General features: G+C 72.1%; 48 protein-coding genes and 1 pseudogene (2 of these 49 running past the window's edge). 20 read left to right on the forward strand and 29 right to left on the reverse strand.

Going from position 1 to position 57,671, the window contains the following annotated elements; genetic code table 11:
* Positions 1-233: the 3' portion of an o-succinylbenzoate synthase gene (gene menC / locus QI633_RS17240; RefSeq protein ID WP_282426455.1), read on the forward strand. The gene continues 871 nt to the left of window position 1, outside the view; 233 of the gene's 1,104 nt are visible here — the last part of the coding sequence; its start codon lies off the left edge, out of view; it ends in the stop codon at positions 231-233.
* 238 nt (positions 234-471) lie between these two features.
* Positions 472-2,142, forward strand: a complete 1,671-nt coding sequence (locus QI633_RS17245) for a helix-turn-helix domain-containing protein (protein WP_282426456.1) — start codon at positions 472-474, stop codon at positions 2,140-2,142.
* On the opposite strand, the gene QI633_RS17250 is transcribed toward QI633_RS17245, so the two are convergent.
* From QI633_RS17250 to QI633_RS17285, 8 genes are all read right to left on the reverse strand, one after another.
* Positions 2,126-5,092, reverse strand: a complete 2,967-nt coding sequence (locus QI633_RS17250; protein WP_282426457.1) for a prolyl oligopeptidase family serine peptidase — start codon at positions 5,090-5,092, stop codon at positions 2,126-2,128. The two genes, QI633_RS17245 and QI633_RS17250, sit on opposite strands and share 17 nt — an antisense overlap.
* Positions 5,092-6,954 (reverse strand): ABC transporter substrate-binding protein, encoded by a 1,863-nt coding sequence (locus tag QI633_RS17255; RefSeq protein WP_141798065.1) that lies wholly within the window; start codon positions 6,952-6,954, stop codon positions 5,092-5,094. Before QI633_RS17255 ends, QI633_RS17250 begins: the two co-directional genes overlap by 1 nt.
* Positions 6,955-7,085: 131 nt before the next feature.
* Positions 7,086-7,982: an ABC transporter permease gene (locus QI633_RS17260; protein WP_222117786.1), complete on the reverse strand. Its 897-nt coding sequence runs from the start codon at positions 7,980-7,982 to the stop codon at positions 7,086-7,088.
* Positions 7,979-8,929: an ABC transporter permease gene (locus tag QI633_RS17265; protein WP_282426458.1), complete on the reverse strand. Its 951-nt coding sequence runs from the start codon at positions 8,927-8,929 to the stop codon at positions 7,979-7,981. Before QI633_RS17265 ends, QI633_RS17260 begins: the two co-directional genes overlap by 4 nt.
* 1 nt (position 8,930) lies before the next feature.
* Entirely contained in the window at positions 8,931-11,012 is a 2,082-nt protein-coding gene (locus QI633_RS17270) for an ABC transporter ATP-binding protein (protein ID WP_282426459.1), read from the reverse strand.
* A gap of 88 nt (positions 11,013-11,100) precedes the next feature.
* Positions 11,101-12,138 carry a membrane dipeptidase gene (locus tag QI633_RS17275; RefSeq protein ID WP_141798063.1) on the reverse strand — a complete coding sequence of 346 codons (1,038 nt, stop codon included), beginning with the start codon at positions 12,136-12,138 and terminating at the stop codon, positions 11,101-11,103.
* Positions 12,135-13,454 (reverse strand): serine hydrolase domain-containing protein, encoded by a 1,320-nt coding sequence (locus tag QI633_RS17280; protein WP_282426460.1) that lies wholly within the window; start codon positions 13,452-13,454, stop codon positions 12,135-12,137. The genes QI633_RS17275 and QI633_RS17280 overlap by 4 nt, the downstream gene beginning before the upstream one ends.
* 52 nt (positions 13,455-13,506) lie before the next feature.
* A complete protein-coding gene (locus QI633_RS17285; RefSeq protein WP_141798061.1) occupies positions 13,507-14,142 on the reverse strand; it encodes a TetR family transcriptional regulator in 636 nt (211 codons plus the stop codon).
* 83 nt (positions 14,143-14,225) lie between these two features.
* Here QI633_RS17285 and QI633_RS17290 point away from each other — a divergent pair, with 83 nt between their 5' ends.
* Positions 14,226-15,647 (forward strand): DHA2 family efflux MFS transporter permease subunit, encoded by a 1,422-nt coding sequence (locus QI633_RS17290; RefSeq protein ID WP_282426461.1) that lies wholly within the window; start codon positions 14,226-14,228, stop codon positions 15,645-15,647.
* Between the two features lie 2 nt (positions 15,648-15,649).
* A complete protein-coding gene (locus tag QI633_RS17295) occupies positions 15,650-16,027 on the forward strand; it encodes a VOC family protein (RefSeq protein ID WP_282426462.1) in 378 nt (125 codons plus the stop codon).
* A gap of 170 nt (positions 16,028-16,197) precedes the next feature.
* On the opposite strand, the gene pruA is transcribed toward QI633_RS17295, so the two are convergent.
* Both pruA and QI633_RS17305 read right to left on the reverse strand, forming a co-directional pair.
* Positions 16,198-17,835, reverse strand: coding sequence for an L-glutamate gamma-semialdehyde dehydrogenase (gene pruA / locus QI633_RS17300; protein WP_282426463.1), 1,638 nt, complete (start codon positions 17,833-17,835; stop codon positions 16,198-16,200).
* 28 nt (positions 17,836-17,863) lie between these two features.
* Entirely contained in the window at positions 17,864-18,799 is a 936-nt protein-coding gene (locus QI633_RS17305) for a proline dehydrogenase family protein (protein WP_141798057.1), read from the reverse strand.
* A gap of 82 nt (positions 18,800-18,881) precedes the next feature.
* On the opposite strand from QI633_RS17305, the gene QI633_RS17310 reads away from it, so the two are divergent.
* Positions 18,882-20,027, forward strand: coding sequence for a PucR family transcriptional regulator (locus QI633_RS17310; RefSeq protein ID WP_282426464.1), 1,146 nt, complete (start codon positions 18,882-18,884; stop codon positions 20,025-20,027).
* 12 nt (positions 20,028-20,039) lie between these two features.
* Here QI633_RS17310 and QI633_RS17315 read toward each other — a convergent pair whose 3' ends face one another.
* Genes QI633_RS17315 through QI633_RS17325 form a run of 3 tightly spaced genes read right to left on the reverse strand, consistent with a single transcriptional unit; the run spans position 20,040 to position 22,604 of the window.
* Positions 20,040-20,507, reverse strand: coding sequence for a hypothetical protein (locus QI633_RS17315; protein WP_282426465.1), 468 nt, complete (start codon positions 20,505-20,507; stop codon positions 20,040-20,042).
* 19 nt (positions 20,508-20,526) lie between these two features.
* Positions 20,527-21,609, reverse strand: a complete 1,083-nt coding sequence (locus tag QI633_RS17320) for a Dabb family protein (protein ID WP_282426466.1) — start codon at positions 21,607-21,609, stop codon at positions 20,527-20,529.
* Positions 21,610-21,620: 11 nt separating this feature from the next.
* The gene (locus tag QI633_RS17325) at positions 21,621-22,604 is read right to left on the reverse strand and encodes an NADP-dependent oxidoreductase (protein ID WP_282426467.1); all 984 of its coding nucleotides are present in this window, start codon (positions 22,602-22,604) and stop codon (positions 21,621-21,623) included.
* 219 nt (positions 22,605-22,823) lie between these two features.
* On the opposite strand from QI633_RS17325, the gene QI633_RS17330 reads away from it, so the two are divergent.
* From QI633_RS17330 to QI633_RS17355, 6 genes are all read left to right on the forward strand, one after another.
* A complete protein-coding gene (locus tag QI633_RS17330) occupies positions 22,824-23,264 on the forward strand; it encodes an HNH endonuclease (RefSeq protein ID WP_141798053.1) in 441 nt (146 codons plus the stop codon).
* 25 nt (positions 23,265-23,289) lie between these two features.
* The gene (locus QI633_RS17335; RefSeq protein WP_282426468.1) at positions 23,290-23,979 is read left to right on the forward strand and encodes a lysoplasmalogenase; all 690 of its coding nucleotides are present in this window, start codon (positions 23,290-23,292) and stop codon (positions 23,977-23,979) included.
* Between the two features lie 125 nt (positions 23,980-24,104).
* Complete coding sequence (locus tag QI633_RS17340; protein ID WP_282426469.1) at positions 24,105-24,440, forward strand: hypothetical protein; 336 nt, start codon at positions 24,105-24,107, stop codon at positions 24,438-24,440.
* A gap of 103 nt (positions 24,441-24,543) precedes the next feature.
* Positions 24,544-25,095: a HutD family protein gene (locus QI633_RS17345; protein ID WP_282426470.1), complete on the forward strand. Its 552-nt coding sequence runs from the start codon at positions 24,544-24,546 to the stop codon at positions 25,093-25,095.
* Positions 25,096-25,163: 68 nt separating this feature from the next.
* Positions 25,164-26,789 (forward strand): GMC oxidoreductase, encoded by a 1,626-nt coding sequence (locus QI633_RS17350; protein ID WP_282426471.1) that lies wholly within the window; start codon positions 25,164-25,166, stop codon positions 26,787-26,789.
* Positions 26,790-26,834: 45 nt separating this feature from the next.
* On the forward strand, positions 26,835-28,397 hold the full coding sequence (locus QI633_RS17355) for a DNA polymerase ligase N-terminal domain-containing protein (protein ID WP_282426472.1): 1,563 nt from the start codon (positions 26,835-26,837) through the stop codon (positions 28,395-28,397).
* Between the two features lie 6 nt (positions 28,398-28,403).
* On the opposite strand, the gene QI633_RS17360 is transcribed toward QI633_RS17355, so the two are convergent.
* From QI633_RS17360 to QI633_RS17370, 3 genes are read right to left on the reverse strand one after another with little or no spacing between them, the layout of a single operon-like run.
* A complete protein-coding gene (locus QI633_RS17360) occupies positions 28,404-28,703 on the reverse strand; it encodes a DUF202 domain-containing protein (RefSeq protein ID WP_282426473.1) in 300 nt (99 codons plus the stop codon).
* Positions 28,700-29,062 (reverse strand): DUF202 domain-containing protein, encoded by a 363-nt coding sequence (locus QI633_RS17365; RefSeq protein ID WP_141798046.1) that lies wholly within the window; start codon positions 29,060-29,062, stop codon positions 28,700-28,702. Before QI633_RS17365 ends, QI633_RS17360 begins: the two co-directional genes overlap by 4 nt.
* Positions 29,059-29,964, reverse strand: a complete 906-nt coding sequence (locus QI633_RS17370) for a LysR family transcriptional regulator (protein WP_141798045.1) — start codon at positions 29,962-29,964, stop codon at positions 29,059-29,061. The genes QI633_RS17365 and QI633_RS17370 overlap by 4 nt, the downstream gene beginning before the upstream one ends.
* Positions 29,965-30,197: 233 nt before the next feature.
* On the opposite strand from QI633_RS17370, the gene QI633_RS17375 reads away from it, so the two are divergent.
* Genes QI633_RS17375 through QI633_RS17400 form a run of 6 tightly spaced genes read left to right on the forward strand, consistent with a single transcriptional unit; the run spans position 30,198 to position 36,863 of the window.
* On the forward strand, positions 30,198-31,205 hold the full coding sequence (locus tag QI633_RS17375; RefSeq protein ID WP_282426474.1) for an ABC transporter substrate-binding protein: 1,008 nt from the start codon (positions 30,198-30,200) through the stop codon (positions 31,203-31,205).
* A gap of 12 nt (positions 31,206-31,217) precedes the next feature.
* On the forward strand, positions 31,218-32,006 hold the full coding sequence (locus QI633_RS17380) for an ABC transporter permease subunit (RefSeq protein ID WP_141798043.1): 789 nt from the start codon (positions 31,218-31,220) through the stop codon (positions 32,004-32,006).
* Positions 32,003-32,776, forward strand: coding sequence for an ABC transporter permease (locus QI633_RS17385; RefSeq protein ID WP_282426475.1), 774 nt, complete (start codon positions 32,003-32,005; stop codon positions 32,774-32,776). The genes QI633_RS17380 and QI633_RS17385 overlap by 4 nt, the downstream gene beginning before the upstream one ends.
* Complete coding sequence (locus QI633_RS17390; RefSeq protein WP_282426476.1) at positions 32,730-33,614, forward strand: ABC transporter ATP-binding protein; 885 nt, start codon at positions 32,730-32,732, stop codon at positions 33,612-33,614. Before QI633_RS17385 ends, QI633_RS17390 begins: the two co-directional genes overlap by 47 nt.
* Positions 33,611-35,194 carry a sulfatase-like hydrolase/transferase gene (locus tag QI633_RS17395; RefSeq protein WP_282426477.1) on the forward strand — a complete coding sequence of 528 codons (1,584 nt, stop codon included), beginning with the start codon at positions 33,611-33,613 and terminating at the stop codon, positions 35,192-35,194. The genes QI633_RS17390 and QI633_RS17395 overlap by 4 nt, the downstream gene beginning before the upstream one ends.
* 25 nt (positions 35,195-35,219) lie before the next feature.
* Positions 35,220-36,863 carry an amidohydrolase gene (locus tag QI633_RS17400; protein WP_282426478.1) on the forward strand — a complete coding sequence of 548 codons (1,644 nt, stop codon included), beginning with the start codon at positions 35,220-35,222 and terminating at the stop codon, positions 36,861-36,863.
* 427 nt (positions 36,864-37,290) lie between these two features.
* Here QI633_RS17400 and QI633_RS17405 read toward each other — a convergent pair whose 3' ends face one another.
* Complete coding sequence (locus tag QI633_RS17405; protein ID WP_282426139.1) at positions 37,291-38,343, reverse strand: IS30 family transposase; 1,053 nt, start codon at positions 38,341-38,343, stop codon at positions 37,291-37,293.
* Positions 38,344-38,629: 286 nt separating this feature from the next.
* Here QI633_RS17405 and QI633_RS17410 point away from each other — a divergent pair, with 286 nt between their 5' ends.
* Complete coding sequence (locus QI633_RS17410; RefSeq protein WP_282426479.1) at positions 38,630-39,859, forward strand: hypothetical protein; 1,230 nt, start codon at positions 38,630-38,632, stop codon at positions 39,857-39,859.
* A gap of 17 nt (positions 39,860-39,876) precedes the next feature.
* Here QI633_RS17410 and QI633_RS17415 read toward each other — a convergent pair whose 3' ends face one another.
* From QI633_RS17415 to QI633_RS17425, 3 genes are read right to left on the reverse strand one after another with little or no spacing between them, the layout of a single operon-like run.
* Complete coding sequence (locus QI633_RS17415) at positions 39,877-40,359, reverse strand: SRPBCC family protein (protein WP_282426480.1); 483 nt, start codon at positions 40,357-40,359, stop codon at positions 39,877-39,879.
* Complete coding sequence (locus QI633_RS17420; RefSeq protein ID WP_282426481.1) at positions 40,356-40,682, reverse strand: metalloregulator ArsR/SmtB family transcription factor; 327 nt, start codon at positions 40,680-40,682, stop codon at positions 40,356-40,358. Before QI633_RS17420 ends, QI633_RS17415 begins: the two co-directional genes overlap by 4 nt.
* 48 nt (positions 40,683-40,730) lie before the next feature.
* Positions 40,731-46,262 carry a carboxyl transferase domain-containing protein gene (locus QI633_RS17425; protein ID WP_282426482.1) on the reverse strand — a complete coding sequence of 1,844 codons (5,532 nt, stop codon included), beginning with the start codon at positions 46,260-46,262 and terminating at the stop codon, positions 40,731-40,733.
* Positions 46,263-46,390: 128 nt separating this feature from the next.
* Between QI633_RS17425 and QI633_RS17430 the strand changes: the two genes are divergently transcribed.
* On the forward strand, positions 46,391-47,005 hold the full coding sequence (locus QI633_RS17430) for a class I SAM-dependent methyltransferase (protein ID WP_282426483.1): 615 nt from the start codon (positions 46,391-46,393) through the stop codon (positions 47,003-47,005).
* A 27-nt stretch (positions 47,006-47,032) separates the two neighbouring features.
* On the opposite strand, the gene QI633_RS17435 is transcribed toward QI633_RS17430, so the two are convergent.
* Together QI633_RS17435 and QI633_RS17440 are read right to left on the reverse strand one after the other, a co-directional pair.
* Positions 47,033-47,734 (reverse strand): response regulator transcription factor, encoded by a 702-nt coding sequence (locus tag QI633_RS17435; protein WP_282426484.1) that lies wholly within the window; start codon positions 47,732-47,734, stop codon positions 47,033-47,035.
* Positions 47,735-47,880: 146 nt separating this feature from the next.
* Complete coding sequence (locus QI633_RS17440) at positions 47,881-48,177, reverse strand: hypothetical protein (RefSeq protein ID WP_282426485.1); 297 nt, start codon at positions 48,175-48,177, stop codon at positions 47,881-47,883.
* 134 nt (positions 48,178-48,311) lie between these two features.
* Here QI633_RS17440 and QI633_RS17445 point away from each other — a divergent pair, with 134 nt between their 5' ends.
* Positions 48,312-49,616 (forward strand): ISL3 family transposase, encoded by a 1,305-nt coding sequence (locus tag QI633_RS17445; protein WP_282426486.1) that lies wholly within the window; start codon positions 48,312-48,314, stop codon positions 49,614-49,616.
* 224 nt (positions 49,617-49,840) lie between these two features.
* On the opposite strand, the pseudogene QI633_RS17450 reads toward QI633_RS17445, so the two are convergent.
* From QI633_RS17450 to QI633_RS17480, 7 genes and pseudogenes are all read right to left on the reverse strand, one after another.
* Positions 49,841-50,200 (reverse strand): annotated as a pseudogene (locus QI633_RS17450) (ERCC4 domain-containing protein); the annotation flags it as partial.
* 7 nt (positions 50,201-50,207) lie between these two features.
* The gene (locus QI633_RS17455) at positions 50,208-50,723 is read right to left on the reverse strand and encodes a CinA family protein (protein WP_160158210.1); all 516 of its coding nucleotides are present in this window, start codon (positions 50,721-50,723) and stop codon (positions 50,208-50,210) included.
* Between the two features lie 735 nt (positions 50,724-51,458).
* The gene (locus tag QI633_RS17460; protein ID WP_282426487.1) at positions 51,459-52,637 is read right to left on the reverse strand and encodes a substrate-binding domain-containing protein; all 1,179 of its coding nucleotides are present in this window, start codon (positions 52,635-52,637) and stop codon (positions 51,459-51,461) included.
* Between the two features lie 31 nt (positions 52,638-52,668).
* Positions 52,669-53,757, reverse strand: a complete 1,089-nt coding sequence (locus QI633_RS17465) for an ABC transporter permease (protein ID WP_282426488.1) — start codon at positions 53,755-53,757, stop codon at positions 52,669-52,671.
* 23 nt (positions 53,758-53,780) lie between these two features.
* Positions 53,781-55,334: a sugar ABC transporter ATP-binding protein gene (locus QI633_RS17470; RefSeq protein WP_282426489.1), complete on the reverse strand. Its 1,554-nt coding sequence runs from the start codon at positions 55,332-55,334 to the stop codon at positions 53,781-53,783.
* Positions 55,331-56,293: a cyclase family protein gene (locus QI633_RS17475; protein ID WP_282426490.1), complete on the reverse strand. Its 963-nt coding sequence runs from the start codon at positions 56,291-56,293 to the stop codon at positions 55,331-55,333. Before QI633_RS17475 ends, QI633_RS17470 begins: the two co-directional genes overlap by 4 nt.
* A 97-nt stretch (positions 56,294-56,390) precedes the next feature.
* On the reverse strand, positions 56,391-57,671 hold the 3' portion of the coding sequence (locus QI633_RS17480; RefSeq protein WP_282426491.1) for a GAF domain-containing protein. Its footprint extends 498 nt past the window's final position; only the last 1,281 of its 1,779 coding nucleotides appear in the window; the start codon falls outside the window, past its right edge; the stop codon is at positions 56,391-56,393.

The raw sequence follows: 57,671 nt of genomic DNA on the forward strand, positions 1-57,671 counted from the left end.
TGCTGGAGACGGGCCTGGGCCGGGCTGCCAACCTCGCGCTGGCCGCGCTGCCCGGCTTCACCCTGCCCGGCGACACGTCGGCCTCCGAGCGCTACTACGCGACCGACCTGACCGAGCCGTTCGTGCTCGAGGACGGTCACCTGTCCGTGCCGACGGGTCCGGGCCTCGGCGTCAGCCCGCTGCCGGACGTCCTCGACGAGGTCACCGTCGACCGGACCTGGATCCCCCTCTGACCCCGTTGAGTTGCCCCATCCTCACCGTTGAGTTGCCCCATCCTCACCGTTGAGTTGCCGCTTCCCAACCGTTGAGTTGCCACCCCGCACGGCAAGTGGCAAGTCAACGGTGAGTTCGTGGCAACTCGACGGCGAGTTCGTGGCAACTCAACCGCCTGTTCGATCCCACCAGCATCTGTCACGATTTCGTCGTGCCGGACGAACGACGACCCCATGCCCCGCGGCTAGCGTCGGGCGGGTGGTGACCGTGGCCGACCTCCCCCGCGCCGGACTCGCTCGCGTCGTCGAGGAGCTCGGCAGCACCCTGCTCGAGGTGGTCTGCGGCGAGGTGCAGCGGCCCGAGGAGATCGGCGGGGTGGTCATCGACGACCCGCTCGACGAGCCGGAGCTGCCCGAGCACGCGCTGGTCCTCGGGGTCGGGCTGCAGGAGCCGGCGGCGATCACCGAAGCGGTCGAGCGGCTCGGTGCGCAGGGCGTGCTCGGGCTGGTCGTCCGCGCGCCCGTGGCGGGGAGTGACGAGCTCGCGGCGACGGCGCGTCGTACGGGCGTCACGGTGCTCGCGCTGGCGCGCGGGGCCGCCTGGACCCACCTGGCCGGGATGATCAGGACCCTGACCAGCGACGGCCCCGAGCTCGACCCGGAGCCGCTGGGCCGCACCGGCGCGGGGCTGCGCCAGGTGGTCGGCTACCAGTCCGGCCTCGACGACCTGTTCGCCGTCGCCAACGCGATCGCCGCGCTCGTCGACGCCCCCGTGACGATCGAGGACCGCAGCTCACGCCTGCTCGCGTTCTCCAGCCGCCAGGAGGAGGCCGACACCTGGCGGGTGCAGACGATCCTGCGCCGGCAGGTGCCCGAGGACTACACCCGTCAGCTCGAGGAGCAAGGCGTCTTCCAGGAGATCTACCGCTCCACGCGGCCGGTCTGGGTGCCGCCGCTGTCCGACGACGAGCCGTCCGGCAGCGGGCGCGCGGCGATCGCCGTACGCGCGGGCGACGAGATACTCGGCACCATCTGGGCGGTCGTCAACGAGCCGATGGACGAGGCCCGCGGGCAGGCGCTGTACGACGCCTCGAAGCTGGTCGCCATGCACCTGGTGTGGGCGCGGGCCGATGCCGACGTGGAGCGGCGGCTGCGGGCCGACCTGCTCAGCACCGCGCTCGAGAGCGGCCCGCGCACCGCGGAGACCCTGCGCCGGCTGGGGCTGAAGGACGAGCCGGCGGTCGTCCTCGCGCTGACCGTGGTCGGCGCCGGGACCGAGAGCCCGCTGCCCGCGCAGCTCGCCGTCGAGCGCAAGCGGGTCGCCGACGCCTTCGCGCTGCACCTGACCGCCGTGCACCCGCGCAGCGCCGCGGGCCTGGTCGGCGACGTCGCCTACGGCATCCTGCCGGTCGCGCGCGGCCGCAAGGACGGCGAGGAACGCGCCGCCGAGATCGCCGCCGACTTCCTGTCCCGCGTCGACTCCCGGCTGCGTCCACTCGTCGGCGTCGGCCCACTCGCCCCCGGCAGCGCCTCCCTCAAGCGCTCGCGCACCGGCGCCGACCGCGCCCTGCGCGTGCTCCGCTCACGTCCCGGCCAGCAGGTCGCCCGGCTCGACGACGTCCACCTCGAGGCCCTGCTGCTCGAGCTCGCCGACCGGGTCCCGCGCGGCGACATCCCCAGCGGCGCCGTCGCGCGGATCGTCGCCTACGACCAGGAGCACCAGAGCAGCCTGGTCGACACCCTGCGCGCCTGGCTGGACGCCTTCGGCGACGTCGCCATCGCCTCGGCCGCGATGTACGTGCACGCCAACACCTTCCGCTACCGCCTGCGCCGGGCCGCCGAGGTCGGCCGGCTCGACCTCACCGACCCGAACGCCCGGCTGGCCGCGATGCTCCAGCTGCGGCTGATGGACCTCACTGCTCCGGACTGAGCCCGAGCTGCTGGACGAGGAAGCCCAGCCACTCGACGTCCTGCGCGACCACGACCTCGGGACTGGTGGCGGCGCCGTGCCCGGCGTCCTCGAAGACGTGCAGCAGGATCGGGGCATCGCCCTCCTGCGCAGCCTGGAGACGGGCCACGAACTTGCGCGCGTGCCACGGGCGGCAGCGGGGGTCGGTGGCGCCGGCCTGGACGTAGACGGCCGGGAAGGTGCCCGGGCCGATCAGCTCGTACGGCGAGCGGCCGATCATCCGGCGTACGTCGGCCGGGTCGTCGGGATCGCCCCACGCCTTGCGGATCACGAAGTCGAGGTAGGGGTCGCGCATGCCGGCGACCAGGTCGAGCAGGGGCGCGCGCGGGAGCACCGCCCGCCACAGGTCGGGGCGGGTGGTGACCGCGACGCCGCACATCAGGCCGCCGTCGGAGCCGCCGGTCAGCGCGAGCCGGTCGGGCGTCGTACGACCGCTTGCGACGAGGTGCTCGGCGACCGCGACGAGGTCGTCGTCGCGGACGTGCTTGGTCTCGCGGTGCGCGGCGAGGTACCAGTCCCGCCCGAGCTCGCCACCTCCGCGCAGGTAGGCCTGGACGACGGTGCCACCGGCGGCGACGAAGGCTGCCAGGTCGGGCTGGTACGACGGCAAGGTGGGCACATTGGCCGCTCCGTACGCCGTGACCAGGGTCGGCGCGGGCGCCGCGTCGCCGTCGGTCGGGCGGATGACGTGGAAGGGCACGAGCGTCCCGTCGGCGGCGGGCGCGGCGTCCTCCTCGAGGACCGCGTCGAGCGTCACGACCGGCGCGAGCAGTGTCTCGACGTCCGCGGCACCGGCGCGGTGCCGGTGCACGCTCCACGAGGTGGTGGGCGTCGAGAAGGCGAACAGGAAGTCCGGGGTCGGCCCACCGGCCGCGAGGCCGGTCAGCGCGAAGAAGGGCGCCGCGAGGGCACCTCGACCAGGAAGCGGCACGTCGCCGACCGCGCCACCGCAGCGCTCGAGGACGCGCACCCGCGCGAACGTCCGGTCGAGCTCGGACAGGTAGAGGTGCTCCCCCACCGGCGTGACCGAGCGCAGCACGGTCGGCCCCTCGGCGACCAGCTCCTCCCAGCAGGAGACGTCGTCGGGCGACGCCGCGTCGAGCGGGATCGCGACCAGCCGGCCGCGGGCGGCGCCGACATCGGTGACCGCGACGTACCTGTCGCCGACGACGTGTCCCGCGACGGTGCCGGTGCAGGACGTGACGAACGGCCGCCACGAGGCCTGCGGGGAGGCCAGGTCCCGCACCGCGACGGGGATCGGGCTGCCGACCCGGTGCGAGGCCACCAGCCAGCGCCCGTCCGGCGAGGGCTGGACCAGCGTGTACTCCCGCGAACCCGCGGGCACCGGCACCGGCTCGACCACCGTGGCACCGGTGGCGAGCGCGTGGTGGAAGGTCGCCTGCACGAACTCCTCCGGAGTGCCGGTCAGCGCGAAGAACCAGAAGCCCGCGCTGTCGGCCGCCCAGGAGACGCCGCCGGCCCAGGCACTGTGCAGCACCTGTGGCGGCGCGGGCAGCCGCTCACCGGACGCGACGTCGACGAGCCGGATCGTGTTGTGCTCGCTGCCGTCGGTGCACACGCCGATCGCCAGCACCCGGCCGTCGGGCGAGGGTGCCAGCCACGAGAGCAACGCCCCCGCCTCGAGTACGACGACCGGGACCCCCGCACCGTAGGGCTCATCGGCCACCACCACCGACGAACCCACCGGCCGGAACCACCGCCCCGCCGCATGCCGGGGCAGCACCGGTCGTGCGCCGGCGTCGTACTCCTCGACGAGGGCCCGCAGCGCCGCGCGGTCCTGCCCACCGAGGATCGAGCCGGTCGCTACCTCGGCCTGCCTGCGCTGCCAGGCATGGACCTCGTCATCCTCGGCCTCCAGCCAGCGGTACGGGTCCGGCACGGAGACGCCCGCCCGGGTGGCGACGACCTCGACGGTCCGGGTCGGCGGGTACGGCGCCGCGAGCTCGCGCCGCAGCCGCTCGAAGGCGCCGGGCACGCGGTGCACCTCGCCGAGGTCGAGCACCAGGTCGAACGCGTCGTCGTCCAGGACCGGACCGGGAACGCCCTCCTCCAGCGCCACGGCCCAGTCGAAGGGCCGGTCCGAGCGGTCGGTGATCCGGACCGCGGGGCCGGAGGCGAAGGTGGTGCCGACCAGGAGCAGGTCGGAGCCCAGCGCGTCGGCGAGAAGACCGCCCAGCGTCGGCAGTCCGTCGTACGGCGTGCGCTGGACGTGCCCGTCGTGCGCGCTGACCAGCACCCGCTCCTCGCGCTCCAGCACCCAGCGCACGGTGTCGGCCATGAACCGGTCCCGGTCCTGGCCGTCGGCGAACGCCAGGACCGAGGCGGCCAGCCGCTCCGCCACCGGGTCGCCCATGGCCAGTCCACGCGCGGCCAGGGCTCGCAGGTCGGCCAGCAGCCGCTCGCGCGCGGAGCCGGACAGCCCGGCGTACCGGACCGCCGCCTCCACCCGGCCACCGAGGTCGCTGCGCCGCAGCAGGTCCGGATCCCCCGCAGCTGCGGGGATCCGGGCCAGCAGGGCCCGCACCGCGGGCCCGGGAGAGGTCGAGCCACCCGGCACGTCCATGCCGTACACCCGCACCCCGCCGTGGGAGCGCAGCCACGAGAGCTGCCGGTGCACGACGGCGGAGTGCCCGAAGCCGTAGGAGATCGCGTCCCGAGCGACGTCCTCGACCCTGCCCGGCCCGCCGCGCACCCAGGCGTCGACGGCGAGCCCCTCCGCGAACCCGGCCTCCAGCACCAGTGCGGTGAATCCGTGCTCCGCGACGAGCATCCGCAGCGCCTCGTCGCGCAGCTCGTTGAGCTCGGTGACGTTGTGCGACGCCTCGCCCAGGGCGACCACGCGAGCGCCGGTCGCGGCGCCGCGCAGTCGCTCCAGGATCGGTGTCGCCATCACTTCGTGAGATACCACTCTTCCGGGCTGTACAGGAAGCTCAGCAGCGCCTGGAACGACTCCGGCGGGCCGGACAGCGTGTCCTTCCAGACCACCAGCGTGTGCGGCGTCGGGAAGAAGAGCACCGGCAGGTCCTCGGAGATCGTGGTGATCTCCTTCGACAGCACCGCCGGGTCCGCGCCGAAGGTGGACTCGTCGATCAGCTTGTCGACGTCCTTGTTGGAGTAGCTGCCGAGGTTGAAGCTGCCCGTGGTGTTGAAGACGGTGTTGCTGCTCGGGTAGCCGGCGGCGAGGTAGAGCGGCCCGTAGTCCTGCATCGCCCACTCGTTCTTCGTCGCGGGCGCGAAGCTGTTGCCGTAGTTGGAGTACATGTAGTTCAGCGACTTGGTCACGACCTTGACCTCGATGCCGAGCTTCTTGGCCTCCGAGACGAAGGCGACGTCTCGTGCGCCGACGTACGCCGGGGTGTTGGCCGAGGCCAGCGTGAAGCTGATCTTCGCGCCCTGCGGGATGCCCGCGCCGCACTGGTCCTCGGCGGTGCCGGGGCTCTCGCAGGTGGTGGTGCCGTTCGGCGCCACCTTCCAGCCGTGGTCGGTCAGGAGCTTCTGGGCCGCCTCCGGGTCGTAGGGGTAGGGCGCCTCGTCGCCGAACTCCGGCGGGTACGGCGAGTCCGCACCCGCGGTGCTGTAGTTCTCCGAGGCCGCGCCGTTGTAGATGCCGCGGCTCTCGACGTACCCCTGCTGGTCGATCAGGTGCTGCAGCGCCCGGCGCACGTAGGGCTGGGCGATGATCTTGTCGAAGTCGTCGACGGTGTTCTCGAAGTTGATGGTCAGCGAGTCGAAGCGGGCCGGCGCCGGGGCGCCGTACACGTGGTAGCCGTCCTTCTTGAGGGCGTCGATCTCGGTGACGTAGCTGGAGTCGAGAGTGCCGACGGTGAGCGTGCCTGCCTTGTACTGGTTGAGCACGGCCGAGGCGGAGGTGAACGCCTTGAAGTCGACCTGGTCGAGGCGGGAGTCGCCGGGACCGGCGTACTCCTCGTTGGGCACCAGTGAGAACGAGCCGGTCGTGGAGTCGAAGGACTTCAGCTTGTAGGGGCCGTTGACGACCTGCCACAGCGGGTTGGTGGCGAAGCCGGCCTGGTCCTCGGACTGCTTGGTCAGGTAGGTGTAGATCGCCTTCGCGTTCTTCTCGTCGGTGAAGTCGAGCTGCGGGCCGCCGGTCTCGGCGATCGCCCACTCCTGCGACGGCATCACGTAGAGCAGCGCCAGCATCGAGAGCAGGTAGGACTCGTTGTACGCCGTCTCCAGGTGGAAGGTCACGGTGTCGTCGGCCGTCGCCTCGGCGGTGACCCCGTCGGGGAACTGGCCCGGCGTGTAGAAGCTCCAGTTGCCGGGGCTCTTGTCGAGCGCCGCCTTGAGCAGGTCGAGGGAGAAGACGACGTCGTCGGCGCTCACCGCACGGCCGTTGGACCAGGTGCGGTCCTTGAGCCGGACGGTGACGGTCCTGCGGTCCTCGCTGACCTCGGGCAGCTCGGCCAGGCTCTGCTCGGGGTTGACGACCTGGTCGCCGGTGCCGCTGGTGCGGTAGAGCCCACGCCACATCAGCCCGCGGGCGATCACGGTGCCGTTCGCCGAGGCGGGCGGGTAGGGGTAGATGTAGTTGGGGCTCAGGCCCGGCGTCAGCGCGACCGTGATCGTGCCGCCGTCCTGGGGCTTGCCGGTCTCGGCCGGGATGTCCTTGTACTTCTTCGCGACGTCCTTCGTCGATGCTCCTTCGCTGGAGCATCCCGAGACGAGGAGGGCGACCACCGCGACCAGGGCCACGCCGAGGCGGCCGGTTCGCTGTCCACGCAGGTGGGTCATGTCTTCTTCTCCGCAGTGTGGGTGGGGGTCTTGCTGTTCGGATGAGGCTGCACCAGCGGTACGGCGGCCGGTTCGTCCGAGTCGACGATTCCTCAGCGGCGGTTTCGGGGAGTACGACGGCCGGTGCGGACCTAGTCGGCCTTGCGCCCGACGGCGTCCCGGAGCGCGTCGGCGAGCAGGTTCAGGGCGAGCACGGTGAGGACGATGAACCCGCCGACGGGGTAGATCAGCCACCAGTAGTCGGCCGAGATGTAGGTGACGCCGCTGGCCAGCTGGCTGCCCCAGTCGGTCGTCGGATAGCTCAGCCCGAAGCCGAGGAAGCCGAGCGCGGCGACCACGAGCACCGCGTCGGCCACCTGGAAGGTGACGTTGACGATGATGACGCCCATCGCGTTGGGGATCAGGTGGGCGAAGATGATCCGCCGTCGCGAGGCGCCCATCACCCGGGCCGCGAGCACGTACTCCCGCACCCGCAGGGTCAGCACCTCCCCGCGCACCAGGCGCGCGGAGATCAGCCACGAGAAGGCGCCGATGACCAGCGCCAGGGTCCAGGCGTTCGCGTGGAAGCGGGCCGACAGGATGAGCACGAAGAACAAGAAGGGCACCGACAGGAGCACGTCGACCATCCGCATCAGGAAGCCGTCGACCACGCCACCGGCGAGGCCGGCCACGGCGCCGTACACGGTGCCGAAGGTGGTGGCGAAGACCGCCGCCAGCAGGCCGATCTGCAGCGACACCTGACCGCCTGCCATCAGCCGGCCGAGCACGTCGAAGCCGTTGGTGTCGGTGCCGAGCGGGTGCCCGGGGCCGGGCGGAAGGGCGGCGTCGAGCAGGTTCACGTCGGTCTGGTTGGTCCTCCACACCAGCGGGCCGAGGTAGCAGAAGGCGACGACCAGCAGGAGCAGCGCACCGCCGGCCAGGCCGAGCGGGTGGTGCCGCATCCGTCGTACGGCGGCCCGGAGGCCGGCGGGCGCGGGCGGCGGCAGGACGGTCTCGGGCGTCGCGGGGGTGGCGGGCACAGCGGTCATGAGGCCAGCTCGATCCTGCGGTCGGCCATGGCCACCGCGATGTCGGCGATGAAGTTGCCCACGACGGTCAGCACGCCGCCGATGAGGGTGTAGGCGAGCAGCACGGGATAGTCCTCGCGCTGCAGGCTGTTGAGGAACAGCAGCCCGAGCCCGGAGTAGTTGAACAGCGACTCGACGATCAGGTTGCCGGCCAGCAGCAGCGGGATCATCGTGCCGACCAGGGTGATCAGCGGCAGGCACGCGTTGCGCAGCAGGTGCCGGGTGAGCACCAGCCGCTCGGGCAGGCCCTTGGCGCGGGCGACCCGGATGTAGTCCTGGCCGAGCTGGTCGAGCGCCGAGGAACGCTGGTACTGGCTGAAGATCGCGATGCTGGTGACCGCGATGGTGACGACCGGCAGCGCCATCGAGCGCGGGTCGGTGAACACCACCCACGGCGAGTGCGACTGCGATGCCTCCGCCGGGAACAGGTCCAGCTGCTGGCTGAACACCGCGATCAGGACCAGGCCGAGCAGGAACGCCGGTGTCGCGTAGAGGACGTACGCCAGGCCGGTGGCGACCCGGTCCACCACGCTGTTGCGCCTGACCGCCTGCAGGATGCCCAGCGGTACGGCGACGAGCAGCGCCAGCACCAGCCCGGCCAGCGACAGCATCGCGCTGCGGCCGGCATTCTGCTGGAGCAGGGTGCCGACGTCCTGGTTGAGCTTGTAGGAACGGCCGAGGTCGCCGTGCAGCAGCTGGCCGAGGTAGCTGAGGTACTGCACCACGACCGGGCGGTCGAAGCCGTGCTCGTGGTTGAAGTCGGCGACGGCCTGTGGGCTCGCACGCTGGCCCAGCACCACGCGGCCCGGGCTGTCGGAGACCAGGTGCAGGAGGAAGAAGACGACGGCCGAGATGCCGAGGAGCACCACGGCGGAGACGGCGAGCCGCTTGGCGACGTACCACGCCATGTCAGGCACCTCCGGACTTGCTCTGCAGCGGGAAGTGGCAGGCCACCTGGTGGGTGGCGGTGACGTCCTCGAGGACCGGCTCGACCTCCGCGCAGAGCTCCGTGGCGAGTGGGCAGCGGGTGCGGAACCGGCAGCCGCTGGGTGGGTCGAGCGGGCTGGGCAGCTCACCGCGCACGCGCTCGGCACGCGGCTGCTGGGCGGTCGGCGACACCTCGGGTACGGCGGCCAGCAGCCCTGCGGTGTAGGGGTGCGCGGGTGCGGCGTACACCTCCTCGGCGGTGCCACTCTCGACGAGCTTGCCGAGGTACATCACCCCGACCCGGTCGGCGAGGTAGCGCACCACGGCCAGGTCGTGGGAGATCACGACGCTGCTCAGCCCGCGCTCGCGCTGGAGCCGGCGCATCAGGTTGAGCACCTGGGAGCGGATCGAGACGTCGAGTGCGCTGACCGGCTCGTCGGCGACGAGCACGGTCGGGTCGAGGGCGAGCGCCCGCGCCAGCGCGACCCGCTGGCGCTGGCCGCCGGACAGCTCGTGCGGGTACCGCTCGAGGACGGTTGCGGGCAGGCCGACGTCGGCGAGCAGGTCGCGGGCGGTGGCGGTGCGCTCGGCGCGGGTGCCGATGCCCTGGATGGCGAGCGGCTCGCGCAGCACGGCACCGATCCGCATCCGCGGGTCGAGGGCGGCGCCGGAGTCCTGGAACATCATCTGCAGCCGGGCCCGGTGACTGCCCAGCTCGCGCTGCCCCATGGTCGTGACCGAGCGGCCCTCGAAGACGACCTCGCCCGAGGTGGGCCGGTCGAGCGCGACGAGCATGCGCCCCAGGGAGGACTTGCCGCAGCCCGACTCCCCGACCAGGCCGAAGGTCTCGCCTGCAGCGACCTCGAAGCTGACACCGGAGACCGCCTTGACCGTGCGCTTCGAGCCGAACCAGCTGCCGTGGCCGGCGGGGTACTCGCGGTGCAGGTCGACGACGCCGAGCCGCGGGCCGGTGCCGTCCTCCGTCGGCCGGCGCTCGGCCTCGGCGATGCGCACGGCGGTGTGCTGGACGGGGCCGGAGGCCGGGTTCCAGCAGGCGAAGGCGTGCGCGCCCTCGGTGAGGATCGGCGGCTGCTCGGTGCGGCACTCGTCGGTGGCCGCGGCGCAACGGGGCGCGAAGCGGCAGCCGGGCTGGGTGGCGGAGAGGTCCGGCGGCGCGCCGCCGATGCTGTAGAGCTCCTCGCCGCGGTCGTGGGTGAGGGAAGGGATCGAGGCCAGCAATGCCTGCGTGTAGCGGTGCCGGGTGCGCTCGAAGAGGTCGGTGGTGGGTCCGGTCTCGGCCAGCCGGCCGGCGTACATGACACCGACGCGGTCGGCGTGCCGCGCGATCACGCCCATGTCGTGGGTCACCAGGATCATCGCCATCCCCAGGCGGGCGCGCAGGTCGTCGAGGAGGTCGAGGATCTCCGCCTGGATGGTGACGTCGAGGGCGGTGGTGGGCTCGTCGGCGATGACGACCTTGGGCTCGCAGACCAGCGCCATCGCGATCATCACGCGCTGCCGCATGCCGCCGGAGAGCTGGTGCGGGTGGTCGTCCATCCGCTCGCCGGGGCGCGGGATGCCGACGAGGGCGAGCATCTCCTCCGCGCGCTGGCGGGCTGCCCGCTTCGACAGGCCCTGGTGCAGGCGCGCGGGCTCGGCGACCTGGTCGCCGATGCGCCGGGTCGGGTTGAGCGCGGTGAGCGAGTCCTGGAAGGCCATGGCGATGTCGTTGCCGCGGATCCGTCGGTAGGCGGGCGCCTCCAGGCCGACCAGCTCGCTGCCGGCGAAGTCGATCGAGCCCTGCGTGACGCGGCCGCCGGCAGGCAGCATCCCCATGATCGCCAGGCCGGTCATCGACTTGCCGGAGCCGGTCTCGCCGACGATGCCCAGGGTCTCGCCGCGGTGCAGGTCGAGGCTGACCCCGGACACGGGGCGTACGACGCGGTCGCCGCGGCGGATCTCCACCGACAGGTCGCGAACGCTCAGCACCCGGTCGGTCGCCAGGACGGGATCGGTGATCACTGCGGTGCTCTCTGCGGTGCTCTCTGCGGTGCTCTCTGCCACGCAACGATGGTGCGACGCGGGTCACGCCCGGTGTTGGTGCGGGCCGCCCGAGCTGGGGTGGGCGGTTCGTCGGCGGGGACGAACCGGCTCATGCGGGGCGGCCGAGCTCGGCGACGTACAGGCGTCGCACGTTCGCCCCCAGCACGGCGACGACGTCGGCCTCCGCCCAGCCCCGACGCAGCAGCGCCTCGGTCACCAGCGGCAGTCCCGCCGGACCCTCGAGACCGGGGAGGTAGGCGTCCGCGGGCACGCCCTCGACGAGGGCGACCTCGCAGCACGGCGGCGTGGTGTCGGCCAGGACCTCCTTGACGAAGTCCGGGCCGAGGCCCACGTGGTCGATGCCGGCGAGGGAGACGACGTGCTCGAGGTGGTCGACCAGCCGGTCGACCGAGTAGTCCTCGGCGTGGAGGTACGGCGCGAAGAAGTTCACGCACACCAGGCCACCGCCGTCCGCGATCCCCCGGATCTGCGCATCGGTCAGGTTGCGATGGTGGTCGAAGAGCGCGCGGGCCGAGGAATGGGTGGCGATCACCGGGCGCGTCGCGAGCTCGAGGACGTGCTCGACGCCGGCGCGGCCGAGGTGGCTGACGTCGAACAGCATGCCGAGGCGCTCCATCTCCTGGTGCGCCGCGACTCCTGCCTTCGTGAGCCGTCCCCCGGTGCCGTCCTCGCCACTGCCGTCGGCGAGCGCGGTGCGGCCGAAGTGGGCGAGCGAGGCGACCCGCACGCCCAGCCGGAAGAGGGTCTCGAGCAGCTCGACGTCGTCCCCGACGCCCGGCGCGCTCTCGAGGGCGAGCACGAGCGCGATCCTGCCCCGGCGCAGGGATTCGTCGATGTCCGCACCGTCGCGGCACAGCGCGACCTCGTCGGGGTTGCCCTCGGCCAGTCGGTGCGCCGCCTCGATCATCCGCAACGTGCGGCGCAGCGCGCCCTCGGGGCGGTAGGGGTCCTCGATGAACACCGGCAGGGTCTGCAGGTCGACGCCGCCGGCCCGCAGCTGCGGCAGCCACCGCTCGCGGAAGAAGGTGGCCCACCGCTCGACCGGACGGGCGACGACCGCGCAGAGCAGGTCGTTGTGGGTGTCGGCGACGACGGACTCCGCGTGGAGCCGGCGAGGGTCGGTCACCGGATCCTCCGGTCTGCTCGTCCGGTGTGCAGGTACGCCGCCCGCCCGGTGCCGTCGTCGCCGAGGAAGGCCACCGGCTGGTGCACCCCGCCCTCGGGCTCGAGCGGCCACAGGGTGTCGCCGCGCCAGGCGACCAGCTCGGTGCGAAACGGCGGCTCGTCGATCTCGGCCAGCACCCCGAGCGGGGTGCGGTCCAGCCACAGGCGCCCCTGCCCGTCGAGGCTGACGACGGTCTCGCCGACCTCGGAGACGTAGGTGCCGGCGTACCGGACCGGGTCGGGGGTCGTCACCGTGGCGGGCGGCGGGGGTGGCGCCGGGAGGTCGACGCCGGCGAGCTCGCGGAGCAGGTGACCGGTCACCGCGCGGTGCAGCAGCTTCGCGGGACCGCCGTTGGTGAGGACGGCGACCGCGAGGTCGTGCTCGGGCAGCAGCCGCAGGAAGGCGGACTGGCCGATGGTGTTGCCGTCGTGGCCGACGATCGGCGTCGGGGCGAGCTGGAACAGCTCCCAGCCCAGGCCCCACGCCTCGCCCTGGCCGAGATCCGGCAGCCTCACCTGCGGCTCCCGCATCCCCGCCAGTGCGGGAGTGGCGAGGTGGTGGCGCGCGAAGGCGACCAGGTCGCGGGCGCGCATCGCGAGCATCGAGCCCGCCGGCGCGTTCGACCGCGCCAGCGCCCACGTGTCGGTCGGGCGGCCGTCGACGTGCCCGACCGCGGTGCGGTGCAGGATCGCCTCGTAGGGGTCGGTGGCGGCGCCGGTCATGCCGAGCGGGTCGAGCAGGTGGGTGCGCAGGCAGGCGTCGTACGGCGCGCCGCGGACCACCTCGACGAGCCGGCCCAGCACGCAGAACCCGGCGTTGTTGTAGGACCACATCTCGCCGGGAGGGAACAGCTGCGGTACGCCGGCGAGCAGGTCGACGTACCTCTCGACGCAGTCGTCGCCCTTGCCGGTGTCGGTGAAGACGTCGCCCTCGAAGCCCGCGGTGTGGGTGAGCAGCTGGCGGACCGTGACGGCCGCGGCGGCGGTCTCGTCGCCGAGCCGCAGGCCGGGCAGCCAGGTGCGGACCGGACGGTCGAGGTCGACCAGGCCCTCGTCGGCGAGCTGCTGGACGAGGGTCGCGGTGAGCACCTTGGTGATCGAGCCGATCTGGAAGATCGCGTCGGTCGTCGCGGTCACCCCGGTGGCGGCACTGAGCGTGCCGGCGGCGGCGTCGACGACCCGGTCGCCGTACGCGACCGCGACCGCCGCGGCGGGCACTCCGGTCTCCTCGAGCAGCGTGGGCAGCCGCTGTTCCAGCCAGTCGTCGATCCCGCGCATGGCCGCAGCCTAGGCGGCGCGGCCGGCGGGTCCTTCGTCGATCAGGACCGGCTCACCGGTGCGGTTTCGTCGCCTCGGCCAACCCGACCTGGATGACGTCGATGGCCGCGGCGGCCGACGCGAGGAGTCGCTCGGACAGCCGCGCGTCGACCCGGCCCTCGGCGGCGGCCCGCTGCACCTCGCGGGTCATCCCGCGAGTGGTGCCGACGAGTGCCGAGGCGACGGTCCAGGAGCGCAGGTCGTCACCGAGCTCGTCGTGCAGGAGGTCGCGCAGCGCGGCGACCGCACGGTCGGCCTCGAGCCGCTCGCGGGCCTGCAGGCTGGGGCTGTCCTGGACGATCCGTGCGATCCGGGACAGCCCGGCGAGCACCGGCGAGGTGGGGTCGGCGAGGACGCCGCGGGGCTGGACGACGTACTCCCGGAACGCGCTGACGACCCGCTGGCCCGCGGGCCGGTCGCGGACGGCGGCGAGCAGGTGCTCGTTGAAGGCGGCCATCCCGTCGTAGATCAGGTCCTCCTTGGCCGGGAAGTAGTTGAACACCGTGGCGGTGGAGACGTCGGCGGCGACGGCGATGTCGGCGACCGGCACCTGCTCGAACCCGCGCTCGGCGAACAGCTCGATCGCGGCCTCGGTGATCCGTCGTCGCGTCTCCTGCTTCTTGCGCTCGCGCAGTCCCAGCTCGGCCATGACGGCACCCTACCTTGACTTTTGCGTCACTAGAAACTTAGAGTCACCATATCTTTAGATTCACGACATGAAAGGAGAGCGTCATGAGCCAGACCGCCATTCCCGCCCCCGCCTCGGCCGCGGCACCGCTCGACCGCACGGCCCGCACCGTCATCGCGGTGGTCGTGCTCGGCATGATCACGACCGTCCTCGACGCGACCATCGTCAGCGTCGCCACCGACCGCCTCGCGGCGGAGTTCACCGTCTCCCTCACCACGATCCAGTGGGTGATGACCGGCTACCTGCTGGCCTTCACCGCGACCATCCCGCTCGCGGGCTGGGCGATGGACCGCTACGGCGCCCGCCGCGTCTGGTTGCTCGCCGTCGGCGTCTTCACGTTCGGCTCCCTGCTGTGCGGCACCGCGTGGTCGGCGCCCTCCCTCATCGGGTTCCGCGTCCTCCAGGGCGCAGGCGCCGGCCTGGTCAGCCCCGTCGGCATCGCGATGGTCGCCCGGGCGGTCGGCCCGCGGCGGATGGGTCGCGCGATGGCCGTCGTCGGCATCCCGATGATGCTGGGGCCGATCCTCGGCCCGGTGCTGGGCGGCGTGCTCATCGACAGCGTCGACTGGCGCTGGATCTTCCTCGTCAACATCCCGGTCGGCCTTGCCTGCCTGGCCTGGTCGGTCCACGCGCTCGCGGACGCACGGGGCGCCGGCCGCGAGAGGCTCGACGTCCTCGGCCTCGCCCTGCTCTCCCCCGGCCTGGTCGCACTGGCGTACGGCGTCACGGCGCTCGCCGCCCCCACCGGGTCGTCCACCGAGGCGGCGACCGGGATCGCCGGCGGCGTGATGCTCCTGGTCGCGTTCGTGGCCCACGCCCTGCGCACCGAGCGGCCGCTGGTCGAGCTGCGCCACTTCGCCACCCGTGGCTTCGCGACCGCGACGGCCGTGCAGTTCCTCGCCGTCGGCGTCCTCACCGGCGCGGGCTTCCTGCTCCCGCTCTACCACCTCCTCGCGCGCGGCGAGACCGAGCTGCAGACCGGCCTCCTGCTCGTGCCCCAGGGCGTGGGAGCAGCGCTCGCGATGGCGCTGACCGGCCGGCTGGTCGACCGTGGTCGCGGCCGGGCCGTCGTGCTCGCCGGCGTTGGCCTGCTGGTGGCCGGCTTCCTCGGCTACACCGCGGTCGGCAGCGACCCGGGTCAGGTCTATCTCGGAATCGCGCTGTTCGCGATCGGCCTCGGCGCCGGCTGCATCTTCGCGCCGACCAGCGCCGCGGCGTACGCCGCCCTGGACCACGCCGCCATTCCCCGCGCCACCACGACGATGAGCATCGCCCAGCGCACCGGCGGCGTCGTCGCCACCGCCGTCTTCGCCACCGTCCTGCAGCACCAGCTGTCCGCTGCCGCTGCCCCCGCCGACGCCTTCAGCGCCGCCTTCTGGTGGCCGCTGGCCGTCGCCGTCCTCGCCGTCGTCCCGGCCGTGCTGCTGCCGGCGTCGAAGGCGCACACTGGAACGCAAGGAGCCTGACCATGTCCATCGAGCTGAACCACACGATCGTCCACGCCACCGACCGCGACGCCACCGCGGCCTTCCTCACCGACCTGCTCGGCCTCCCGGAGGCCGCGGTCTACGGACCCTTCCGCGTCGTCGAGCTCGGCAACGGAGTGAGCCTCGACGTCGTCGGCGCCCCCGGCCCGGTGACCTCCCAGCACTACGCGTTCCTCGTCGGGGACGAGGAGTTCGACGCGATCCACGCCCGCATCGTCGATCGCGGGCTGACCTTCTGGGCCGACCCGTTCCACCGGCAGGAGGGCGCGATCAACCGCAACGACGGCGGCCGCGGTCTCTACTGGTCCGACCCCGACGGCCACAACCTGGAGATCATCACGGTCCCCTACGGCGGCTGACCCGGCGCGAACTGCCCCTGATCTCACGCCGACCCGGCAGAAAGTGGCTCGAATTGCGCGCTGACCCGGCAGAAGATGACACCCGACGGGACCATCTTCTGCCGGGTCAGCGGCATTCGCGGGACAGTTCGAGCCGGGTCGGCGGAATTCGCGAGCCTGTTTCTGCCGGGTCAGCCCATGTGGGGGTAGCGGTGGTCGGTCGGCGGGACCAGGGTCTCCTTGATCGAGCGGGGCGAGGTCCAGCGCAGCAGGTTGAGCGCGGAGCCGGCCTTGTCGTTGGTGCCCGACGCGCGGCCGCCGCCGAAGGGCTGCTGGCCCACGACGGCGCCGGTGGGCTTGTCGTTGACGTAGAAGTTGCCGGCGGCGAAGCGCAGGTGGTTGCTGGCCCAGTCGATGGCCGCGCGGTCGGTCGCGAGAATCGACCCGGTCAACGCGTACGGCGCCGCGGACTCGGCCTGCCTCACGACCTCCTCGAAGGCGCCGGGCCGGCTGTCGTCGTAGACGTGGACGACGAGGATCGGGCCGAAGTACTCGGTGGAGAACATCTCGTCGGCCGGGTCCTCGGCGACCACGACGGTCGGGCGGACGAAGTAGCCGACGCTGTCGTCGACCTCGCCGCCGGCGACGATCTGCAGCCCCTCGGTGGCGCGAGCGCGCTCGATCGCGGCCTTGTGCTTGGCGAACGCCCGGGCGTCGATGACGGCGCCGGTGAAGTTCGAGAAGTCGGTCGGGTCGCCGACCGGCAGGGCGTCGGTCTGGGAGGCCAGGTCGGCGCCCATCCGCGACCACAGCGAGGCGGGGACGTAGGCGCGCGAGGCGGCCGAGCACTTCTGGCCGGAGAACTCGAAGGCGCCGCGGATCAGCGCGGTGCGCAGCACGTCGGGGTCGGCCGAGGGGTGCGCGATGACGAAGTCCTTGCCGCCGGTCTCGCCGACGAGCCGCGGATAGGTCCGGTACGACGACAGGTTGGCCCCGACCGAGGACCACAGCCGCTGGAAGGTCGCGGTGGAGCCGGTGAAGTGGATGCCCGCGAGGTCGGGGTGCGCGAGGGCGACCTCGGAGACGGCCAGCCCGTCGCCGGGCAGCATGTTGATGACGCCCGGCGGCATGCCCGCCTCCTCGAGCAGCTCCATGGTCAGCGACGCGGCGAGCTGCTGGGTGGGCGACGGCTTCCAGATCACCGTGTTGCCCATCAGCGCGGGCGCGGTGGGCAGGTTGCCGGCGATGGCGGTGAAGTTGAAGGGCGTGATCGCGTAGACGAAGCCCTCGAGCGGGCGGTGGTCGGTGCGGTTCCAGATGCCGGGCGCGTTGGCGATCGGCTGCTCGGCGAGGACCTGCCGGGCGAAGTGGACGTTGAACCGCCAGAAGTCGATCAGCTCGCACGCGGCGTCGATCTCGGCCTGGAAGGAGGTCTTCGACTGGCCCAACACCGTGGCGGCGTTGAGCCTCTGGCGCCACGGGCCGGCGAGCAGCTCGGCGGCACGCAGGATGACGGCAGCGCGCTCGTCGAACGGCAGCGCCTGCCAGCCGGGCGCGGCCTCCCGGGCCGCGGCGATCGCGGACTTGGCGTCGTCGGCCGTGCTGTTGCGCAGCACGCCGAGGACCTTCTGATGCGCGTGCGGCTGCACGACGGCGATCTCCTCGCCGCCGCCGACGACCTTCTCGCCACCGATGTGGGCGTCGAGCTGGCGCGTCGTACCGCCCAGCGCGTCGACCTGGGCCACGAGGGCGTCGCGCTCGGCGCTGCCCGGGGCGTAGGTCAGGTTGGGCTCGTTGACGGGAGCCGGCGGGGTGGTGATGGCGTCCATGTCAGTCCTCTCTCGGGAAGCGGTGGGATCAGCGGTGCGCGAGGGCGCGCAGGAAGAAGGCGACGTTGGCGGGGCGCTCGGCGAGCCGGCGCATGAAGTACCCGTACCAGTCGGTGCCGAACGGGATGTAGACGCGCATCCTCATGCCCTCCTCGACCATCCGCTGCTCGAGCTCGGGGCGCACGCCGTAGAGCATCTGCGCCTCCCAGCGGTCCGCGCCGCGACCTGCGGCCACCGCGGCAGCCACCGCGCGGTCGAGCATCGCCGGGTCGTGGGTGGCGATCATCGGGTAGCAGTCGGAGGCCATCAGCGCGTCGACAGCCCGCTCGTAGGCGTGGTCGACCTCGGCCTTGCGCTGCAGCGCGACCGTCTCGGGCTCGCGATAGGCACCCTTGACCAGGCGGATCCGGGCGCCGGTGCCGTCGAGGTCCGCGATGTCGCCGGGGGTACGGCGCAGGTTGGTCTGCAGCACGTTCCCGACGAACGGGTACGTCGCGCGCAGCGCGCCGCCGATCGCGAGCGTCGAGTCGACGGTCGTGTGGTCCTCCATGTCGAGGGTGACGGTGCAGCCCAGGGCGGCGGCCGCGTCGGCGATCTCGGCGGCGTGGTCGGTGGCGATCGTCGTACCGCCGGGCAGGGCCTGGCCCATCGCGGAGAGCTTGAGGGACACGTCGGCGCCGGCGGCGCAGCCGGCCTCGGCCAGCGCGGCGAGGAGGGCGCGGTAGGCGTCGCGCATAGCGCGGGCGCCGGCCAGGTCGAGGACGTCCTCGCCGAGCACGTCGATGGTGACCGCGCGGCCGGCGGCGACCAGGCGACGGGTGGCCTCGACCGCGTCGGCGGTGGACTCGCCGGGCACGAACCGGTCGACGACCTTGCGGGTAACGGGGAAGGACTCGACGGCGCGGCGGGCGCGGGCGCTGCGGGAGGCGCGGTTCAGGGTGTGACTCAGGGCCTGGTCGAGCATGTCTCCACGCTAGGAGCGTGCCGGGTCACACGGAACGGACACCTGTCACATCTTTCGGCCGCGAACGTGTGACACTTGTCCAGTGAGCTCGCTCGACGACCTCGTGGAGGACATGGCCCGGCTGACCGACGCGCCGTGCACCCTGGAGGACCCCGACTTCCGGCTGATCGGGTTCTCCGACCACCGCGGCGACGACGTCATCGACTCCATCCGGCAGCGCTCGATCCTGCAGCGCCGCTCGAGCGAGGACGTGCTGGTGTGGTTCCGCGGCCAGGGCATCGAGGACTCCCTCGGCCCGTTGCGTACGCCGGCCGACCCGGACCTCGGGATCGTGGCCCGACTCTGCGTCCCGGCGCGGCACCTCGACCGGGTGCACGGGTACTTCTGGCTGATCGACCCCGAGGGCCGGATCCCCGAGTCCACCTGGCCCGAGGCGACCCGGATCGCGGAGTCGGCGGCCCGGCTGCTCAACGTGGCCGAGCGCCGCCAGGCCCACCGCGACGCGCTCTTCCGCGAGCTCGTCGAGGGCGGTCGACTGGCGGCGCGCGAGTCGGCGGTCGACCTCGCGCACGCCGGCGGCCTCGACCTGCAGGAGCCGGTGACCTGCGTGCTGCTGGAGCGGCCCGAGCTGCTCGACCAGGTGTCGAGTCGGCCCTCGCGCTCCGGGGTGGTCTGGGTGCGCTCCAGCCCGGGCGTGGCCTGCGCCGTGGTCCGTGCGTCACTCGTCGGCGAGACCGACGGGCTCACCGACCTGCTCGCCGCGCTCGGCCTCGGTCGCCGCGTCGACAGCCTGGACCGGGTCACCCGGGCCGCCACCGGCCCGACCGTGGCGGGCATCGACGCCCTCGCCGCCGCCCACCGCGGCGCCCGGGTCGGCCTGCGCGTGGCCCGCACCGCCGAGCCGGGCACCGTCGTGCGTTGGGAGTCCCTCGGCCCGCTCGCCCTGCTCGGCGTGACCCGCGACGACGACCTCGAGGGCGCCGTCATCGACCCGCGGGTGCGGACCTTCCTCGCCGCCGCGCCCCCCGACGTCCTCGACACGGTGCGGGTCTGGCTCGACGAGGCCGGCAGCGCCGGGCGTACGGCGACCCGGCTCGCCGTGCACCGGCAGACCGTCTACCACCGGATCGGGCAGGTGGAGCAGGCGACGGGCTACGACCTCGGCCGCGGCCAGGACCGGCTGCGTCTGCACCTCGCCCTGGAGCTGGCGCCGTACCTCACTGCCTGATCGGGAGGAGGCTCAGACCACGAGGTCGAGCCGGTGCTCGGTGCCGCCGATCGTGAACCTGTCGCCGGCCTTCAGCCCCAGGATCGCCGCATGCGCCGGGGCGTCCGCGGCGATCCCCTCGAAGGTCGTGCCGTCGACCTCGAACGCCTCGGCGGCCACCCCGACGACGTAGTGGTCGTCACCGAAGGCGACGATCGCGCCGTCCGCGACGACGTCGGTGGGCGTGACGTCGAGGGCATCGACCCGCGCGAGCTCCTCCTGGCGCCGCGCCACGACGCCGCCGAACAGGCCCGCCAGGTCGCCGCCCTCGTCGGACTGCGAGAGGTCGTCGACGTCGTGGACGTCGGCCTGGTCGAGCTCGGCCGCACCCTGCTGGTCGGCCACCGCCTCCCGAGCGCTGGCCAGGGCGGCCTCGACCCGGCCGCGCAGTGCTTCCCTGACCCGCAGCTTGCGGGCGCCGTCCCAGCTCGTGTCGTCCATGGTCCATGGAAGCACGGGATCAGCGCACGATGAAGCCCTCCGCGAGTCCCGCGAACGCATGGCACAGCGCCGGGTCCACGACCTGCGCCCCGGACTCGAGGTCGAACCAGCGGTCGACGTGCGCCCAGTGGTGCGGGTGGATCATGTAGTCGACGCTCAGCCCGTCCAGGTCGGCGTACTCCTGCTCCCACACGAAGTCCCACGGCGCGCCGTCGGTAGCGTCCCAGTCGAGCGCGATCGCCCGGCTCAGGCGCCAGTTGCGGATCGACGCGATGTGCGCGGGCATGGCCAGGGTGTCGCGGGCGAACTCCGACTCGACCTCCGGGTCGACGCCCGGCAGCAGCCGGAAGAGCGCGGTGCGCTTGACGCCGCCGGCGATGCCGGGCTCGCGGGCGCCGGCACCGATCGTGTCGAGACCGAGAGCCGACCAGGACGTGCAGTGCTCCTCGATCGCGGGCAGCAGTACGTCGGCCCACAGCTCCGACTCGTGCGCCACCTCCGCGGTCCCCCGGTCCGGGAAGACCAGGTCCCAGGTGAGGTGCCCGGCGCCGAGGTCGGCCAGGTAGTTGGGGCTCAGGATCGCGGCCTCGATGCCCGGCAGCTCGGCGGCCCGGGCCAGCACCGCGGCCAGCGCGCCCAGCTGCTCCTCGCCGGCATCGGCCGCCAGGTGGAGCTGGGCGGTCTCGCGCCACCGGGTGGGCGTGACCGCGTCGGGGCGGGTGTCGGTCGGCGGGGGCCCGACCTGGTCCGGCGCCACGAGGTAGGTGCGGGCGCGGGACACGACGAGGGCGTCGACGTCGGCCCAGAACTGCACGACGTCGGGAGCGTGGGTCTGGGCGCGGGCGGTCCAGAAGCCTCCGGCGTGGGGCAGGGTCCAGCGCACCCAGAGCACGACCGGCTGGTCGGCGAGGGCGAGCGGAGGAGAGACCCGCTCCTCGACGAGGCTCAGGCCGCGCGCGGCCGCCCCGGTGGCGTAGCCGGCGACGAGCTCGCGCAGTCGCGGCAGGTCGGCGGCGAAGAGCTCGAAGCGGTCCTGGACGACGATCGGTGCAGGGGCCGGTGCAGGGGCCGGTGCAGGGGCCGGTGCGGGGGTCGTGGTCATCTCACTGTCCCTCACAGGTCCGCGACCTTGAGCACGATCTTGCCGCGCGTGTGGCCGGTCTGGATCGCCTCGTGGGCGGCGGGGGCCTCGCGCAGGTCGAGCTCGCGGATCTCCGGGAGGATCACCTCGCCCGACACGACGAGCCCGGCGATCGTGGCGAGCGCGGGCGCGCAGTCGACGTCGGTCATCATCGAGTAGACGCGCTCGATGCCACGTCGGGCGGCGGCCGCGACGTCGGCCGGGATGTCGCCGTCGTCGACGAGCGTCGGGATGCTGACGAAGGCGCCGCCCTGGCGGACCAGGTCGAGGCCGTGGGTGAGCGAGCTCGCGCCGGCCGTGTTGACGAGCAGGTCGAGGCCGTCGGACGCCCACTCCTTGACCGCCGCGGTGACGTCCTCGGTGACGTAGTCGATGACCCGCTCGACGCCGAGTCCCCGCAGGTAGGCGACATTGCCGGTGCTGCAGGTCGCGGCGACCCGCGCCCCGGCGGCGCGGGCGAACTGCACCGCGAAGCTGCCGAGACCACCGGAGCCGCCGTGCACCAGCACCTGCTGACCGGGCTGCACGCCGCCGTTGTGCTGCAGCGCCTGCCACGCGGTCAGCGCGGCCACCGGCAGGGCCGCGGCCTCGGCGAAGCCCATGCCCTCGGGGATGAGCGCGACCCGGTCGACGTTCGCGACGGCGTACTCCGCGTAGCTGCCCTGCGCGCCCTGACCGTGGTTGGTCGGGGTCACCACGCGGTCGCCGAGCGCGAACCCGGTGACGTCCTCGCCGAGCGCGTCGACGACGCCGGCGGCGTCGAAGCCCAGCACGTAGGGGAAGACGTAGGGCCGGAAGGCGGCCAGCATGCCCTGCCGGTTCTTCCAGTCGGCCGGGTTCACGCCGGCGTACGCCACCCGCACCCGCACCTCCCCGGGCCCCGGCTCGGGGGTCTCGATCTCGCCGTACTGCAGGACCTCGGGCCCGCCTGTCTCGTTCATGATCATCGCGAACATGACGCCGAGCGTGGCCCCGGTCACACCGCGCGCCGCTCGCCCTCCCATTCAGCGGGACGCGCCGGGACGGGCAAACCGGTGGAGCCGGGAGCGCGCGCCGACGTACATTCGACGAGTCGGACCTCGCGCAGAGGTCTCCTGTCCTTCATGCCTTCGTGGCCGAACGGAAATACGGACCCTGGACGATCCATCCGACAGAGGAAGGAGGTGAGGGCAGCCATGGCGACCGTGATGCTGCTCAACGCCTCCTACGAGCCGCTCGGCACGGTGACCTTCCAGCATGCCGTGCGGATGCTCTTCCGCGAGGTCGCCACCGTCGAGGAGGCGCACGACGACCGGATGATCGGGCCACACCCGTGGCCGCGGGTGATCCGGCTGGTGCGCTACGTCGCGGCCAAGTGGATGTACCGGCCGGCGGCGTACTCCCGCAGCAACGTGCTCAAGCGCGACCGGCACCGCTGCGCCTACTGCGGCTCGCACGCGACGACCATCGACCACCTGCTCCCGCAGAGCCGCGGCGGCGGGTGGACCTGGCTGAACACGGTCGCGGCGTGCAGCCCCTGCAACGGGCGCAAGGCCAACCGCACGCCGGCCGAGGCGGGCATGCGGCTGCGGCTCGACCCGTTCGTCCCGACGCGCGCCCAGCTCGCGGTCGGCTGAGCCCGCCTGGCCCTACAGTTCGGGCGTGCGCACGTCCACCAGGCTCAAGCTCGCCTATGCCGCCCTCGCGGCGGCCGACACCGCGCTGGCGGGGTCGGGCCGCCCGTGGGCCCACCGCGTCCGACACGTCACCAAGCCGCTGCTGCTGCCGCTGCTCGGCACCGCGCTGGCCAGTGACCCGCGCGCCGCGCGGTCGCCGCTGCGGACCACGACGCTGGCCGCCCAGGTCGGCGGCTGGGGCGGCGACGTGCTGCTGCTCGGCGAGGGAGAGCGGGCGTTCGCGGCCGGCGCGGCGTCGTTCGGGCTCGGCCATCTCGCCTACATCTCGGGCTTCTGGCGCCACCGCGACCGTCGTACGCCGATCACGGCGAGCCGCACCGCCCGGGTCATCGCAGGCCTGTGGGCGGCCACCGGCCCGGTGGTCGCGGCGACGGCGGCGCGCCGGGACCGCGGGCTGGGCGCCACGCTGCTCGGCTACTCGGGACTGCTCGCCACGATGGCGGCCACCGCCTCCCACCTCGACCCGGCCCTGCCCCGCGACGCCCGGCTCCTGACCGCCGCCGGCGGATCGGTGTTCCTCGCCTCCGACGCGGTCCTCGGCGCCCGGACCTTCCTGCTGCCCGACGCACCCGAGCGGCTCGAGGCGCTCGTGATGGCGACGTACGCCGGCGCGCAGCTGCTCCTCGCCGAGGGCGCGGCCCGCGCCGCTCGCTGAGTCGTCCGCACGCACCCTTTGGTGATGCCCCAATCGGGCGATTCCGCGGTGCCCTCCCGCGTCCTACGCTCGCGCGGAGGGAGCGCACCCGAGAGGAACAATCCCGAGAGAAAGAGCGTGACCACATGCGACTGAGAAGCGTCATGGCAGGGGCGTTCTGCGCCCCGATCCTCGTCCTGGCCGGAACCGGCGTGGCGTCGGCCGGCGAGGTCACCGGCCCGCCGGGACCCGACGGGTTCGCCACCGGCGGCCCGACCCCGATCGCGAGCTACCGGGCCAACTCCATCTGCGCCTTCTCGGGCCTGAACGCCTACCACCCCGGCAAGGAGGGTGAGTACGCCGGACACGTGCAGAGCTACGGCGCGATCGTGTCCCAGGGCGGCAAGGCCTTCGCGCCGAGCCCCGGCGACGCGTGCAACGGCCACACCGGCGAGCTGGCCGGCGGCGGAGGGGGCGAGTAGCACCGGGAACAGGCAGGACCCGGCGTCGCGGTGTCTGGCATCCCAGACACCGCGACGCGCTCGGCGGTTCCGCCCTGCGCCGGGATCGGGTGGACTGGAGGCGATGAGCACCCAGACGACGATCACCCGGGCCGCCGACCTCCCACGGGTCCCGTGGCGCAACGGACAGGGCCTGACCACCGAGATCGCCCTCGGCGGTGATCGCGACGACTTCACCTGGCGGGTCAGCCTCGCCGAGGTCACCCGGAGCGGCGACTTCTCGGCCTTCCCCGGCATCGACCGGATCATCATGCTGATCGAGGGCGACGCGATGACGCTGCACCTACCCGGCCATACCCAGCTGCTGCGCACCGACGAGCCGTTCGCCTTCGACGGTGGCGTACCCGTGCGGTGCACCGTGGAGCAGCCCACCCGCGACCTCAACGTGATGACCCGCCGCGGCGCGGCCAGGGCCACTCTCGATGTCCGGGCGGTGACCGCGGAGCCGGACGTCGTACCGGCGGCGGGGACGGTGGTGCTGGTCGTGCTCGACGGGACCGTCGTCCTCGACGGGATCGCCTTGGAGACGGGAGACGTCGCGGTGAGCGGGGCGCGGCTGCGGTTGAGCGGCGTGGGGCGGGTGGCGATCGCGCGGATCGAGATTACCGGCCAGTAGGTAGTGACGAACCCTCACCACAAACGGTAGAACACGTTCTGGTTCTTACCGTCTGTGATGGAGGTCACATGTCCGAAAGCCCCCGCTCCGCGTCCCGGTTCACCCGGCGCGGATTCCTGACGACCACCGGCGCCGCCGTCGGCGCCGCGTCGATCGGCCTGCCCGCGATGACGAGTCCGGCCGCCGGCGCCGCCATCGGCAACGGCGCGCAGGTGCCGGCGCTCGTCATCGGCACCGGGTACGGCGGCGCGGTGGCCGCGCTCCGGCTCGCCCAGGCCGGCGTACCCGTCGAGATGGTCGAGATGGGCATGACGTGGGACACCCCCGGCTCGGACGGCAGGATCTTCCCCAAGGTCACCTCACCGGACAAGCGCGCCTACTGGCTGCGCACGAAGACCAAGGCGCCGGTGAGCAACTTCTTCGGCTTCCCGATCGACAGCAACATCGACCGCTACACCGGCGTCCTCGACGCCGAGGACTTCGCCGGCATCACCGTCTACCAGGGCCGCGGCGTGGGTGGCGGCTCGCTCGTCAACGGCGGCATGGCGGTCACGCCCCAGCAGTCGCGGTTCGCCTCGATCCTGCCGTCGGTCGACGCCGCGGAGATGTACAACACCTACTACCCGCGGGCCAACGCCGGCCTCGGCGTCGGGTCGATCGACCCGACGTGGTTCGAGACCGCCGCCTGCTACCAGTACGCGCGGGTCGGACGGAAGCACGCGCAGCGCTCGGGCTTCGCGTGGACCTTCGTGCCCGACGTCTACGACTGGAACTACATGAAGGCCGAGCAGGCCGGCACGGTCCCGCGGTCCGCGCTCGACGGCCAGGTCATGTACGGCAACGACTTCGGCAAGAAGTCGCTCGTGCAGACCTACCTCGCCCAGGCCCTGGCCACCGGCCGGGTCAACGTGTCGCCGCTGCACAAGGTCACCTCGGTCGCCCCGGTCTCCGGCGGGACCGGCTACACGGTGACGATCGACCAGATCGACACCAACGGCGACACGGTGGCGACCAAGACGGTCACCGCCACGAAGGTGTTCTTCGCCGCGGGCAGTGTCGGGACCAGCAAGCTGCTCGTGAAGCTCAAGGCGACCGGCGTGCTGCCCGGCCTCAACGGCGAGGTCGGCAAGGGCTGGGGCGACAACGGCAACGTCATGTGCGGGCGGGCCAACCACATGTGGGACGCCACCGGCACCCTGCAGTCGACGATCCCGTGCTCGGGCATCGACAACTGGGACGCCGGCGGCGCCTTCGCCGAGGTCGCTCCCCTCCCGACCGGCATCGAGACCTACGCGTCGCTGTACCTGTCGATCACCAGGACCACGCGGCGCGCGGAGTTCAGCTGGAACGCCGCGACCGGCAAGGTCGACCTGTCCTGGCAGAAGGCCTGGAAGCAGGACTCGATCACCATGGCCAAGACGATCTTCGACAAGATCAACAGCAAGGAGGGGACGATCTACCGCACCGACCTCTTCGGCGGCTACAAGATCTGGCAGGACGGCCTGACCTACCACCCGCTCGGCGGCGCGGTGATCAACAAGGCCACCGACAACTACGGCCGCCTGCACGGGTACGACGGCCTCTACGTCATCGACGGCTCGCTGATCCCCGGCAACACCACCGTGAACCCGTTCGTCACGATCACGGCGCTGGCCGAGCGCAACATCGACAACATCCTGGCCAACGACGTCTGAGACCGGTGCCCGCATGGCACCGTGCCATGCGGGCACCGCTGGTGCATGGGTGACCTGCTCGAGCGGTACCGGCGAAAGCGCGACTTCACCCGCACCCCGGAGCCGGCGGGCGCGGTCGCGGACCGGACCGGCGCGCGGTTCGTCGTCCAACGGCACCGAGCCAGCCGCCTGCACTACGACCTGAGGTTCGAGATCGACGGGGTCCTGGTCAGCTGGGCGGTGCCGAAGGGGCCGACCCTCGACCCGCGTGCACGGCGACTGGCGGTGCACGTCGAGGACCACCCGATCGAGTACCTGCACTTCGAGGGCGTGATCCCCTCGGGCGAGTACGGCGGCGGGGACGTCATCGTGTGGGACACCGGCACCTGGGAGCCGGTGAAGACCGATGACCCGCGGGCCGCCGTACGCGACGGCGAGCTGCACGCCGAGGTCCACGGCCACAAGCTGCGGGGGCGGCTGGTGCTGGTCCGGACCGGCGACGAGGGCGAGCGTGAGTCCTGGATGCTGCTGCACAAGCGCGACGCGCACGCCGTCGACGGCTGGGACCCCGAGGCGCACCCGCGCTCGGTGCTGAGCGGCCGCACGAACGACGACGTCGCCGCCGACCCGGACCGCACGTGGCGCTCGGGTGTCCCTGCTGCCGAGGCCGAGGAGGTGCTGCTGCCGGATCCGCTGCCCGACGAGGCCGTCGCCTCGCTCGAGGACCTCGGGAAGCAGGGCACGTGGGAGGTCTTCGGCCGCAGGCTCAAGGTCACCAACCTCGACAAGGTGCTCTTCCCCGGCGATCCCCCGGTGACCAAGCGCGAGCTGCTCGCCTACACGGCGCGGATCGCGCCCGTGGCGCTCCCCTACCTGCGCGGCCGCGCGCTCAACCTGCACCGCTACCCCGACGGCGCCGACGCCAAGGGCTTCTGGCACAAGCAGCGGCCCGACCACGCTCCCGCGTGGCTCGGTGCCTGGGACAACCCGGACGCCGATCCCGGGGAGACGACGACGTACGTCGTCGCGGACGAGCCGGCCGCGCTGGTCTGGGCCGCCAACTTCGGCGCGCTCGAGTGGCACCCGTGGACGTCGCTGGCGGCGCGACCGCACGAGCCGACGTACGCGCTGGTCGACATCGACCCGGGAGAGCGCACCACGTGGGAGGAGGTGCTGACCCTGGCCCGGCTGCACCGCACCGCGCTGGACCACCTCGACGTGCTCGCGCGCCCGAAGGTCACCGGGCGCCGCGGCATCCAGGTGTGGATCCCGGTCGTGCCGGGCTACACCTTCGACGACACCCGGGCCTGGGTGGAGAAGCTGTCGCGCACCGTCGGCAAGGTGCTGCCCGACCTGGTGAGCTGGAAGTGGGAGGTCCGCGCCCGGGAGGGCCGGGCCCGTCTCGACTACACCCAGAACGCGATCAACAAGACCCTGGTCGCGCCGTACTCACCGCGCCCGGCGCGCGGCGCGCCGGTCTCGGTGCCGATCGGCTGGGGCGAGCTCGACGACCCGGACCTGCGCCCGGACCGCTGGACGATCCGGACCGTTCTGGACCGCCTGGCCGTGCGCGGCGACCCGTTCCAGGCGCTGCTGGACGCAGGTCAGGAGCTGCCCGACATCACGTGAGCCGGCTCAGCCCAGGACCAGGACCAAGGAGCCCAGTCCGACCAGCCCGGCCAGAGCGGCGACCATGGCGGGGAGCCGCCCGTCGAGGTCGCGGCGCAGCCCGCCGCCGGGACGGCGGCGCGGGTGCCGGCGGGCGACACCGGCCAGCGCCGCCGCCGCGATGAGGACGCCGACGGCGAGGACCAGGAGCGCGACCACGCCGTCGACCGCGAGCAGGACGCGCGCCTCGACCACCACGACGCCGAGCATCGACAGGACGCTCCGCGTCCACGCCAGCCGGGTCCGCTCGGTCTGCGTGCCGGTCACGACGCCGCCAGGGTGAGCGCGACCAGCACCAGCCCGCCCGCCGCGACCAGCACCACCAGCGCGATGCCGAGCGGCAGGCCGGGCAGCGGCCGCGCCTCGCGCAGCGCCCGCTCGTTGGCCATCCACCGCAGCCAGGCCAGGCCGCACCCGGCGACGCCGGCCAGGATCAGCGCGGCGGCGACCCAGCGGCGCGGGGTCTCGGGCAGCGCGCTGGCCAGCGAGTCCAGCGCGACGCCGGCCGCCATCAGGGCGAGGGCGGTGCGGATCCAGGCGAGGAAGGTCCGCTCGTTGGCGAAGGTGAACCGCGGGTCCGGCTCGGTGCCGAGGTCGTAGACGCTGCGCGGGCGGCGTGCGGTCACGGCTCCTCGCCCTCGGCCCCGAACGGCGCCATCTCGAGCGCGAGGTCGATGAACGCCCGGGCGGCCGGCGACAGCGGACCCTCGCGGCGCACGATCCCGATCTCGTGGGCGACCGTGGGCGTCGTACCGACGACCCGGGCACCGAGCTGGGCCGCCTCCTGGGCCATGTGCCGCGGCAGGAGCGAGGCACCGACGCCGGCCGCGACCAGCTTGGGGATCGTGGCGCGGTAGATCGTCTCCACGACGATCCGCGGCTCGGTGACGTTGGCGATCGCGAGCGAGTCGTCGAGCCGCTTGCGCGAGGCCGTGCCCGGCGGGGTCGCGATGAGCGGCAGCTCGCCGAGCACCGACAGCTCCACGGGCCCGGGGCCCGGGTCGGGGCTGTCGGGCGGCAGCACCAGGAAGAACTCCTGCTCACCGAGGGCGATGGCCTGCAGCCCGGTCGTCGCCGCGGGCAGCCGCACCACCCCGATCTCGCACTGGCCGCCGCCGACGATCGCGGCCGCGCCACCCGGCACGTCGCAGTCGGTGATCCGCACGTTGATGCCGGGGTACAGCTGGCTGAACCTGCCCAGCAGCGCGGTCAGCGGATGGGCGGCCACGGTCGGGGTGGAGGCGATGTCGAGGGTGCCGTCGTACCCGCCGCGGACCTTGGCCACGGCGGCGCGGGCGACGGCGTGGTCGCGCAGCACCTGGCGCGCCGGCGAGAGCAGCGCCTCGCCCGCGGCGGTCAGCTTGACCTTGCGGCCGAGCCGGTGGAACAGGGAGACGCCGAGGTCCTTCTCCAGCGCCGCGATCGCCTGCGACAGCGACGGCTGGGTCACGTGGACGGCCTCCGAGGCCCGCCCGAAGCCACCGTGGTCGACCACGGCGACGAAGTACTCGAGCTGACGACGTTCCATGCCGACCAGCGTACGCCGAGAGATAGGTGTTGGCTATCGGACGACGCACCGCTCAGCCGTGGTGAGCGCCCGCGCTCCCTGCCAGAGCGCCATTCTCGGCGCACCGCCGTTTCTTCTCATTGGAAATGCCTATCGTTCGGGTACGAAGTTTCCATTAGACCTCCGGGCCGGGCGGCAGCACGCTGGTGTGACCTCGGATACACCGACACCGTCCCGCCCCACCTGGAGGACCCATGAAGACCCTGCGCACAGGGCTCGTCGCCGCCACCGCCTCGCTCGCCCTCGTCCTCACCGGCTGCGGCGGCGGGGGCGGCGGTGAGCGCAAGACCGAGGACGGGCTGAAGGTCGTCACGGTCGCCTACACCCCGATCTACTCCGTCGGCGCCCTCAAGCTCGGCATGGACCAGGGCTTCTTCGAGAAGCAGGGCCTGCGCATCGAGCTCAAGCAGGTCGCCAACCCGCCCAGCGGCATCGCGGCGGTCGCCGGCGACGAGGTCGACTTCAACTACACCCCGTCGATCCCGTTCGTGAACGCGATCGCCAACGGCGTCCAGCTCGAGATCGTCGGTGCGGCCGACGGCTACGACGAGGGCACCAAGGCCGCGGTCGAGGCCGACCCGTCGCTCGCGCTCCAGCACGACGACAGCGGCGTGGTCGCCGCGGCCGACTCCGGCATCACGCGGGCGAAGGACCTCGAGGGCAAGACCGTGTCGGTCCCGGCCCGCGGAGCCCAGCTCGAGGTCACGATCGCCGCGGCGGTCAAGGCCGACGGCGGTGACCCGGCGAAGATCAACTGGATCACCCTCGACTTCCCCAGCGCCGTCAGCTCGCTGAAGTCTGGCCGGGTCGACGCCGCCGGGCTCGTCGTCCCCTTCCTCTCCCAGGCCGAGGACGGCGGCGGCAAGCTCGTCCTGTCCCCCGGCCTCGAGTTCTTCGACGACGGCGCGGTCGGCATGTGGGTCACCTCCGCCTCCCTCGCCAAGCAGGACCCCGAGATCGTGAAGTCCTTCCAGGCCGCGGTCGAGCAGACCAACGAGTACGCCGAGGCGCACATCACCGAAGCCCAGCAGGCGGCGGCCGACGTCCTCAAGACCGACCTGGCCACGGTGCAGGCGGGCTCGGAGCCGGCGTTCCCCGCGACGGTCGACCCGGCCGACGTGCAGTCGGTGATCGAGCGGATGAAGGAGCTCGGCTACCTGAAGAAGGACATCGACGCCACGTCCCTCGTCTTCGGCAGCTGACGGAGGACGACGATGCCCACCCTCCGTCCCGGCACCGTCCGGCGGTACGCCGTCGGCGCGGCCAGCATCGCGGTCGCCGCCCTGCTCTGGCAGTGGGCCGTGACCGGACCGCTCGCCGACAAGCCGTTCGCGACCGTGCCCGAGATCCTCGGCCGGCTGCGGGAGTTCGCCGGCGACCCGCTGTTCTGGTCCTCGCTCGGCGAGACCTTCCGGGTGGCGGCCATCGGCCTGGTCCTCTCGGTCGTCCTCGGCGTCGCGGCCGGCCTGCTGGTCGGCCAGTCCGACCTGGCCTACCGCAGCACCCGCGTGCTGGTGGAGTTCCTCAAGCCGATCCCGCCGATCGTCATCCTGCCGCTGCTGGTGCTGGTGCTCGGCCCGACCGGGGACATGGGGATCTTCCTCGTGGCCTTCGGCGGCGTCTTCCCGCTGATCACCCAGACCGCCCACGGCGTCCACGACGTCGACCCGGTCGCGGCCGAGACGGCCCGCTCGTTCCGGCTCACCCGGTGGCAACGGGTCCGCACCCTGGTGGCACCGACCGCCCTGCCGTTCGTGGCGACCGGCGTCCGGATCAGCGCCAGCGCCGCGCTCGTCATCGCGCTCGTCTCGGAGATCATCGGTGGTGCCCCCGGACTCGGCAAGGACCTGGTCCTCGCCCAGACGACCGGCGACTACCCGGCGATCTACGCGCTGGTGGTGACCTTCGGCGTCCTCGGCGTCCTGATCAACGCCGTGCTGGCCGCCGTCGAGCGGCGGGCCCTGTTCTGGCACGCCTCGGTGCGTTCGGAGGTGACGGCATGACCCGCCGACTCTCGCTGGTGGCCCTCGAGCTGTGGCTCCCGGTCGTCGTACTCGTCGGCTGGTGGCTCTGGTCCGCCGGCGCCGCCGAGCCGTTCTTCCCGCCCCTGCAGGAGATCCTCACCCGGTTCCGGGAGATGTGGCTGTTCGACCAGTTCGTCAGCGACGTGCTGCCGAGCCTGCGCAACATGGCGGTCGGCTTCGGCATCGCCTCCGTCGTCGGCATCGCTGCCGGGATGGTGCTGGCCCGGGTCCGCCTGCTCCGCGAGGCGCTCGAGCCGCTGATGCACTTCGTCCGGGCCACTCCGGGCGTCGCACTGGTGCCGATCTTCATCCTGCTCCTCGGCTTCGGCCCGAGCATGAAGATCTCGATCATCGCCACCGCAGCGGTCTTCCCGACGATCATCGCGACGATGGACGGCGTGCGCAGCGCCGACCCGGTGCTGCTCGACATCTCCCGCGCCTACCAGCTCACGCGGCGCCAGCGGGTCACCAAGGTGCTGCTCCCCGCGGCCGGCCCGCAGATCTTCGCGGGCCTCCAGGTCAGCCTGCAGGTCGCCTTCGTGGTGATGATCGCCAGCGAGATGCTCGGCTCCACCGAGGGCATCGGTGCCCTCACCCTGCTCGCCCAGCAGAGCTTCGCGGTCACGGACATGTGGTCCGGCATCGTCCTGCTCGGCCTCCTGGGCTACCTCGTCAACCTCCTGTTCCTCCTCGCCCGCGGTCGTGTCCTGCACTGGTACGACGGCGCCCGAAAGGCGGCCAAAGAATGAGCACCTCCACCACCCTGACCCGCACCCCCTCCCCCTCGCCCACGACAGGAGCTCCGACGATGAGCGAACGCCAGGTCCGGCTCTCGATCGAGGGCCTGCACAAGGGGTACGGCGCCGCGCGGCCCGCAAGGAGGTCATCTCCGACCTCACCTTCGACGTGCACGCGGGCGAGTTCGTCTGCATCGTGGGCCCCTCCGGCGCCGGCAAGACCACGCTGCTCAAGTGCCTGACCGGCCTGCACCCGGCCAGCTCCGGCGCGGTCCGCCTCGACGGCCAGGTGGTCGACGGGCCGCCACGCCAGATGGCGCTGGTGCTGCAGGAGTACACCCGCTCGCTGATGCCGTGGCTGACCGTCGAGAAGAACGTCCGGCTCCCGCTCGCCAACCTCAAGATCGGAAAGGCCGAGCGCGAGCAGCGGATCACCGACGCCCTGCGCGAGGTGGGCCTGTCCGACGTACGCACCAGCTATCCGTGGCAGCTCTCCGGTGGCATGCAGCAGCGCGTCGCCATCGCCCGCGCGCTGGCCTACCGGCCCGAGGTGCTCGTGATGGACGAGCCGTTCGCGTCGGTCGACGCCCAGACCCGCGCCGACCTCGAGGACCTGATGCTCAAGGTGCGCGAGGACTTCGGCATCACCATCGTGCTGGTCACCCACGACATCGACGAGGCTGTCTACCTGTCCGACCGCGTCGTGGTCGTCACCAAGGGCCCGTGCACCGTCGACGAGATCATCCCCGTCGAGCTGCCGTTCCCCCGCGACCAGATCGAGACCAAGTCCGACCCGCGCTTCGTCGACCTGCGGGCGCGGGTGTTCTCGCGGATCAAGGCCTCCGCGTGAGCAAGGTCCGCGGCGTCGTCGTCCTGGTCGCCGACCAGCTCCGGGCCGACCATCTCGGCTTCGGCGGCGGCCAGGTGCCGACCCCGCACCTCGACGCCCTCGCCGCGAGCGGCACGGTCTTCGACCAGGCGTACGTCGCCAACCCGACCTGCATGCCGAACCGTGCCACGATCGCCACCGGCCGCTGGCCCTCGACCCACGGCACCCGCACCAACGGCGTCACCCTGGACTGGGACGCCCAGACGTTCATGCGCTCGATGCAGCGCTCCGGCTGGAACACGGCGGCCGTCGGCAAGCTGCACTTCCAGACCATGGGCTGGCCCTACGAGGACGACCAGCTCGCCGACATGGCGCGACACGCACCCGAGCTCGTGGACGCCGCACTGGTCGACGCCGTCGAGCGCGGCCGCCCGGCGCAGTGGGACACCTGGGAGAGCTTCGAGCGGCACCGGCCCGCCCGCCTCGAGCTCCCGCCCGACTACTACGGCTTCGACACCGTCGACCTGGTGATCGGCCACGGCGACGCCCCGGGCGGCCACTACGCCCACTGGGCGCGGGCCCGCGGCCTCGACCCGGACACCGTGCGGATCATGGGCGACGCGCTCGTCGGCTACCCCGGGTGGGACCAGGTCTACCAGTCGGAGGTGCCGGTCGAGCTGCATCCGACGACGTACGTCACCGAGCGGGCGATCGACCGGCTCGAGCAGCTGACCGCCGGCGACGCGCCCTTCTGCCTGTTCGTGTCCTATCCCGACCCGCACCACCCGTTCGCCCCTCCGGGCGACTACTGGCACCGGGTCGACCCGAGCGCCGTCGAGCTGCCCGCGACCTTCTTCGACACCCACGACCGCTCCCCCGAGCACGTGCGGCAGATCGTCGCCGACCGCGGCCGGCCCGCCGCCGACCCGACGATGACCTGGTCGCCCACCGAGGAGCAGTACCGCCACGCGCTCGCCGCCGAGCTCGGCCTGGTCTCGCTGCTCGACGACAGCATCGGCCGCATCCTCGGCCGGCTCGAGGACCTCGGCATCGCCGACGACACCGCGGTGGTCTTCACCGCCGACCACGGCGACCTGTTCGGCGACCACGGCCTGATGCTCAAGCACTTCGTGCACTACCAGGGCGTGACCCGGGTGCCGTTGATCGTGCGCTCCCCCGGCGGCGACGGCGGGCGCTCCTCGGCGCTGGTGAGCAGCGCCGACATCGCGCCGACGCTGCTCGACCTGGGCGGCGTGCCGTCGTACCGAGGGATCCAGGGCACCAGCCTCCGCTCGCTGGTCGAGGGCCGGGCATCCGCCGTACGACCGCGGCTGCTGGTCGAGGAGGACCAGCCGTTCGGACTGCCCGGGCTGCCGGGACCGGTCCACATCCGCACGCTGCTGACCGAGGACGCCCGGCTCACGGTGTACGGCGGCCACGACGTGCGCGAGCTCTACGCCCTCGACGACGACGCCGACGAGACCACCAACCTGGCCGACACCCTCGACGGGGCCGCGCTCCAGGCCCGGCTGACCGCCGACCTGGCCGCGGAGCTGATCCGGCTCACCGACACCGGCATCCGCCCCGCCGCCTCCGCCTGACCACGCGCGAACCCGAAGGAGACCCGTGCACGCCGACCTGATCCTCCACTCCGGCACCGTCCTCAGCGTCGACGCCGCCTTCTCGACGCACGCCGCCGTCGCCGTGCGAGGGGACCGGATCGTCGCCGTCGGCTCCGACCGCGAGGTGCGCGACCTCGCCGGTCCCGGCACCCGGACGGTGGACCTGGCAGGCGGCACGGTGCTGCCCGGGCTCAACGACTCGCACCTGCACCTGCAGTGGTGGGGCCTGGCGCGCGCACAGGTCGACCTGTCCGCGGCCGGCTCCCTCGACGAGGCCCGGGAGCTGGTACGACGCCACGCCGCCGCGCAGCCCGAGGGTGGCTGGGTGCGGGGCCGGGGCTGGCACGAGCGGGTGCTCGCCGGCGACGACCCGCTCGGGCCGACCGCGGCGATGTTCGACGACGTCTGCGGCGGCCGCCCGATGTTCCTCGAGCACTTCAGCGCGCACGGCGGGCTGCTCAACACCGTCGGCATGCAGCGCGCCGGCCTCACCCGCGCGACCGTGGCACCGCCGGGCGGCGAGGTCGTCCACGACCCCGCAACGGGCGAGCCGACCGGCGTACTCAAGGAGGCCGCCCTCCAGCTGCTCGACGGAGTGCTGCCGGTCCCCACCGCGACCGAGCGGCAGGCCGCGGTGGTCGGGGCGATCGCGGAGCTCAACCGCCGCGGGATCACCAGTCTCACCGACCCGATCGTGACGCCGGAGATGCTGCGCGACTACGTGGCGCTACGTCGCGAGGACCGGCTCTCCGCCCGGCTGACCACGCTGCTGCACTGGACCTGGCCGTCGGTGCAGACGCCACTCGGCGTGCTGGAGGAGGCGATGCGGTACGTCGGCTCGACCACCGGCCTGGGCGACGACCTGCTCCGCATCGGCGGCTGCAAGCTCATCGCCGACGGTGTCGCCTCGCTGGGCACCGCGTGGATGTCGGCGCCGTACCACCACGAGGGCACCTGCGGTGCGCTCGTCACCGAGGGTGCCGACGACGCCGAGCGGGTCGCCGCCCTGCACGCCCTCGTGCGCCTGCTCCACCGGCACCGGTTCCAGGTCCAGGTCCACGCGACCGGCGACCGGGCCTGCGACACCGCGGTCGACGCCCTCGTGGCCGCGCTCGTCGAGGATCCCTGGCCGGACGCCCGGCACGTGCTCATCCACGCCAACCTGCCCTCGCCCGGGTCGATCGCGGCGATGGCCGAGCACGGCATCCTCGCCAACGTCAACGCCCTCGTGAAGTGGCAGGCCGCAGCCGGCCTGGTCGGCGTCATCACCGAGGAGCAGTGGCACCGGATGATGCCCGCCCGCTCCATGGCCGACGCCGGCGTCGTCGTCTGCGACGCCTCCGACGCCCCGATCACCGACCCGGACTGGCGCCTCGCCCTGCAGATGCTGGTCACCCGCGTCCCGCGCGGCAGCGACGGACCCTGCGGTCCCACCGAGCGGCTCACCCGCGAGCAGGCGATCCGCGCCTGGACCGCCAACCCTGCCTGGCAGGACCACGCCGAGCACGACAAGGGCACCGTCGAGCCCGGCAAGGTCGCCGACCTGTGCGTCCTCGCCGAGGACCTGACGACCGTCCCCGACGAGGACCTGCACGCCGTCACACCGGTCATGACGGTGCTGGATGGCCGGGTCGTGCACGAGGGGTGAGCCCCGGCCCGCGCGCGAACTCTCCGTGGGCTTCGGTTGCGCAGGTGGTTGCGTTCCGAAAAGCAGCGACGAGGACAGTGCGGAGATGGTCGGGTTCCGCGGTCGGGCCGCGGTCCGCGTCCGGAGGTCGAGGAGGTCGCGCAGCGACCGTCACGAGACCACCGCAACCGACCTCGTCCGATGGTTGAGGTGCGAGGAGCGCAGCGACGAGCCTCGAAACCACCTGGCCTTCGCGCGAACTGTCCGCGGCCTCGGGTGCGTAGCGGTCGCGAAAGGCAGCGACGAAGAAGGTTGGGAGGCGGCCGGGTCCCGCGGTCGGGCGACGGTTCGCATGCGGCCGAAAAACCCCTAGAAACAAGGGGAAAGTCCTTCCCGACCTCTTGAATTAGAACGCCTGTTCGAATAGAGTAGGCCCCATGAGGCGGACTCAACCCGCTGTTGCAACGAGTGCCTCGTTGAGCACCTGTCCGGGAGTTTGCCAGTTGAGCGTCATGCGGGGCCGGGTGTTGAGCCGCAGCGCCACGTCGTCGCACTCGGTCTGAGTGACTCCAGTCAGGTCAGAGCTCTTGGGCCAGTACTGGCGGAGCAGGCCGTTGGTGTTCTCGTTGCTGCCGCGCTGCCAAGGCGAGTAGGGATCGCAGAAGTAGACGCTCACACCGGTCTCGACCTTGAACCTGGCGTGTTCGGCCATCTCGGTGCCGCGATCCCAGGTGATCGACTTCACCAGGTCGGTGGGCAGCGTGGCGATCAACTGTGCCAGCGTCATCCGGGTCGTCTCGGCGGTGTGCCGGCCGGGGATCGGGGCCAGCAGCACGTACCGGCTCGAGCGCTCCACCAATGTGATGATCGACCCCTTGCCCTTGGCGCCCATCAGCAGGTCACCCTCCCAGTGCCCAGGTACAGCGCGGTCTTCTACCTCGGCGGGACGTGCGCTGATCAGCACATCATCACTGAGTCGGATGCTGCTGCGTTTTGCGGCACTGGCCTGCGGCTTTCGTTGCATCCGCTTCGAACGCAGGTGCTGTGTGAGCTCCCGCTTGAGCTGGCCCTTGGTCTGAACGAACAGCGCCTGGTAGATCGTCTCGTGGGACACCCGCATCGCCTCGTCATCGGGGAACATCACCGGCAGCATCGCCGCGATCTGCTGCGGGGACCAGTCGGCCCGCAGCAGTTCCCAGACCTTCTCCCGCAACGGGCCATGGTCAAGCCGGCGCCGGCACCGCCGACGTGCCCGCCGATCGGCGAACTCCTGGGCCGAGGCTGCGTCATATCGATTCCGGTAGCCCTTGCCGCCGCCGCGCGCGATCCGGCCTCGCACCGACCTTGACCCGTACCCGGTAGCCCGGTGTCGACGCAGCTCACGCGAGATCGTCGAGGGATGTACCCCCACCAACGCTGCGATCGTCCGCTGCGGCAGACCAACTCGATAACCCCGCTCGATCACCGACCGCTTCTCAGCGGTCAAACGCTTTCCTGCCATCCGCGCAACCTCCACTTTCCCGCATGGAGTTGCAACAGCCGATTGAAACCGCCTGATCTCGGACCCCTCGGACGCCACGCCGGAGCAGCTGCTCCACGCGGCCGAGGACAGTGTCCGAGAGACTCGGATTCTTGATGTCCGCAAGCTTGAGCTGCTGCTCGCCTGGGCCGACCTCCACTCCGGTGACCCGCAGGCCGAGCCCAACGCGGTACCTGTTCGGTTCGGTGGTCCGCGGCTGATCACCCTGGGCGGGGACGGGACCCCGGAGGTCGCCGACCTTGCACTGGTGGAGATGGCGATCGCCCGGCACGAGCACGTGCTCGCCACCCGTGGGGCCCTCGCTGACGCGTTCGACCTGCGCCACCGCCTCCCGCAGGCGTGGGAAGGCGTCAAGGCCGGCCGGTGCGAGGTGTGGGTGGTGCGGCGGGTCGCACGGATGTCCCGCACGCTCGACCGCCACCAGATCCACATCGTCGACACCGCGGTGGCTGCCGCGTTGGACGAAGCACCCAGCCGGATCCTCAGCATCGCCGAGGCCAAGGTCATCGAGGCCGACCCGGTCGCCCACCAGGCCCGGATCGACAAGAACCAGAGCCAGAAGGGCGTCTGGTACCCCAAGCCCCGTCCGGGCGCGCAGGTCGACGAGAGCGACAGTCAGGCCGGGGTGGGGACGGTGTTCGCGCGGCTCGACGAAGCCGACGCCCTCGCCCACCAACACACCGTCGACGACCTCGCCACTGCCCTCGCCGAGCACGCCGACGTCGCCGACGGTGCCGAGCCACTGGGCATGGACCACTGGCGGGCCGAAGCGTTCGCGATGCTTGCCGACCCCGCCGCCGTCCTCGCCTTCCTGAACAGCATCGACGACACCCCGGGCACCTCGGAGGTCGAGGAGGTCGCGCAGCAACCGTCAACCCCGGAGGTCGAGGAGGTTGCGCAGCAACCGTCACGAGACCACCGCAGCCCGACCACCGAGCTCATCGTCCATGTCTCCCTGACCGACACCGGTGAGTTCGGCCCCGTTGCGCGGGTCGAGGGCCTCGGCCCCCGGCTCCTCGACCAGGTTCACGACCTCCTGCGCCGCCACGCCACCATCACCGTGCAGCCGGTCATCGACCTGCACACCGGACGGTCGGTCAACGGCTACGAGCACCCCACCGACGTCAAGCACCGCACCCAGCTGAGAACGGTTGGGGACGCGTTCCCCCACGCCACCGGCCTCTTCAACCACAGCGGCCGCCCGCCGGACCACGACCACACCACGCCGTACGACAAGCACGGACCACCCGGCCAAACAGGTGATCACAACGACACCCCACTCACCCGACACCACCACCGCGCGAAGACCCACCTCGGCTACACGGTGATGCAGCTCGGACCCGACAGATGGATCTGGGGCACACCCCACGGCCTCTACCGCCTCGTCACCGGCGGTGGCACCCGACCCATCACCCAGGCCGAGTACCACCTCCACACCCACCAGGCACTTACCTTGGCCGGCGACTACGCCGCCTGACGCGCAGTGTTGAGCCCTCAGCCCGCCACGGCCGCGGAGTACCGCTCGAGGTAGAGCGGCCAGCCGCGCGGGTTGTCGACGCCTTCGCGCACCGACTCCCAACCGGCGCCGTGGCGCTCCAGGTGGCGGTGCTCGAGCTCGACGCGGGTGCGCTCGGGGCCATCGTTGACGAAGCGCACCTCGACCTCGCTCGCCTCGGCCGGGTCGGTCACGATCTGCCAGGCCGGCGAGATGTCCCAGCTGATCACGAAGCGGTGCGGCGGCTCGAAGGCCAGCACCCGGGCCCAGCGGCAGACAGAGCCGTTCTCACCGCGGTCGTAGACGTGGCCGCCGACGCGCGTCTCGAAGACGGTCTCCGCGATCGGCTCGGGCGCGAGCAGGTTGTGCTCGCGCGGCTTGATCCGGTCGAACTGCTCGGTGAAGACCGAGAAGGCGCGCTCGACCGGCGCCTCCACGGTGATCTCGAAGCGCACTGCCGTGTCCTGCGTGGTCTCGCTCATGTCGTGCTCCGATCCTGCGGCTCGCCCTCGACGAGCTCCTTGAAGTTGGCCAGCGTCGCACTCCAGAAGCCCTCGAGCTCGGCGCGCATCGCCTGCAGGCCCGTGGGATCGGCGGAGTAGATCCGCCGCGTGCCATCGGGCCGCACCTGCACCAGCGCCGCGTCCTTCAGCACCCGCAGGTGCTGGGACACAGCGGGCCGGCTGACGGGGAGGTCCCCCGCCAGCTCGGCCACCGACCGCGGCCGCTGCGCCACGCGGGCGAAGATCTCCCGCCTGGTCGGATCCGCGAGCGCGGTCCACGCATCAACTGCGTAAGTGGTCACGAACGGTAAGTTACTGCTTACGTTCGCCCGGCACAAGGCCTCCGGAGGTCAGGCCCGCCAGCCCTGCTCGATCGCCGCGACCACCTTCGGCCGCAGGTCGCCGGCCGCGATCACCTCGTCGACCGAGCCGACCTCCACCGCACGGTGGATGTCGTGGACGCCGTCGAACTCGGCGGCGACCTCGGCGATCTTGTCGGCCCGCAGCTGCGCCCGGAGCTCGGCGAGCTCGACGACGAGGGCACCGCGCTGACCGTCCTCGGCGTGGTCGATCCGCTCCTGGAGCTCGGCGACCTTCGGGTCGGCCGCGGCCCGCTTGGCGACCTCGGCGGCGAACACCACGGCCGCGGCCGGGGCACCACCGAGGACCGAGGCGTAGGAGCCCTCGATCGCGAGCACGGTCATCGCCGGGTTCAGCTGCTTGGAGAAGACCACGAACGCGCCGCCGTGGTAGCGCGAGATCACGCAGAACACGATCGGACCCTCGAAGTTGACGATCGCGCGGCCGATCTCGGCGCCGTACTCCAGCTGCAGGCTGCGCATCGACTCCGGCGAGCCGTCGAAGCCCGACAGGTTGGCGAGCACGACGAGCGGCCGGTTGCCGGAGGCCGCGTTGATCGCGCGGGCGACCTTCTTCGAGGACCGCGGGAACAGCGTGCCCGCGGTGTAGGTGTCGGGGCCGTCGGTGGGAGGGAAGCCCGCGCGCGGGACCGGCTTGGACTCGATGCCGACCAGGCTGACCGGGTAGCCGCCGATCCGGGTGTCGACCACGACGGCGGTGTCGGCGTCGGCCATGCCGGCCCAGCGCTCGAGCATCTCGTGGTCGGCGTCGGCCAGCGCCCGCATGACGGTGCGGATGTCGAAGGGCTTCTTGCGGTCCGGGTTGTGGGTCGCGGAGAAGATCTCGCCGACGGTGGCGAAGTCCGTCCCGGGGTGGGGGTACGTCGTCACGTCGCGCTCGACCGGGTCACTCGACTCGGCACGACGCGGCCCGGCCTCGCCGGGGGCGACGTACGTGTGGTCGTAGTGCGCCATCAGCACTCCGAACGCGCCGGCCAGGTCGGGCACCCAGTACTGCGCCTGGCCGTTGGGGCCCATCACCCGGTCGTAGCCGCCGATGCCGTGGTTGTCCTCGGCCGAGACGCCACCGGAGAAGTCGAGGGACTGCTTGCCGGTCAGGACCATCGCGCTGTCCGGGGTCATCACGAGGATGCCCTTGGTGTGCATCAGCATCGTGGCCTCGGCGTTCCAGTACGGCTGGGCGCCGACGTTGATGCCCGCGACCACGATGTTGATCTCACCGCCGGCCTGGGTGAACTGGACGATCCGGCGCAGCGCGGCGGCGACCCAGTCCATGTTCTCGGTGCCGCTCTCCATCGAGATCCGGGCACCGGCGGAGACGGCGAACCACTCGACCGGTACGCCGAGCCGCTCGGCGAGGTCGATGGCCGCGATGATCCGCGAGCACTCCGGCTCGGAGACCGCGCCGAGGGACATCAGCGGGTCGCCGCAGAGCACGACGCGGGTGACCCCCTCGGGGTGCAGCGGCGTCGGGGTCGAGACGACGGCCACGATGATGCCGGCCTTGTTCTGGCCGGGCGCCCGGTCGACGGGCACCAGGACACCGGAATCGTCGAGGTCGTGCTCGACCACGGTGCCGCCACCGGCGAGGACCGGCTGCAGCTCGTAGGGGTAGACCAGGCCACGACGGCGGGCACGCAGCACCTTGCCGGCGTACTCGTCGAGCGGGGCCAGCGGCTCGGTCGGCGGCGCGACGATGTCGGCCACGACACCGGCGCCGGGCTTGGCGTGGAAGCGGATCGCCAGCGGGGTGGGGGCACCGCCGTCGGGGCTCGCGACGCGGCCCTCGGCGAGCACCTCCTCGATCCCGGCGCCCTCGCTGAGGGGCGTGATCTTGCCCTGCAGCGCGGTCAGCTGGTCGAGGTCGGCCTCGACGACCGGCCACACGGTCACCCACACGTGGTTGACGTCGAGCTTGGTGCCCTCGCGGCCTCGCGCCGTACGGACCCGGCGGATCGCCTCGAGGCAGTTCTCGACCGCGCGCTCGGCGTGCGGGAGCGCGATCACCCGCCCCTCGTCGTCGCGTACGACGGCCAGCTGGCGCACCTGCGCCGCGGCGACCAGGCGCCGGTCGGCCGGGTTGGTGCGGGCGACGCACTCGTAGAGCAGCACGTCGTCGGGTGCGGCGAGCCGGGTCACGTCGAACTCGCGCAGCCGCCACAGGTTGAGCCGGCGCCCGACCATCGGGTGCATGCCGCGGATCAGGGTGTCCTCGACCAGCTCGGTGGTTGAGGTGCGAGCGGAGCGAGCCTCGAAACCCTCCGGTCGGAAGGTGAAGTAGTCCACCGGCTGCGGCGCGGCCGGGCAGACCGCGACCGAGACGCGGCGGGCGCGGGCGGCGAAGTCGTGGCCGGCGAGCATCTTGGCGACCTCGGCCGAGGCGCGGTCGGGGTCGGCGGGCGCGTCGGGCCAGCGCAGGTAGATCTCGACGACGTCGTCGTGGTCGGCGACCAGCGCGTCGGTGATCGCGGTGCCGAGCGCGCTGGTGGGATCGGCCAGCTCGGCCACGTCGCCGATCGTGGAGACGACCCGGGTCGCGCCCTTGTCGTCGGTGGCGTACTCGGCGTGCACGACCGGGCGGCCGGCGTACTCCCCGGGCGCGGAGACGGTCAGGTCGTGCAGGTCGTACTCGAGGTAGTGGCGCCGGATCAGCACCTCCAGCAGCGGCTCGCGCTCGGGCAGGCCGTCGACCAGCCGGTCGCGGAGGAAGCCGACGAGCTGCTCGGGGATCGCGGTGAGGGCGGCGATCCGGGCGTCGCGGTCGGGTGCCGCGGCGTCGGTGAGGGCGGCGACCTCGGCGGCGACGCCCTCGAGGACCGCGCGGCGCTCGTCGTCCACCAGCGGCTGGTCGAACCAGGCGAACCGGACCGAGCGGGCCAGGTCGCCGACGACGGCGAAGCGGAGCTGGGTGGCGCGCACCAGGCGCTCGAGCAGCGCGCGGGCCTCGGCCTGCTCCTCGGCGGGGGGCGGCGGCGGGGTGCTCAGCCAGCGCTGCAGGACGCCGACGGCGATGTCGACGTCGGAGGGGTGCTGCTGGGCCAGGAAGATGCGGAACACCGCCTGCTCGAGCTCGGGTGTGCGCTCGAGGTCGGTGATGCCGTAGTGCGCGAGGACTCCCAGCAGCTTGTCGCGGAAGTGGTCCGGGAGCGCGCCGCGGTCGGGGTCGAGGCTGCGCAGGTAGGTGTGGAAGTGCTCGCGCGAGCTGTGCACCCGAAGCTCGGTGTGCCCCTCGTCGCCGGCCGGCCGGTTGCGGCTGAGCTCGGCGAAGTCGGCGAACAGGGAGAGCAGGTCCATCTCGGCGCGCAGGGCGCCGGGCTCGCGGGTCGCGAGGTGGCCGGCGAGCAGGGCACCGCGCTGGTCGGGCGCGATGTCGTAGCCGAGCAGCTGGCCCGCGAGCGCGCCGAGGCAGTCGGCGGCGACGCCGGCGCGGTGCGAGGTCGGCAGGTCGAGGTCGACGCTCCTCGTGCCGCCGTCGACGGCTGCCTCGTCACCGTCACCGGTCGGGTCCAGGCGCACCAGCGGCGCCCCGGTCTCGACCTGGCCGCCGACGCGGACCAGCAGCTCCTTGATCCGCCCGGCGAAGGGCGCGGGGAGCACGGTCTCCATCTTCATCGACTCGAGCACCAGCACCGGCTGCCCGGCGGCGACCTCGTCGCCCACGGCGACCGGGGTCGCGACGACCAGCGCCGGGGCGGGCGAGCGGACCATGCCGCCCTCGTCGCGGCTGACCCGGTGCATGACGTCGTCGACCTCGACCAGGTGGACCGTGCCGTGGGTGGCACTCACCAGCCGGTAGCGGTGGCCGTCGACGGTGAGACGGCCGTGGACGTCGTCGATGCGGTCGAGGACCGCGGTGACGGTGCGCTCCTCGCCGCCGCCGGCCACCGTGACGTCGTACCGGGCACGGCCCGTCTGCCGCACCGTCAGGGCGTACGTCGCACCGCGCAGCTTGAGCTCGATGGTGCGGGACGGGTCGTGCTGGACCTGCGGGCGACCGCCCTGCGCGGACTGGAGGAAGCGGGCGATCTCGGCGCGCTCCTCCTCGTCGTAGGCCTCGATGGCGGCGGCGACGAGCGCGACGCCGGAGTGGCGCGCCGACTGCAGCCGGCCGCCTGACTGATCGCCGCGGACCCGGTCGATCCAGCCGGTGTCGGCCCAGGCGGGCGTGCCGGTGGTGACCTCGGGCTGGTCGAGGAGGTCGAGGATGAAGCTCTTGTTGGTGGCGCCGCCCTCGATGACGACGGTGGTCTCCCCCATCGCCCGACGCAGCCGGGCCAGCGCCTGCTCGCGGTCGGTGCCCCAGGCGATGACCTTGGCGATCATCGAGTCGAAGTCGGCGGGGATCACGTCGCCCTCGCCGACACCGGTGTCGACCCGGATGCCGGGGCCGGCGGGCAGCTCGAGGCGGGTGATCCGGCCGGGCGCCGGGGCGAAGTCGCGGTCGGGGTCCTCGGCGTTGAGCCGGGCCTCGACGGCGTGGCCCCTCTCGGCGGGGCGCTCCCCGGCCAGCGGGATGTCGCGGGCGACCTGGATCTGCAGCGCGACGAGGTCGGTGCCGGTCACCTCCTCGGTGATCGGGTGCTCGACCTGGAGGCGGGTGTTGACCTCGAGGAAGGCGAAGGACCGGGTGCCCGGGTGGTAGAGGAACTCGACGGTGCCGGCGCCGGCGTACCCGACCGCGTTGGCGAGGCGCTCGGCCGAGGCCTTGAGGTCGGCGGTCTGGGCGTCCTCGAGCAGCGGCGAGGCCGACTCCTCGATGACCTTCTGGTTGCGGCGCTGCACCGAGCAGTCGCGCACGCCGATCGCCCACGCGGTGCCCTGGCCGTCGGCGATCACCTGGACCTCGACGTGCCTGGCGTCGGTGACCAGCTTCTCGAGGAAGACGACGCCGCTGCCGAACGCACGCTCGGCCTCGTCGCGGGTGCGCTGGTAGGCGTCGGTCAGCTCCTCGGCCGAGGTGACCTTGCGGATGCCGCGCCCGCCGCCGCCGGCGGTGGCCTTGAGCATCAGCGGGTAGCCGACCTCCTCGGCACTGGCCAGGGCCGCCTCGAGGCTGTCCACGCCACCGCGGCTCCACGGCGCCACCGGTACGCCGACCTCCTCGGCGATCAGCTTCGAGCCGATCTTGTCGCCGAGCCGGCGCATCGCGTCGGCGCTGGGTCCGATGAACGTGACGCCGAGCCGGGCGCAGAGCTCGGCGAACGCCGGGTCCTCGGCAACGAAGCCCCACCCGACCCAGGCCGCGTCCGCGCCGGTCTCGGTGAGCGCCCGCTCGAGGACGGCGAGGTCGAGGTAGGGCCGGTCGGCGGCCGCGCCCAGCAGGTACGCCTCGTCGGCCTCCCGCACGAAGGCCGAGCCGGCGTCCACGTCGGTGTGCAGCGCTATGGTCCGGATCTGCTCGCTCCCGGACGTGTGCCGGGCGTTGAGGTCCCGCACGGCGTGGATGAGACGCATGGCGGCTTCACCGCGGTTGACGATGGCGATTCGCGAGACCGTTGGCACGATCTCGACCCTTCCATCTCGCGGCGCGCGCGGGACAGCGCGGATCCCACAGGGTTGGCATCGAATCGTTGTGGGGTCCGTCCAGCCCGACGCTGGCGTCCGCTCGGGACGAGGCGCACGCTGGGCCCATGGGCTTCTACGACGACCACGTGGTGCCGCGGATCGTGAACCTCGCGTGCGGCACGAAAGACATGCGACCGCACCGTGATCGCGCCTGCGCCGGGCTGCACGGTGAGGTGGTCGAGATCGGCTTCGGGTCCGGCCTCAACGTCCCGCACTACCCGGACGCGGTGACCCGCGTCACGGCGGTCGAGCCCGCCGACCTGGGCTGGCGCCTCGCCGAGCGACGGGTCGCCGGCTCGCGGGTGCCGATCGAGCGCTCGGGGCTGGACGGGCAGTCGCTGCCGTTCGCCGACGACTCCTTCGACACGGCACTGAGCACCTGGACCATGTGCACGATCCCGGACGTCGCGCAGGCGCTGCGCGAGGTGCGCCGGGTGCTGCGTCCCGGCGGCACCCTGCACTTCGTCGAGCACGGCTTGGCACCCGACGAGAAGGTGCAGCGCTGGCAGCACCGCCTCGACCCGATCGAGAAGCGGCTCGCCGGGGGCTGCACCTTCAGCCGGCCGATCGCCACGCTCGTCGCGGACGCGGGGTTCACGATGACCGAGCTCGACGAGTTCTACGCCTCCGGCGGACCGCGGTTCGCGACCGCCTTCTACCTCGGTGTCGCCGCTGCCTGAGCCCCGTCGAATGTCCGTTTCGACCGGTCAGCTGGCGCGGTTCCAGTCGGCGCCGGGCGGGTGCCAGCCCACCCTGGAGGCGGCGCCCACGGCCGCGACCTGCGAGCGCACCTCCAGCTTCGCCAGGATCGACTTGACCTGCGTGCGCACCGTCGCCTCGGAGACGACGCACCTGCGAGCGATGTCGCGCACCTGCGCACCGTCCATCAGCGCCCCGAGGATCTCCGTCTCACGTGGGGTGAGTCGAGCCAGCCGGGCGCGCAGGGCCCGGCACTCCTCACGATCGTGCAGCGCCGCCTGGACCAGCTCCGCACGCTCCGCCGCGGGCATGGCCGGGAGACCGTCGCGGATCCGGCCGACCGCGGCCAGGACGTCCTCGAGACAGCCCGTCGTCGGTACGACGGCCTTGGCGCCACGCCGCAGGCACTCGCCCCAGGTGCCACGACTCAGGCCGTCGGTGAGGACGACCACCGACACCCCTGACCCGGCCAGCGGCGAGACGAGCCGGATGCCGTCACCGATCCGGCCGAGGTCCAGGTCGAGCAGCACCACTCGCGGCACCGAGCGCAGCACGGACGCCAGCACAGAGGCGAGCGTCGCCCGGGAGTCCGCGAGGTTGATCCGCTTGACCAGGTAGCCCTCGGCGGCCAGGTTCGTGGCGACCGACTCGGCGAAGAGCACGTGGTCCTCGACGATCGTCAACCGGGTCGGCCGCGCGCCCGGTGTCATGTGTGCTGCCCGTCGTCCACCGCAGGTGCTCCAGACCGACGCTCCTACCAGCGGCCCACTGCCAGACCCACCATGTCCTGAGTATGCGCGCATCCTGCTCCCACCGACACCGATCGGGTCCGGCGTACCCAATTCTTGTCTGCAGGTCAGGTGGTCGCGGACGACGACTGGCCCGTCGATCCGCGGCCGGGGAACGGCGCCGTGGCCGAGACCTCGCCGGTGAGGCCGTCGACCAGCTGGGAGCCAGCCCGCGCCGCGTGCAGGGCGCGCAGGGCGACGGCCCGGCGGTCGAAGGACGCGGACTCGCCCTTGGAGCCGGGTTCGACCAGGAGCCACCGTCGCGGCGTCCGCGGGCCACGGGCGCGGCGCCCGGGCTGCGGTGCGCGGTCGCCCGGGGCGACGTACTCACCGTGCAGCGCCTCGGCGAGCCGGGCTGCCCGCACCGGTCCGATCCCCGGATGACTGGCTCTCCTGACGTATCCGTGGGTGGTTGCTGCGTGGCCTGAACGAGCACACGCCGCTCCCTGTCTAGGTTTCGAGTTGTCGAGAAACGAAACCGGAGCGTCAGGAGAACGGCGTGGCACTCGTCAGCCTATTCCGTGGCCTGTTGGGGCTGGAACACACCGCGATCGAGAACGCTCGCCTTGACGGTGGCGTGCTGGTCATCGACGTACGGCCGATGGCCCGCCAACGCGGCCGATGTGGCCACTGTCGGCGGCCCTGCCCCGGCTACGACGCCGGGGCAGGACGACGCCGCTGGCGCACCCTGGACCACGGCGCCACGATGACCTTCCTAGAAGCTGACGCACCCCGGGTCCAGTGCCGCGAGCACGGCGTGAATGTGGCTCATGTGCCCTGGGCGGTCCATGGCGCGGGACACACCCACACCTTCGACGCCCAGGCAGCGTGGCTGGCGGTGCGGACCTCGAAGTCCGCGGTCAGCGAACTGATGCGCATCGCGTGGCGCAGCGTGGGATCGATCCTGGACCGAGTTTGGCAACAGATCGACACCACCACCGGCGGGCCGACAGGCGCCCGGCTCGATGGGTTGCGGCGGATCGGGATCGACGAGGTCTCCTACCGCCGCGGACAGCTCTATCTGACCGTCGTCGTCGACCACGACACCGGACACCTGGTGTGGGCCGAACCCGGCCGTGACCGTGCCACGCTGCGCCGCTTCTTCGACGACCTCGGTCCCGAACGCAGCGTCCAGATCACTCATGTCTCGGCCGACTCGGCCTCGTGGATCGGCGAGGTCGTCACCGAACGCTGCCCCCAAGCCGTGCAGTGTGCCGACCCGTTCCATGTCGTGAAATGGGCCAACGACGCCCTGGGCACCGTTCGTGCCGCCGCGTGGCGCGAAGCCCGCGCCGCCGGCGCGACCCGCAAGAACGGTCGCGAACAGGGCCGACAGCGCCGCGACTCCACCGGCGCGGCCCGCCAGCTGCGTGAGGCCCGCTACGCCCTGTGGAGAAACCCAGAGGACCTCACCGACCGCCAACAGCAACGGCTGGCCTGGATCGCGGCCACCCACCCCCGACTGTGGGAGGCCTACCGGCTCAAGGAGGGCCTACGCGCCCTGTTCCGCATGCACGGCCCCGACGCCATCGACGCCTTCCGAGAGTGGCTGGCCTGGGCACGCGCCAGCGGGATCGAGGAGTTCGCCCACCTCGCCACACGGATCGAAGCCATTGCTGCCCGCGTCGAAGCGACTCTCACTCACCGTCTGACCAACGCTCTGGTCGAGTCGGTGAACACCAAGATCCGACTCCTGACCCGCATCGCGTTCGGGTTCCACACGCCCCGACCACTCATCGCGCTCGCGATGCTCAGCCTAGGCACACACCGCCCACAACTCCCCGGCCGCACCACCCACACATGAGTCAGGAGAGCCGGATGACTGCGCAGTCCCTCCGGAGCAGCGGCCGCGACCGCCGCCAGGCTCCCGTACGCCGCGAGCAGGCTGCGCGCCATCGTGGCGCTGATCCCGGGGACGACCGACAGCATCGCCTCGGCCTGCGCCGACGGGTGGCGCGGCGCACGGCGCGGCCCGATCGTCGGCACCGTGGGAGCGGCGCGACGCGCACGCTTGGCGAGCCGCACGATCCAGGCTGCGCTGTCCTCAGCGTCCAGGCTGTGCAGGACGGTGAAGCCGTCCTCCACCAGGCGGCAGACCGCGCCACGCCAGGCATCCTCCGCGATGCCGCGTGGCTCCCCCTCGATCAGCAGCACCGCCTGGGCGAAGGCGGACTGCAGTCGCACGGCCTGCTCGAAGATCCGCCCGTCACGGATCGACGCGCCCAGGTCGTTCGGGCCCTTGCGCTCGATCGCCAGCCCCGGTCCAACCACGTAGTCGGCGACCGGCAGGTCGGCGAGACGTACGTCGAGGCCGGCGGCGACCAGCGCATCCGGGATCGCGCTGCTCCGTTCGCGGTGGTCCACCAGCACGACGTCCATGTCGGCCATCGGCTCGCTACGGCCCGGGCGTCGCGACGAGACCTGCCTGCAGCTGGTCTATCGCCACCGCGACCGTCTGGTCGAGGACGTCCAGCGGATCGCCCTCGAAGCGGTGGTGGGTGACCTCGGTCCGGCCGTGGACGCAGGTGGCGACGAAGACCGTGCCGGCCGGCTGGCCCTCCTCCTCGTCCGGCCCGCCGACTCCCGTGACCGCGACGGCGGCATCGGCGCCGAGGAGCGCGGCCACACCGCGCACCATCTCCTGCGCGCACGAAGCGGTCACGACCGGCCCCTCGGTCACGCCGAGGACCTCGAACTTAACCTCGCTCATGTACGAAACGACACCGCCGGCGAACCAGGACGCCGCGTCCTCGCCACGCGCCAGCGCGCTGGCGATCGCTCCCGCGGTGAGGGACTCCGCGCACGCGAGAGTGAGCGACCGCTCGGAGGCGAGGGCGGCGATGCGCTCGACCGCGGGCGCGGCGTGGCTGTGACCGTGACCGCCGGCCTCGGCTTCTCGCCCCCGACTCACTCCTGCGACCTCCCTTCGCCGTTCTCTTCGGTGATGGCACTGGTACCCACCTCGCGCGCCAGCATCCAGCGCCCCGGGGCCGATCGGACGCAGCCGGCGACGTGATGGTTCTCGTGAAGGTGACGGCGCGACGTCGCGCCGATCGCAGAGGAACTGGCGGGAACCCGGTACAGGTTCCCGACAACAGCAACAGGGCCCGACTTGCGTTTCCGCAGGTCGGGCCCTGTTCTTTGTAGCGGGGGCAGGATTTGAACCTGCGACCTCTGGACGAGATCGGGGCACCTGCGACGACCACTGAGTCGGCACGATTCCCACCGGGTTCCTCGATTTCACGAGGAAAGCGTCGATGCTTCGAGTCAGAGGATACCCGTTAGGGACCGGCTCGCAGCGGCTCAATCTGGACCCATTGTGGACAGGGGCTGATTCCCGTCACCCTCGTCGCGCAACTCTCCTTGCCGAACCGCCCCGGTGAAACGCCCCAAGTTCGCTGCCGCCGCGGCCTCGCGGTGATCAGCCAGCGACTCGAGCCCGACCGGGCGGAGCTGGCCTGCATCGGTGGCACCTCTGCCTCGGGGATGCCGAGGTCGGCCCACCAGTAGGAGTCCCCGCCTGCGGCCATGCGCTCCTCACGGCGTGAGCGTAGGGCCTCCGGACCAGGAACGGCGGGCGTGCCAGCACCGAACAGGGGCCCCGGGGGCATCCGCACCCGGGGCTCCTGGTTGTTCAGTGGATGCGCTACTGGGTGATTCCCCAAGCCTGCTTGTAGGCGCTCTCGAAGTCGACCTTGGCCTGGTAGGCCTCGTCGGCAGGGTTCTCACCCTTCTCCACGACGCGCGTCCCGAAGCCCTCGGCCACCTGCGGCGAGTCGTTGAGGAGGCGGTTGATCGAGTCGGCCAGGGCCCAGCCGATCCACTCGTTGCTGTACCCGATGATCGCGGTGGGGACCGGGCCCTGGTCGAGAGCCTCGATGCCGCTGGGACCTCCCTCGCCCCCGGTGACGATGAGCTTCTTGCCCTGGGGGCTGTTCCTCAGGGCCTGGAGCAGTCCGGTCGCCATGAGCTGCGTGTCGGCCGGCACCAGAAGAGCATTGGCGTCGGGGTGCTTGAGCAGCGCGGCCTTCACACCGGCCACGATGGGCCCCTGCGGATTGGCTGCGTCGGCGGTTCCCACCGCCACGTCCGCGACGATCTCGCAGTCGCCGCAGTCGGCGATGGCGCTCTCCACACCGTCGTTGAGGCTCGGCAAGGCGTCGTTGAAGCGGACATTGATCAGCCGCACCTTCCCACCCAGCTTGGCCTCGAGATACTGCACCTTCTGGACCCCCCAGGCGGCGTACCACTCGGCGGTCGTCGGCGCGTCCTGGTGGTAGACGATGTCGGCGGCCCACAGCTTCTCGCCGCCGTCCGCGTCGCAGTCGGCACCCAGCCAGCTCAGGACCGGGATCCCTGCAGCCTTGGCGTCGGCGACCGGCTGCTTCACCTGGGAGCAGTCGATGCCCGCGGTGGCGATCGCATCGGGCTTGAGTGCGATGGCCTGGTGGAAGGCAGTGGAGTAGCCACCGCCGGCATTGAACTTCCCGTCGAGGACCGTGACCGTCCAGCCCAGCTCCTTGGCCGCGTTCGCGAGGCCCACGCCGGGCCCGGCGCAGCCCGGGGCGACCTGGCCGCACGAGACGTACACGAGCTTGAGACCGCTCTTGGGCTCGGGTCCCGTCGTGGGGGGCGTCTGCTCGGTGCCCGTCTTGAGGTCGTCGACGGAGGGCGAGATCGCTGCGCCACCCGAGGTGTCGCCGGGGGAGGTCGAGCTCTCGTCGCTCGAGTCGGATCCGCAGGCGGCGACCAGTGCGAGCAGGCTACAGGTGGCGACAGCGGCGAGACCCCGACGGAGCCGGTGAGCATCCGGGATGCGTGACATGGTTGAGCACTCCTTCGTGTTGTGCAGATCGCTAGGCGGTGACGCCGCGGTGGGACGACTCCCGAGCGGGAGTCGGGACTTTCTCCGAGCTGGTGACCGCGCGGGACTCGCGGCGCTCCCGTACCCGAGCCAGGTACGTCGACAGCGCCACGGCGAGGATCAGGGCGGCTCCGTTGAACGTCGGCTGCACCCAGGTGTCCGCCCCACGCAGGGAGAGGCCGCTGACGGCGATACCGACGAAGTAGACGCCGATCACGGTGCCGACCACGTTGTAGCGGCCGGGCCGGATCGTGGTCGCGCCGAGGAACACGGCGGCGAACGCCGGGAAGAGGTACGAGAGGCCGGCGGTGGGGTCGCCAGCGCCCAGGATCGTGGTCAGCAGCGCGCCCGCGATGCCGCCGAGGGCACCCGACGCGACGAAGGCCATCCAGACGGCTCTGTCGACGTGGATGCCGACGAGGCGTGCGGCTGCCTCGTTCGACCCGATGGCCTCCAGGTGGCGACCCCACGGGATCTGCATCAGGGCGTACCAGAGGACGGCAGCCACGATCACCAGCGCGACGAAGGGCCGAGGCAGTCCGAGGAACCCGTTGCCGCTCCACTCGCCCAGGGACGGCGGGATCCCGGCGACGATCTGGGCGCCCTCCGTGTACCAGGTGGAGAGGCCGTTGAGGAGGATGTAGACGCCGAAGGTGACGACGAAGGCGTTGAGACGCATCTTGGCGACGAGGAATCCGGTGACGGCTCCGAGCAGGGCGCCGATGAGCACCCCGACCAGGACGCCGACGAGGATGGGCGCACCGTGCTTGCCGATCGCGGAGGCGACGGTGATGTTGCTCACGCTGGCGACCGCTGCGACGGAGAGGTCGAAGTGGCCGCCGATCAGTGGCGGCAGCATCGCGAGAGCAACGATCCCGACGACGGCTCCGCCGACCAGGATGTTGGTGATGTTGGCACTGCTGACGAACAGCTCGCCGATGCCGCTCAGGCTGAACCAGAGCACCACGGCGCCGAGCGCCAGGAGCAGGCCGAACCGCTCCAGGAGGAGGATCGGGCTGCTCGTGAGGTAGGTCCTGGTCCGGGCGAGGAGCGTGAAGCGCTCCCGGGCGTCGTTGGCCATGTGGCTGCTTTCTGCGTGGTGAGTCATACGGATGCACTCCGTCCGCTGTGGATCTCGGTGATGAGCCGGTCGGCGGTGACCTCGGCATGGTCGAGCCGGGTGGCGATCCGCCCGCCGCGGAGCACGACGGCTCGGTCCACTGTCAGCGCGAGCTCCTCGGGGTCGGAGGCGACCATGAGGACGGCCATGCCCTGGTCAGCGGCTCGACGGATCATGGCGTGGATCTCGGCCCTGGCCCCGACGTCTACTCCCTGGGTCGGCTCGTCCAGCAGGAGGAGCCGGGGCTCCCTTCCGAGCCATCGCGCCAGGACGACCTTCTGCTGGTTGCCTCCCGACAGCGTGGCCATCGGGGTCTCCGACGACCTCGCCTTCACGAGGAAGGCGTCCATCAGGCGAAGTGCCGCCGACCGAAGTGCCCGGTCCTGCATGCCCACGAGGGAGCGGTACTCCTGAAGGGCGGGCATGGCGATGTTGGCGGCGACGCTGAGGTCATGGAAGGCGGCGTCGTGCGCTCGGTCCTCGGGGACGTAGGCGATGCCTGCGGCGATCGCCTGATGACACGAGGAGAGGCGCCGCGGACGACCGTTCAGGGACATCGAGCCGCCGCGGAGCGGCTGTGTGCCGAAGACGGCACGAAGCAGGGTGCTGCGACCCGAGCCCACCAACCCGGCCACGCCGACGATCTCGCCGGGCCGGACGTCGAGGTCGATGCCCTCGAGAGGACCCACGCTCACACCGTGCAGCTCGAGGACGGGCTCACCGGCGAGGTGGGCGCGCGTGCTCTCCGCCGGCCGGGGCAGGTCCGAGCCGACGATCAGACGCACCAGTGACGCCTCGTCGAGCTCCGCCACGTCGCTGGTGCCGGCCGAGCGACCGTCTCGCAGCGCCGTGACGCGGTGGGCGACCCGCATGATCTCGTCGAGCCGGTGGCTGACGTAGAGGATGGACTGACCGGCGGCGGCGAACCTCTCCAGGGTGCTGAGGAGGACGTCGGACTCCTCGAGCGACAGCGCGGCGGTCGGCTCGTCGAGGATCAGCAGCCCCCGGTCGTGGGCGCCGTCCTGGACCGCCCGCGCGATGGCGACCAAGGTCCGGTTCGCCTGGTTGAGACTGCGCACCGGCGTCTGCGGGGTCGCGTCGATCGTGAAGCGGTCGATGAGCGTAGAGGCACGACCGAGGACGTCTGGCCAGGAGACCCCCCGCATCCGGTTCTTCGTGAAGCCCTCGCCGATGGCGAGGTTCTCAGCGACGGTCAGGTCGAGGAAGACACCGAGGTCCTGATGGACCACGTGCACCCCGGCAGCTCGGGCGGCGTCTGCCGACCACGTCTCGGTGCCGGTCTCGGTGCCGGTCTCCGAGCCACCGATGACGATGCTCCCGCCGGGCTCGGCCGGTACGACGCCGCACAGCACCTTGATCAGGGTGCTCTTCCCCGAGCCGTTCCCGCCGATCAGTGCGTGGATCTCGCCGGGCCGGATGTCGAGGTCGACCGCGTCGAGGGCGAGGGTCCCGGGGTAGCGCTTCGAGATGCCCGTGAGCCGCACCCGGGCCGCGGTGCTCGCGCTCGGGAGCGTCATCGGATCGCGATGGGGTTGAGCGGTCCTCCGACCGCTCCCGTGAACGGCACGGGTGGGGCGACGAGGAGGAACTCGTAGACACCGTCCTCAGCACAGGCGTCGGCGAGCTTCTCGAGGTCGAACATCTCGCCGAAGATGACCCCAGCGCTGACGAGGAGGACGACGTGCAGGGGCTGCATGACGGCCTCCGTCTCGTTCGGCCGCACCTCGACCCCCCAGGTGTCGGACGCGATGGCGGCGATCTCGGCGTCGACGATGACGTCGGCGGTGTCCAGGCTCAGCCCGGGCGCGTCACCCCCGGCGTAGTCGCCCCACCCCTCGGCCCGGCACATCCGCAGGTGTCCGGTGCGGATGAGGAGGATGTCGCCGCGCCCCAGGGTCACGCCCTGTGCTGCCGCGCAGGCGAGGAGGTCGTCGCCGTGGATCGCGTCGCCGGGCTGCAGCCAGTCGACGCCCTTGAAACGCGGGAAGTCCAACAGCACCCCGCGGCCCGTGAGCTGCTCCCGCATGGTCTCCAGCGCCCCCTTGCGCGCACCGGCGCTGGTGACGTGCTCGAGTCCGAAGCCGTTGTACATCTTGCCGTCGTAGAAGATGTGACTGAACGCGTCCCAATGGGTTCCCGACTGCAGCGGCATCGAGATCACGTCGTCGGCGAACCGGAGCCCGGGCAGGTGGTCCTGCGCGCCGAGCTCGACGTCCCCACCGTCCTGCGTCATGAAGTGCATGGGGTTGAAGCGCCCCAGGTAGCCGGTCTGAGGACCGGTCGCGTCGTACGGCATGGCGCACGAGATCACCTGTCCCAGCCGGACCAGGCAGGCGGCGTGCCGGACCGTGGCCGGCTCGATGAAGTTCATCGCGCCCAGCTCGTCGTCCTCGCCCCACCGGCCCCAGCGTCGGTGCTCCTGGGCGAGCGCGTCGACCTGCTCCTTGCTCAACCTGCGGTGCTGGAGTGAAGTCATGCGAGGAACCTACGCGCGAGAACGTGACGGCCACTTCGTGTCGATCCCCAGCGTTATCGCCCACTTGCTGTGGATTTCCACAGTGCGGTCGGGGACGTCAGCTCACGTGCACGAGCCGGTCGATCGCGAGCGCGAAGCTCATGTCGAGCAGGCCCTGGCTGCTCCTCAGCACGACGCCGGTCAGTGACTCGATACGGCGCAGACGGTAGGCCAGCGTGTTCGGATGGATGTGCAACGCCTCCGCGGTCCGCCCTGCCTGCAGGTCGTTCTCGATGAGCACCCTGACGGTGTGGACGAGGTCCGCGTTCCTCGTGTCCTCCGGCCGTCGGAGAGGCCCCAGCGTCCGCTCCGAGAACTCGCGCAGCACGGAGGGCTCGTTCCCGGCGAGCAACAGCCGGTAGATGCCGAGATCCGCGACCTCGACGACCTTGCCGCCGGTTCCCGCGTCCTGGACCAGGCGCACTGCGCTGGAGGCCACCTGCGTAGCCAGGCGATAGTCCAGCGGTGACACGCACATCTCGCCGATCGACGCCGACGCCGTCACATTTCCTCGAGACGCGACCAGGGCCGTGATGGCCTTCGCCGTCCTCTTCGGGAGGTCCGGGGACTCCACGCGGCGGTGCAGGAGCATCACCACGGCTCCCTCGTGGTCGGCCACCAGCGAGGTGCCGGGGCTTCTCGCGGACACGGATCGCACACACGAGATCACGTGCTGGAGTGCGGCCTCCGAGGTCGGTCGCCCCTTGCCGTCGCAACTGAGGCTCGGAGGGTCCGGTCGGATCACGATCGGTACATGTGGCTGGGTCAGGTCGTGCCCGTAACTGCGAGCCCGCTCGAGGATGCGGGGCGCTCCGGACGCTTCGAGATTGAGGAGGTCGCGCACGAGGTCGCCACGCATCCGCCACTCGACGTCCTGCGCGTGCCTCTGGCTGAGCAGCTCCAGAGAGCTCACGATCGCGCCACGCTCGAACACCATGCGGTGGATGCCAGACATCGTGCGGTCCTCGCCCGATGCCCACAGAAGAGCGGCGATCTCACCGGCGAGGACGATGGGGGCGACGTAGACGACGTGGTCCTCGGACGACCGGCTGGCCAGCTCCAGCGTCTGGCAGGCGGTGGCGCGCAGCCGCTCGCGCTCAGCCGCCGGCAGGTCCGGGCCCGCGTGGTCCTGGGGCCAGGCCGCGATCGGCTCGCGGCCGGCGTACTCCTCGATGAGGATGTCGTAGCCGGTCATCTCGGCGAGCGAGCGGAGGATCGGATCGAGGCCCTTCCCCTCGAGGGCCGCCCGGTTGAGCCGTTGGTGCATGAGGTCGACCTCCTCGAGCTCGGCCATCATGGTCAGCTCGCGTTCGCGCAGGCGGGCGATCTCGATCGCCGC

This window comes from Nocardioides sp. QY071 (assembly GCF_029961765.1).
In the GTDB taxonomy this organism is placed as follows: Bacteria; Actinomycetota; Actinomycetes; order Propionibacteriales; family Nocardioidaceae; genus Nocardioides.

Bases quoted from the DNA above. Each gene is read 5' to 3' on its own strand.
- QI633_RS17295 (WP_282426462.1), top strand. From the start codon at position 15,650: ATGTCCATCGAGCTGAACCACACGATCGTCCACGCCACCGACCGCGAC.
- pruA (WP_282426463.1), bottom strand. From the start codon at position 17,835: ATGGACGCCATCACCACCCCGCCGGCTCCCGTCAACGAGCCCAACCTG.
- QI633_RS17320 (WP_282426466.1), bottom strand. From the start codon at position 21,609: ATGACCACGACCCCCGCACCGGCCCCTGCACCGGCCCCTGCACCGGCC.
- QI633_RS17250 (WP_282426457.1), bottom strand. From the start codon at position 5,092: ATGGCGACACCGATCCTGGAGCGACTGCGCGGCGCCGCGACCGGCGCT.
- QI633_RS17330 (WP_141798053.1), top strand. From the start codon at position 22,824: ATGGCGACCGTGATGCTGCTCAACGCCTCCTACGAGCCGCTCGGCACG.
- QI633_RS17355 (WP_282426472.1), top strand. From the start codon at position 26,835: ATGGGTGACCTGCTCGAGCGGTACCGGCGAAAGCGCGACTTCACCCGC.
- QI633_RS17290 (WP_282426461.1), top strand. From the start codon at position 14,226: ATGAGCCAGACCGCCATTCCCGCCCCCGCCTCGGCCGCGGCACCGCTC.
- QI633_RS17315 (WP_282426465.1), bottom strand. From the start codon at position 20,507: ATGGACGACACGAGCTGGGACGGCGCCCGCAAGCTGCGGGTCAGGGAA.
- QI633_RS17285 (WP_141798061.1), bottom strand. From the start codon at position 14,142: ATGGCCGAGCTGGGACTGCGCGAGCGCAAGAAGCAGGAGACGCGACGA.
- QI633_RS17370 (WP_141798045.1), bottom strand. From the start codon at position 29,964: ATGGAACGTCGTCAGCTCGAGTACTTCGTCGCCGTGGTCGACCACGGT.
- QI633_RS17265 (WP_282426458.1), bottom strand. From the start codon at position 8,929: ATGGCGTGGTACGTCGCCAAGCGGCTCGCCGTCTCCGCCGTGGTGCTC.
- QI633_RS17325 (WP_282426467.1), bottom strand. From the start codon at position 22,604: ATGTTCGCGATGATCATGAACGAGACAGGCGGGCCCGAGGTCCTGCAG.
- QI633_RS17260 (WP_222117786.1), bottom strand. From the start codon at position 7,982: ATGACCGCTGTGCCCGCCACCCCCGCGACGCCCGAGACCGTCCTGCCG.
- QI633_RS17380 (WP_141798043.1), top strand. From the start codon at position 31,218: ATGCCCACCCTCCGTCCCGGCACCGTCCGGCGGTACGCCGTCGGCGCG.
- QI633_RS17470 (WP_282426489.1), bottom strand. From the start codon at position 55,334: ATGACGCTCCCGAGCGCGAGCACCGCGGCCCGGGTGCGGCTCACGGGC.
- QI633_RS17475 (WP_282426490.1), bottom strand. From the start codon at position 56,293: ATGACTTCACTCCAGCACCGCAGGTTGAGCAAGGAGCAGGTCGACGCG.
- QI633_RS17340 (WP_282426469.1), top strand. From the start codon at position 24,105: ATGCGACTGAGAAGCGTCATGGCAGGGGCGTTCTGCGCCCCGATCCTC.
- QI633_RS17405 (WP_282426139.1), bottom strand. From the start codon at position 38,343: ATGGCAGGAAAGCGTTTGACCGCTGAGAAGCGGTCGGTGATCGAGCGG.
- QI633_RS17430 (WP_282426483.1), top strand. From the start codon at position 46,391: ATGGGCTTCTACGACGACCACGTGGTGCCGCGGATCGTGAACCTCGCG.
- QI633_RS17305 (WP_141798057.1), bottom strand. From the start codon at position 18,799: ATGCTCGACCAGGCCCTGAGTCACACCCTGAACCGCGCCTCCCGCAGC.
- QI633_RS17435 (WP_282426484.1), bottom strand. From the start codon at position 47,734: ATGACACCGGGCGCGCGGCCGACCCGGTTGACGATCGTCGAGGACCAC.
- QI633_RS17465 (WP_282426488.1), bottom strand. From the start codon at position 53,757: ATGGCCAACGACGCCCGGGAGCGCTTCACGCTCCTCGCCCGGACCAGG.
- QI633_RS17460 (WP_282426487.1), bottom strand. From the start codon at position 52,637: ATGTCACGCATCCCGGATGCTCACCGGCTCCGTCGGGGTCTCGCCGCT.
- QI633_RS17375 (WP_282426474.1), top strand. From the start codon at position 30,198: ATGAAGACCCTGCGCACAGGGCTCGTCGCCGCCACCGCCTCGCTCGCC.
- QI633_RS17255 (WP_141798065.1), bottom strand. From the start codon at position 6,954: ATGACCCACCTGCGTGGACAGCGAACCGGCCGCCTCGGCGTGGCCCTG.
- QI633_RS17345 (WP_282426470.1), top strand. From the start codon at position 24,544: ATGAGCACCCAGACGACGATCACCCGGGCCGCCGACCTCCCACGGGTC.
- QI633_RS17385 (WP_282426475.1), top strand. From the start codon at position 32,003: ATGACCCGCCGACTCTCGCTGGTGGCCCTCGAGCTGTGGCTCCCGGTC.
- QI633_RS17415 (WP_282426480.1), bottom strand. From the start codon at position 40,359: ATGAGCGAGACCACGCAGGACACGGCAGTGCGCTTCGAGATCACCGTG.
- QI633_RS17350 (WP_282426471.1), top strand. From the start codon at position 25,164: ATGTCCGAAAGCCCCCGCTCCGCGTCCCGGTTCACCCGGCGCGGATTC.
- QI633_RS17280 (WP_282426460.1), bottom strand. From the start codon at position 13,454: ATGCGCGGGATCGACGACTGGCTGGAACAGCGGCTGCCCACGCTGCTC.